Origin of the sequence: Massilia luteola, assembly GCF_034420155.1 — a bacterium.
GTDB lineage: Bacteria > Pseudomonadota > Gammaproteobacteria > Burkholderiales > Burkholderiaceae_D > Telluria > Telluria luteola.
On record NZ_JAXOFN010000037.1, the window covers coordinates 1 to 57,671 of the forward strand.

Here is a 57,671-nt window from a genome sequence, read left to right on the forward strand (position 1 = left end):
GGTTGCTTGGCACCTCGAAAGATGTTTTTGGCCCGGCCACAGGCAATTGTTCAGCAAGTCGGCAGTATTTCTTTTGCCTTCCGGCACTCAGGACGCACGTCGGGTGTCGGTGACCGTAAATCGCCGGCCAGCCAGTACCAAATTGGCGAAGCCGAACAGCGTAAACAGTTGTGTCGTGTTCTTGGCCAAGCCGCGATAGCGCGTCTTCCGATGACGGAACAGGTTCTTGATGACATGGAACGGATGCTCGACTTTCGCCCGCACGCTGGCCTTGAGATGCTCCAGTTTTTCGAGCATGCGGCCGAGCTTGTTCTTGGGCAGGGCCTTGCGCTTGGAGCGCTTCATCGCCACGTGCCAGGTCACCGATTTGCCGAGATTCTCTGCACGTTTCTCGACGCCTTGGTAGCCGGCATCGCCAAGCGCCGCAGATTCATCGCCGTGCAACAACGAGCCCGCTTGTGTGACGTCGGCGACGTTACCGGCAGTGCCGATGACGGTATGCACGAGGCCGGACGCGGCGTCCACTCCCACGTGCGCCTTCATCCCGAAATGCCACTCGTTGCCCTTCTTCGACTGGTGCATTTCCGGATCACGCTTGCCGTCCTTGTTCTTGGTCGAAGGCGGCGCCGCGATCAGCGTGGCATCCACAATGGTCCCCTCACGCATCATCAGACCCTTCTCGGCAAGGTGGCCGTTGATGGTGTCGAAGATCTTTTTCGTCAGCCCGTTAGCTTCGAGCAGATGCCGGAATTTGAGCAGCGTCGTCGCGTCCGGCGCAGACTCCCGATTGAGGTCGATGCCGACAAAGGCGCGGATGGCCTGGCTGTCGTAGATCGCGTCTTCAATGCCCTCATCCGACAGCCCGAAACACTGTTGGGCCACATACATCCTCAGCATGCGTGCCAAGCCGATCGGCGGGCGGCCAGCACCGACGATCTTGGGGTAGAACGGTTCGATTGCCCGCTGCAGCGGCTCCCACGGCGTGATCTTTTCGATCTCCGCAAGAAAGCGGTCGCGCCGCGTCAGCTTCTTCTTGTTTGCGTATTCAAGGTCCGAGAAGCTCTTTTGCATGATCGACACGACAGCGTTGGATGGGTTGAAATTATCGCAGATGGCCAGGCCTGTGGCACCTGCGGCGGATGAATTGATCAGCGGCTCCCTAGGGTTGAGGATACAGTACCAACGTATCTTCAGCCGACCACAGCCCCAGCCTTTGATTGCGCTATTTTTGGATGCGGCCTTAGAATTCGGTGTCGGGTATCTGAAAACCTTCCCCTGGTTTGTGGCTGCGTTCGGGGCGCGAGAGGTCGATCACAACCACCTCGATTCTTCCATCCTGAACTGCTCGGCTCGTCGACGCGAGCATTTCGCGTAACTGTTCTGGCGTCCGTGGAGAATCGATCCCGCGTCCCGGACTGCGAAGGCGTTTGTTCTTGGCGACGTGATTACCGAACCAGAGCACAAGATAGATGCCGTGCCCATCTGCGCGCCAGTCCTTTGCATACAGCCTGGCCAGTTGGCTGTCCGCTGCCCGCCAGAGCTCTGCATGCCATTGGCCTTTAACCTCGATCGGCAGCCTGAGGGTACTAATGGAGCATGCAATGTCCACCTCCTTGTCGGCGGCAACATGTGCCTCCGGCGTGAACGTGATGCCCGTTGCTCCTTGACGGAGCAGTAAAAGAAGGTGGTCGCGGCAGCGTTCTTCTTGGTGCGGGACCTCTGCGTCGTCATAAAAGCCGCGCCACGATTCGACATCATCGCTCTTGATTTTCGCTTGCACGACAGCGAGTTCTTCGACAAGAAAAGCCCGTAGATCAGGAGCGCTGAGGGGCAGGTTGTCCCGGACTATCGAGGCAATCGTCTCGAGCGTGGGAGGCGTGTGCGTCGACTCGACCCGGATACGCCTTTGCTCCGCGGCCACAGACTGAACGGTTTCGGTGTAACCGTCGGACGGTGCGGCTGCCAGACGTGAGAGTGCTGCAGAAGTCTCGTGATCAGGATCATTGCCAAGTCGACGGATCAGGTGACTGATGTGTTCGGTCGCGTCCCACGCATTCCTGTCGCCGGACCACCCGTCACGAGGAGGAGAAACGACCGGCCAGAGGTAACGAAAATGTGAAATCAACCACTCTAGCTGCAGTGGTGGCAGCATCATGTCGGGTCTTCCTTGTGCGTGTTTGGTGCGATCCCAAACATGCCACAGAAGTTCAGCGTCGACAGGGCCTGACTCGATTGTACGCACCGTGCTGTCGAAGTCCGTAATGAAGCTGACGGCCAACCAGTTACGGCGTCGCGCGGCGTCTGTTGACGCGAGCCCGGTAGCGGCGGCTGCCCTCAATACATCGTACCGGTCCGAGATGATGAGCCGGTCAATAAGTTCCTCTTCGACGGCGGTAGGCAAATCGGGAAAGCGAACGAGCCAGTCGGCAGCAAGCTCCGTCGCGAGTACACTATCCTTGTCGCTTCGCATCAGGGTGTACAGATTTCCGTTTGCGTAGCCCATCTTGAGTTGCGGCTCATAGTAACGGTGGAGGGCGACTACCCATAGCCCGCGTGATCGGACAGCAGCTTCGACGGCATCGTCGAGTCCAGCTATTTTTGCGTATTCGTGAATGCTCGTATGACGTAATTCGAAAAGCCCGGCAAGCAGTGACTCGTCGGGCAAGTCGGTGAAGCTCAAACCCTTTCGGTGCCGTTCAGCGAGCGCGGCGACGATGATGTACGCAGCTTCCCAATGTTGTCCGTTGACCGCACTCACTGCGATCTCATCCGCAGTGGGGCGAAGGCTGGTTGAGGTGAGGAATGTTTCAAAGCCCAGGCTCGCCGCAACACCTATATCATGACCTAACCATTTTTCAATCCGTTCGTGAGCCTGCGTGGCGTCCCGATCGACGTCCCTGAATAGGCCAAGATAGGCTTTTGCGAGCGTGATGATGGCGCCGTATTGTCCTTGACGCACCTCGTCGATGCGGCTGATGAGGTGCGTGCGGAACTCCGCTTGCTGGTCGGCTTGTCGTTGCCGATATTCCGAGTCGCGCCGGGTTTGCTCGGCCTTCCAACTGGGCGGCTCAACGAGGCCGTCGAGCCAGCAAAGCATATCAGCGCGATTTCGTGCGAATGGTCGCGCGGCCGCTCGCACCTCGGCGCCAGTTTCGTGGTCGTGGTGTGTCAGCTGAACGAGTTCCTGCCAGAGCTGGTCATCACAATTTGATGGATCGAGCGATTCGAAGAGGACGATAATCTCTTCGGCCGTCGGCCAAACGCCCTGAAGCCGGCTGTGTATCGTCCATGCTCGCGTCCTAACGGAGTCCGCTTCAGAGTGATCGAGCAACACCAGCCGGAGAAGATCCAGTCGCAGCGAATGATCTGCCTGGAAGAGCAGCGCAAGCTCGTCGCCGCTACTAAAGCCTGCCCCGATGTCGGAATCGAGCGGCTGGAGCCAGGACCAAAGCCGTTTCACCTCGACCTCGCAGCATCGAACATGGCGACTGATCAAGTCATAGGCGAACCCTGTCAATTCTGCGTTCTCGACGGTGTCGTCTAAGTTGCCTGAAATTGCCACCGCGCGTGTATAGCGATCCAACACGCCGCCCAGGCGGTGGTCCGGCAGATGGCGCTCCAGTCCCATCAGTACACCAAGCGTACGGTCGCGTTGCCGGCCGTAGGCGAGCACGAGGTCGGCGATCAGCTCGTCATTGAACTGTTCGTAACCGATCTTGTCCATGAGCTCGATTGCCAACCGAACGGACAGTGCATCGCCAAGTGTGTGAAGTGCCCGCATAGTCGTCGGCCAGTCCTGGCTTTCGCTATCCTCGACTCCAATCAGTGCATTTCCAGCAGCACTGCGGTTGATGAAGACCGCATCTGGATCGAGCACCAAGGTCCGTAAATCCCCCGACAATTCTGGCGCGATTCTGGTCCCTTTGACAGCTTCGAGTATGAATTGCCGCAGTCTTACTGGCGTTTGTTGCGCGTTGATCAGACAACGCACGTCTTCGATAAGAGCCGGGTGTCCGATCCCACGAGCGGAATATGGTTCCCATTTGCTGAAGAAAGGATTTTCAATTGCGAGCGCACTCAACGCCTCGAGCATCAAATGGGCCTGGTCGGCGGTCAGATCGTCGGCGTCGCCGTATTCGACCACGCCCATGGGATCTATCGTGATGACCGCCGGCGCCAGTACGTGATCGCGCGCGAGCCACGCATGGACACCGCGTAGACTTGATGGCACGAGGTGGGAGCCATGGAACAAGTACATCAGACGTCTTTGCTTGCGTGGCGTATCGGCCGTAGTTCTTAGCCAACGCGCAGCCAAGTATTCTCCGATGGTCCTGTGCCAGTAGGTGAACCGATCGACACCATTTGACTTGAAAAGTCTGGTTCGGAGAACAGCATCGAGATCGTCCCGGTCTGCGACACTGCCCAGTTCGGCTAACTGGAGGTCTCCGTCTCCAATATAGGCTGAGGCCGTGCGGACGATCGCCTCGTTGCCGGAAATGATTAGGCCAGCGAATGCCGCACCTGCGGCATTCAGTGTCGCTTCGCGTGAAAGCTCCTTGCCGCTCTTTGCCTCGTTATGTTCGAGTCGTAAAACATCGACCGCGCGTTCGAACAGTTCACTCTTGGTCCGAGGTAAACTTTCTTGCCCGGCAATCCGTGAGACAAGGTAGAGCGTCTGTGGATTGCCGAGAAAACCCTGGAGACCACGTGAGGTGAAGTGATTCACGATGACCTCCGCAGCTTCGATTCCCATCTGTTGACCGAGATAGGCGAGCGTATCGCTGTCGTCGAAAGGCTCCAGATGCAATTCCAGCGGCTTTTCGTTGTATAGCTCAAGAATGGCGCCAGTGCCGGTTGCGCTACGCCAGTCCGCTACCCGGCAAGACAAGATGAAGCGTGGATTGTCGAGCTCACCGAGCCGCTGGAGTACGAGATCAACAGCATCGCCTTCTCGGTGGGTGCTGAGTTCGTCAAGCGCGTCAATAACTAGTACGTGCGCATCTCCGAGCAGTTTGTCCGGTCTCGCATGGTTAATGAGCTTCCTAGCTGTACAGAATATAAATCCTGGGGCGTTAGCAAGCCACTTGAGCAGGGTCGTCTTTCCCATGCCCGCCTCGCCAAGGACGACTAAAGGCTCCGTACGCGTATGAAGGTCAGCCTGTGTGAGGCTTACACGACCTGAGACACCGTCGTACCAAAGCATTCTTTCGACAAGAGAACGGATCATGCTTGATTGAAGTCTACTACGGCGTGCAACAGTAAACTTCTTGCTCGTGGCTGTTGATAGGCACTTCCTCTAGTTAATAAAAATTGCTTCCATGATTATACGATGCCGCGTGGTAGTCCGTTCAATTATGTAAATGCAATGACGACTGAGATGTACTGTCGATAGTGGGCACGCCCGTTTTAAGCAGCCAGCGCTCGTTTGCTGAAATTGTTTGCAAACGATGCTGGTGACATATATCAGAGGCGCGAATGGCGGTGCTGGCAGTTGTAGAAGATTTCGATGTATTCCGTCATCGCCGATTCCGCGTTGGCCCGCATCGCATACCTCTGGTGATGGATCAGTTCGTTCTTCAGGCTGCCTCAGAAACTCTCCAAAGGCGCGTTGTTATAGCAGTTCCTCTTTGCGTTTTTGTTTGCAACACTGGCCAAGCTCCCGCCGCAACCGCACGATCCGGCCACGCCTAACTTCAGGCCCTGCGCGATCAGTTCCGGCGGCATGCGCGATAGCCCGTAATCCGGCTGGCAGCACAGCAACAACCCACCCCGCCATCGCTCCCCCGACCCCGTAAAAATGTTGACCACAACGAAAAAGCCGACAGCATCCCGTTAAATGACGACGATGGACATTTTGCTGTGGCGCGCAGCGGCCACGGTGGAGTGCGCGGCATTCGACGGCCCATCGGGCCAAACAGGAGACGAGGTGTCGACCATTCACGATGTCGCCGAAAAAGCCGGCGTATCGATCAAGACCGTGTTGCGCGTGCTGAGCGACGCGAACAGCGTGTCGGAAAAAACGCGCAGGCGGATAGAGCACGCCATGCAGGCGCTCGATGTCGCGCCGTCGGCCGCCGCGCGCATGTTGCGCGGGCGCCAGACCGACCTCGTGGCCGTCATCGCGGACAAGCACACCACGACGCCGGATTCGTCCGCGATCATCAAGGGCATCCCGTCCGTGTGCGAAGACCTGGGCAAGATGCTCCTCATCGGCGAGACGGGTGGGCAGGCGCACGTCGCCAGCCGCCTGGTGGCCGACATGCGCACCAACCGCGTCGAGGCGATCATCTTCGCCACGACGTTCCATCGTCCGGCGACCTTGAACGAGATGGCGGGCCAGACGCCGGCGGTGCTCGCGAACTGCTGCGAGGAGACGTCCCGGTTCGCGGAAGTCATACGGGACGAGGGCGGCGGCTATGCGGCGGCCGAGACCGTGCTGCGGGCCGGGCGTCGCAAGATCGCGTTCCTGCAGCTGATCGAGGGCATGGTGGCGACGCGCCTGCGCCTGCACGGTTTTCGCCGCGCCATGCAGGATCACGGCGTGCGGCCGAACGAGGCCTGGCTGCTGCATGGCGCCACGCCCGACAGCGACGACGAATTCGCGCAGCTGAAAACCACGATCGACGGCCTGTTCGCCGGCGCCGATCGTCCCACCGCCATCCTGCGCGGTAACGACAAGATGGCGATCCGCGTGATCTTCCTGCTGCAGCGGCGCGGCCTGCGGGTGCCGGAAGACGCGTCGGTCGTCGGCTGCGACGACTTCCGCCTGCTCTCGGAAGCGTCCGATCCCGGCCTGACGACCATCACCCTGCCATACCGCGAAATCGGCGCGCTGGCGGCGCGCCGGGCGCTCGGCAAGGATCAGGAACCGGGCATCGTGCGCGTGCCGTGCCGCGCCGTGATGCGCGGCACGGTGACGGCGCCGCGGGCAGGGAAGGCGGGCAACTGAACCACCCCGGGTTTGCAGCAATTCCGTCGTTTGAGCCGATGGAGCCATGAGGAAGTCGCCGAAGTACTCCCTCCCGAAGTCATCGCGTGCGCCATGCGCATGGTTGGCGAGGCCGGCAGCGAGTACGGCGCGCCGAACAACGGGATTGTTCGAAGGTCGGCAGGGAAGGTGCGGTGGCGATATCGCCATTCGTGGAGGATGCGACGACATGGCCGCCGCACCCCGGCATGCCAGGCAACCACGGGCGCCGGCACCGGATGCCGCGCGGCGCCCGATGCCCGTCGGTGCCAGGACGCGTCGGACGCGGGCATGGGCTTGCCCGCGTCCGCGCCGACTACCGCGCCGGCGCCGCCGACAACAGCGCCGCGTCGCCCCAGCTGACCGGCAACTGCTCATTGGCGCCGCCCGCGCTGCGCGCCACCAGTTCGATCACCTTCACGCCCGCGACGTCGGCGCCCAATGCCTGCGCCGGCTGGCCCCAACGGGAGGGCTTGCTCGTGGCGAGCAGCTTGCCGTCGCCGTAGATCATGAAGGTCACGGCATGCGTACGGTCCTGGGCGGAATCGTCGACGCCGACCCGCGCGTCCAGGCGGCGGTAGCCGTGGTTGCGCACCTCCAGCCGGGAATTGGCGAGGATGCCGATGCCGGCGGCGTAAGGCGTGCCGGCGATCTGCAGCGTCTGGCCGTATGGCGTGCTGTCGGCGCGCGCGCCGCCCCAGCCGGCGTACATCGGCCGTTCGCCCTGGCCCTTGGTGCCGGTCCAGCCGAACGACGAGCGGAAGATCGTCGGGTCGGCCTGCGGCGCGCTCACGCCGTCGACGGCCGGATTCACGCTGCCGGGTTGTTCCGACAGATACATGCCCTGCGCCAGCGTGCGCGTGCCCTCGGCGCGGAAGATCCGCGTTTCGCGCGGCGCGACGCGGATCCTGGTCTCGTTCGTGAACGAGGTGCCCGCCTTCGTCCAGAGATCGGTCAGCGTGACCGGTGCGTCCTTGCGGAACTTGAGGTGTTCGGCGGTCAGGTCGACGTCGATCGGTGCGAAGCCGCGGTTGAAGAGGGCGACCGCCTTCTGGCCGGAGGCGAGCGTCTTGACGAGGATTTCCAGGTCGTCGGCGTCGTAGGCGAGGGTCGCCTGGTTGCCGGCCGGGTCCTGGTTGACTGCGATGATGTCGGCATTGCCGAAGATGTCCATCAGCGCCTGCGGCGTCGTCCTCAGGTCGGCGCCCGTCATCAACGGCGCGTTCAGCATGGCCCAGAGGGCGAAGTGCGACCTGGCTTCGACCAGGTGGCCGGCATCGAAATCGCCGGCGCCGATGAACAGCATGTCGGGGTCGTTCCAGCTGCCCGGATGTCCATACAGCGCGCGCCGCGCCGCGCTGTCGAAGTTGCTCAGCATGCGGGTCCAGGACGGGCGGATGTCGTCGCTGGTGCGCGAGATGTTGCCGAAGTTTTTGCCCCATGCGCGCACGTCGGCCGCGCCCCAGACGCACAGCGACAGCAGGAAGTCGCCGTCGGGATTGTTGTGCTGGAGCGCCGCGTTGATCTGCGTGAATTCCGCCTGCACCGCCGGGATATTCGAACGGGCGACCGATTCCAGGTCCAGCACGGGCGTCAGCGCGCGGTACTGGCCCGAGCGGACTTTCGGGCTGGATGGGCCGTACGCGCGCAGGCCGCAGCCGTCGACCTTGATGAAATCGAAGCCCCAGTCGGCGAAGAAGAGCTTGATGTCCTGGTCGATATGGCCGTACAGGCCGATCTCGCGTTCGAGCACGCTGCCCTTGGGGAGGTCGGTGTCGGTGCCGGAATAGGCTTGCGAGCAGGTGTTGCGGCCGAGGTCCGAATAGATGCCGGCCTTCAGTCCCATTGCGTGCAGCTTGTCGGTGAGGGGGCGGAAGGTGCTGGCGCCGCCCGTGACGGACGACGGGAAACGGTCGGGCCGGATCACCAGATGTCCGTCCGGCACCTGGCGGCGCAGCGCCCACCCGTCGTCGATGTTGATGTAGCGATAGCCCTTGGCGGCCAGGCCGCTGTCGACGATGCGCTGGGCCGAGCCGATGATCTTCGCTTCGTCGATATCGGTACCGAACGCGTTCCAGCTGCTCCAGCCCATCGGCGGCACCGCCGCGCGGCCGGCCGTGTAGGCGCTCCAGTGCGCCGTGGGGGCGAGGGGATCGGTCGCGGCGTGCGCCGCGGCCACCGCGAACAACAGGGGTATCAGGGCCAGGCGTGGCAGCCGGCGTAAAGACCTTTGCGCTTGCATCAGAAGTTCCAGTTCGATTGATGAATGTAGCTGGATTATCTGGATCGCGGGGCCGCACGACAATTATTAAAACTGTCAGGTGCTATATTAAAATATGCAGGCTTCAGCGCCGGGCGCCGAACTGGCGGTCGAGCCAGTCGTAGGCGTAGTCCTGTACCGCGCGCGGGAATTCGTGGCCGCCCGGCCGCACGATCGCCTCGAACCGGTCGGCCGCGCCCCAGGCCCGCCACACCTGCGCCATCTTCGCGTACGCGTCGCGCACGGAGGCGACGGGGAACAGCTTGTCGGTCTCGCCGGCGAAGAACAGGGCCGGTTTCGGCGCGGCGAGGCTCGCCACGTCCGGATAATCGAGCCAGCGCAGCAGGCCGGGATGCATCATCTGGAACGACGACCCGCCGCGCAGCGTGCTGCTGCCCGGGACCATCAGGCCGTCGGCCGTGGCCATCCAGTTCGATGCGACCACGGCGGCGATGTCGTCGGACAGCGCCGCGACCTGCCACGCGCGGAAGGCGCCCATCGAAAAGCCCAGCGCGGCGACGCGCTTCGGATCGACTTCCGGCAGCGACGCGAGGAAGCGCGCCGCGCGCACATCCTCGAGCGCCATATTGCCGGCGAGGGAGCTGCCCAGGTTGAAGAAGTTGGACGCCAGCGCCTGCTGGGCCTCGCCCGTCAGCGGGCCGCGGTCGCCCCAGCCGACGGCATCCGCGCACAGCACCACATAACCGCGCGCGGCCAGCGCGTCGCCGGGCCAGCGGCCGGAAAAGTGCTGGTCCGCCCAGGCCCGCGCGGACGCATGCCGGGCCGCGTCGGCCTCGCCGAACGGCTCGATCATCTTTTCCTTGCCGATGTCGAACTTGCCGCCATGGTCGTGCAGCATGAGCGCGGCCGGATGCCTGCCCGCGGATGTCGGCACCAGCAGCAGGGCGCGCACGCGGCTCACGGCCGTGATGTTGAAGACCACCTGGCGCGCGACGTAGCTGCCGCGGTCCTGTTCCGCGATGACTTCAGGCGCGAACGGCGTATCGTCGCGCTCCTGCAGCGTGGCCTGCCACAGCGCGGCGCGCCCGCGCCCGCGCCACGCCGGCAAGTCCGTGACCTGCGGCGACCACGCCAGCGGATAGCGCATCCGCGCCTTAAGCGCCGGGGCGAACACCGGCATGTTGTAGGCGACGCCGGGGCGTTGATAGGTCTGCGCGGGCGGCGCGAGCCGGTCGTTCTCCACCTCCGGCGGCTGCGCCAGCACCCACATGAAGTACAGCGTCTTGGCGGCCTTGGCGCGCGTGACCGTCGCCTGCGGTTCCAGCAGCCGGCCATCGACCATGCGGCCGCGCGCGATGCCCGCCTCGGAGCGGATCAATCCCAGCCGGTACGCGTCCTCGACCCTGGCCGCCAGGGCGGGGGCGACGGCCGCGCGGTCCTCCAGCTGCGCCCAGTCCACCAGCGGGTAGTACATGGCGCCGTGCGCGCCCGTGTCCAGGTTCGGATCGTAGCCCGGCATGCCCGGCACGACGGTCCGGCCGTTGTAGTCGGTCATGTAGCGGGGCTTCGCGGCGAAGCGCAGGTGGTAGGCGTCGTCCACGATGGCGCCCATGACTTCCCGGCGCAGCGGCCCGTCCGGATAGCCCGTCAACGCCCCTTCCGGCAGGTGCAGCAGCCGGCCCAGCGCGGCGGCGAATTCGCGCGTGTCCATCGGCGCCTGCGGATGGACGTTCCCCTGCGCGTCCTCGCGCAGGGCGCCCAGCTGGATCAGCTTTTCGATCTGGTTGCGGTAGTACGCGCCGTCGCCGGACCTGATGTCGGCCGCGATCTCCGGATAGATCGCGGACCAGTCGCCGGTGCCGATCGCGGCCCGCACGTCGGCCCGCAGCGCGCCGGCCACCCGCGCCGCGACCGCATCGCCCTGCTGCGCGAGCTGCGCCAGTCCGGTCGCGACCATGCGCGCGTACTGCTTGGCCATCGCTTCCTTGAAGTGGGTGCCGTCGATCTTGTTGGCGGGATGGCCGTTGGCATAGCTGCCGTCGTTGGTCTTGCCGGGCGTTTCGCCGGCCTCGATCGACATCATCATCGCCGTCACGGCGGCCACGCCCGCTTCGTTGTAGTACGCGACGCTGCGCGCGTTCAGGTCGACCAGCGGCACGCCGGCGTCGCGGGCGACCCTGCGCATCACGTCCGGAAAGCGGCGCTTCCGGAACGAGTTTTCGTACGGGCGGCCGGGCGGCTGCGCGCCGTTCACGCGCGACATCGGCGTCACCAGTACGGCGTGCATGCCGCGCGCGCGGATCGCCGGCAGGTAGACGTCGCGGATCATGGCCTCGTACGTCGCCTCCGTCGCGCCGCGGCCCCAGCGCGTGGTCTCGTCCTCGCTCTCGTCGTTGTGGCCGAACTGGATCAGCACGACGTCGCCCGGGTAGCCGGCCAGCAGCAGGTCGTTGAAGCGGCCTTCGGCATAGGCGTTGCGGAACGAGCGCCCGCCATTGGCGTAGTTCACGACGCGCACCCGGGCCGGGTCGAACAGCTTGCCGAAGACCTGGCCCCAGCCGCTCATCGGCGCTTCCTCGAACGTGTACGACTTGACCGTGGAGTCGCCGAGCGTGAACACGGCCTGCAGCGTGCCCGGCGGCCGGGCGTCGAGCGCCACCGGCACGATCTCCAGCGCCTCGATGCCGACCGGCGTGCCGGTGCGGTTGGGCTCGACCTCGATATCGATGAACGCCTGGCCGTTCACGTAGCGGTAGCGCCATTCGTGGCCGTCCACGCGCATGAGGGTCCGGTTGGGCAGCAGGCCCGCCGCATCCCAGCTGGACGGCTTGAGCAGGCGGCTGGTCTGCATGCCCGATATCGAGACCGTGGCGTCGTCCGCGCCCGCCGTCGCGCGCACCCGGATGTCGTAGGTGCCCGGCGGGGCCTTGACGCGGAACGCCATGCCGAAACGGTTGTCGCCGTCGAACGCCGGCTCGGCGATGACGGCCGCCGTGCCGGTGCAGCGGATGCCGGCGCTGTGCACCGGCCGTGGCGGCTGGGCGCCGGTCTGCGCGACGAAGCCCCAGCCGCGCTTTGCGTCGTAGACCGGAATGTCGTTGCCGTGATCGCAGGCGGCCGCCTGCATGCCCGGCGTCGGCGCGCCGCCAAAGCGGAAGCGCAGCGGCGCCGGCGCCGGCGCCGGCGCCGGAGCCGACCCGGCCCATGCCGGCGCGGCGGCCAGCGCCAGCAGCAGGAACGCGTACAGGGAAGGTTTCATGCGAACTCCGGGGTGGCGCGACCGTTGCGGTCCAGGGTAATGTCCAGCAGCCGCGTGCCGTGGCGCAGGCGCACCGCGGCGCCGGGCCGGCCGCGCAGGGCGACGCGGCGCAGGCGGCCTTGCGCCCAGTCGACGTCGAGCTCCACGCCGCCGCGCGCGCGCACGCCGCGCAGCGCGCCCTCGGGCCACGCCGCGGGCAGGGCGGGGAGCAGCCGGATCTCGCCGCCCCAGGACTGCACGATCATCTCGAGGATGCCGGCGGTGCCGCCGAAATTACCGTCGATCTGGAACGGCGGGTGGGCGTCGAACATGTTCGGATACGTGCGGGTGGGGCCGAGCAGGCCGGTGAGGATCGCGTGGGCCCGGTCGCCATCGCCCATGCGCGCCCACAGCACCAGCCGCCACGCGGTCGCCCAGCCGGTCGACTTGTCGCCGCGGATGTCGAGCGACACCTTGGCCGCGTCGATCAGGGCGGGCGTGTCGCGCACGTTGATCTGCTCGCTCGGGTAGACGCCGTACAGGTGCGATACGTGACGGTGCGTGTCCTTCTTCGCGTCCCAGTCCTCCAGCCATTCCTGCAACTGGCCCAGCGCGCCGATCCGGTCGGCGGGCAGGCGCTTGCGCATCGCCGCCAGCGTCGTGGCGAACTCGGTATCCGGATCCTTCAGCGCGGCATGCGCCTGCAGCGTCCAGCCGAACAGGTCGCGGATGATCTGGCGGTCCATCGCCGGTCCGGCGCACAGCGCCACGCCGGGATGGTGGTTGTGCTCCGGCGACATCGAGGGCGACGTCACCAGGCCGCGGCCCTTCGGATCCTCGACCATGGCGTCCACGAAGAACAGGGCGGCGCCCTTCAGCAGCGGGTAGATGCGGCGCAGCCAGGCTTCGTCCGGATGGTATTCGTAGTGGTCCCACAGCGTCTTGCACATCCACGCGCCGCCGAGCGGCCACATGCCGAAATTCGGGCCGTCGATCGGCGCCGTGGCGCGCCACAGGTCGGTGTTGTGGTGGGTGACCCAGCCGCGCGCGCCGTAGTGCTTGCGCGCCGTGACGGCGCCGGTCACGGCCAGGTCCTCGATCATGCGCAGCACCGGTTCCACGCATTCGGCCAGGTTGGCGGCGTGCGCGGGCCAGTAGTTCATCTCGGTGTTGATGTTGATCGTGTACTTGCCGCCCCACGGCGGATTGTTCCCCTCGTTCCAGCGGCCCTGCAGGTTGGCCGGCTGCGAGCCGGGACGCGACGACGCCAGCAGCAGGTAGCGCGCATACTGCACGTACAGCGCGGCCAGGCCGGGGTCGGGCGCGGCTTCCGACACGGCGATGCGTTCGTGCGTGGGCCGGGCGTCGACGGCGCCGCCGCCGAGCCGGATCGAGAAGCGCTTGAATAGTGCGCCGTGGGCCGCGACGTGGTCGGCCTTCAGGCGCGCGTACGGCTTGCGCGCGGCGGCGTCGGTCCGGGCGCGCACGATCGCGACCGGGTCGCCGCCCACGTCGGCGTAGTTCACGTAGCTGGTGGCGCAGGAGACGAGCAGCGTGATGCTGCGGGCGCCGCGCACCCGCAGCCGGTCGCCGTCGACGGTGGCCGCGCCGTCGCTGACGGCACGCACGCGCACCGCGTAGCGCAGCGCGGCGGGAATGCCCTCGGCCGGCTGGTTGCGGCCCTCGACCAGCAGCGCCCCGGCGCCGTCCGGCCGGATCGTGAGCGTGGCCGGGCGCTTGTCGGCATCCGTCGATTCGCGCAGGTCCCAGGCGGCGCCTTGAAAGGGCGCCGGCGGCGTCTGCGTGTCGCCGTACTTGACGTTCGCCGGCGCGCGGTAGCCCACGTCGAGGTCCAGCGGGCGGCCGCCCGTCGCTGTCAGGTGCAGCACCACGACCTGGTCCGGTTCGCTGGCGAACGCTTCGCGCAGGTGGCGCGTCGCGCCGTCCGTGAAGCTGGCCGTCGCGAGCGCGGTGTCGAGGTCGAGCGACCGCCGGTAACGGGCGGCGCCCTGCACGCCGGGGAAGTCGAGCAGCAGGTCGCCCGCGGCGCCGTACGGCATCTGGCGCAGCGGCTTGCCCATCATCGACGCGCTCGCGAGGTCGGCGGCTTCCTTGAACTTTTCCTCGTCGATCAGCGCGCGCACCCGCGGCAGCGCCGCCAGCGCGTCCGGATTGGCCGGGTCGTACGGACCACCGGCGAACAACGTGTCCTCGTTCAGTTGCAGGCGTTCCTGCGCGGCGCGGCCGAAGACCATGGCGCCGAGCCGGCCATTGCCGACCGGGAGCGCCTCGACCCAGGCGCCGGCCGGCTTGTCGTACCAGAGGCTCAGGCTGTCGCGATCTTGCGTCGTCGCGGCGACGGCGGTGGCGCCGGCGAGGCCCGGCATGGCCAGCGCCAGCCCGGTCGACACGAGAAAACCGCGGCGCGCCGGCCGGGACGGGGGTTGTCGATTCAAGAGTGTCTCCTGTCAGTCACAAGGTACGGAAGTTCAAACCGACCATGATGCGGCGGCCGGCATACGCATAGTCCAGCAGGTTGGGCGTGCCGTCGGCGAACGGCGTCGACATGCCCTGGCTGTTGGTGGTGGTCGCATTCCCGAGATTGCGGCCCTCGACGAAGATCTCCACGTTCGGCCGCAGCTTGTACGCGAGCTTGGCGTCGATGAAGCGGGTGGTGTCCTTGTAGTTCGGCGAACCCGGATTGTAGGGGAATTTGGTCAGCTGGACCCCGACGCCCGGATAATTCTGGATCGCGGCCTGCTGGGTGCAGCCGGCGATGCAGGTGAAGTACGAGGCCACCGCCTGCACCGCGACGCGCGCCGACAGGCGGCCGTCGTCGTACCACAGCGCCCAGTTGTACGAATACTTCGACTCGCGCTGCGGCGGCAGCGGGGCGCCGGTCAGCAGGTCGACCGCGTTTTCGCTGGTCGTGATGGAGCGCAGCTTCGTCACGTTGGCGTCGAACCCGGTGTAGCGCAGCGCCCAGGGCAGGAAGGTGAAGGCGGTCTTGGTGCCCAGTTCGAGGCCCTTGCGGGTCGTCGCGGCGCCGTTCATCCACATCGAATAGTTGAACGGGATGGTCGACAGGTCGGTGCCGGTGGCCGGGTCGACCAGCGGCGAGCCGGCGAACAGCGGCAGCTTGTTGACGCCCTGGCTCAGCGCGGGGCCGATGATGCCTTGCTGCCGGAAGACCGCGGCCGTGAACATCGTGTCCTTGTTCGGATACAGTTCGAGGCTCAGGTTCTGGTTGAGGTTCTTCTGGGCCTGCAGGGCGGGGTTGCCGAGGGTGCCGCTGCAACGCTGGGCCACTTCGCCATTGACGGCCAGCGTCTCGTCGTAGATGCAGGTGCCGGCCGGCAGCAGCTGCGTGATCGGCGGCCGCGCCACGGTGCGCGCGCGGCTGTAGCGCACCACCAGCTTGTCCGGGACCATCCACATTGCCAGGTTGTAGGTGGGCAGGAAGTCCGTGGTGCTGGCGTTGACCGCGGTGTTGCGGATGTACGTGTTGGTGACGGTGCCGCCCGGCGCGGTCGGGTTGAGCGGGTCGTAGGACGCGGTCGGCGTGATCGAGCTCAGTGTCATCATCCCGAGGCCGCTGACCCTGGTGCGCACGAAGCGGTACCCCAGGTTGCCGTCGATCTCCCAGCCGAACGGCAGGGCGCGATCGGTGAACGGGATGTGGTCGATGCCGAAGTCGCCCATGATGTAGAACGCCTGCGTGCGCTCCTTCAGCTTCTGCACCGGCTGGTCGTAGACCTTGCCGTCGTTGGCGGTGCAGTGCTTGACGCAGTCGTAATTGTTGTTCGGCGCGCCGATCAGGCCGAAGGCTTTCTCGACGTCGATCTGGGTCCAGTTGTCGAGCATGCCGGCCGGGCGTCCGCTGGCGCCGCTGAACAACTGCGTCGGCGTGGCCTTGCCGGTCAGGACCTGCGCCACGAGGTCCTGGAACTGCTGCGGCGTCAGTTGCGTCGTGCCGTTCAGCGCCAGGCGCGGGTCGGGGTTCGAGACATAGCCGTACTGGCACGGCTTGCCGCCGGGGCCCAGCGAGCCCGGGGTGTCCTGGCAGGCCTGGACCACGTCGCGGGCGATCGGGGTCGGGAGCACGATCGGCGCCTGGTAGCCGGCCTGGCCATAGGTGCCGTTCGCCGCCTGCAGCACGATGCCGCCGCTGTTGCCGTCGCCCGGATTCCAGTTGTCGACGCGGTTGTCGCGCAGGTTGAAGCCGGCCTTGAAGCGCTTGAAGAACGGGACCGATTCCGGCGTCGCCCAGCTGAGATCGAGCTTGGCGGTGCGTTCCTCGGTGGCGCGGATCTGCGGATTCCAGAACGCCTCGGTGCGCGGCGACGAAGAGCTCAGCAGCGGCTGCTGGGCGATCGTGTAGGCCGGCGCGGCGCGCGTGTTGAGGGGGCCGAGCGGCTGCGCGGCGGTGTTGCCGGTGGCCGGGAACACGCGCACGTACTGGGCCGGGTCGGACTGGTTGAAGCCGCTGCCGGGGAAGCTGTAGGTCCACAGGCCATTCGGCAGCACCGACATCGTGGTCGGGCCGTAGAAATTGGTGAAGCTGATGCGCTTCTGGGCGCGCTGGAAATCCGAGCGCGCGTCGCCGACGAAGAATTCCGCGGTCAGGCCGCCGTTGCGGTAGGTGCCGCCCAGCTGGAAGTATTTCGCCGTGATGTCGGCGACGTCGTGCAGCTGGTCGGTGGTCGCCTGGCCGTCGGTGATCTGGTAGGAGGTGAGGTGGTGGTTGGCGTCGCTGACGATCGAGCCGGGCACGATGTTGACGACGGTGCCCATCAGCGGATAGCCGTTGCTGCGGGTGGTCGGGGTGTCGTACAGGTAGTAGCCGGAGCCCGGCACCGCGTTGCGCACACCGGCCGCGGTGTCGTCGACGTAGGGCCGGCCGGTGAAGGCGGGGCTGATCGTCGTGCCGGTGTTGGCCAGCACGTTGCCGAGCGTGTAGGTGAGCTGCGACATGTCGTCGCGGCGGCGGTTGTAGCTGCCCTTGGCGTAGACGGTCAGGTGGTTGTCGACCTTGAAGTCGGCGCGCAGGTCCAGGTCCTGGCGCCTGTCGATCTCGCGCTTGACGAAGTAGCGCACATTCGACGGCGTGTAGTCGTTCCACTGGTTCAGGCAGGTGGCCAGCTCGTTGCCGCGCTGGGACTGTGCCGCGTTGCGGCTGTTGGACGCGATCGTGTTCAGTTGGGCGGCGGAGATGGCCGGGAAGGCGGCGTAGCAGTCGGCCTTGGTGCGCGCGGCCGCCGACTGGGTCAGCACCGACAGCGGCGTCGCCGAGTCGAAGAAGCCGCCGCCGGTCAGCGGCGACTGCAACAGCGGCTGCGCCACGCTGGCGTCGGCCCGGTTCAGCGTGGCTGGCAGGAAGCTGAAGGTCTTCTGCGGCGAATTGTCGAAGTCGGCCACGCGATAATAGCCCTGCAGCGCGCTGAACGCGTTCTGCTGCGAGTGCGACTCGTTCGCCAGCGTCGTCGACGAGGCGTTGAGCAGCAGGCCGAGGCGCCCGTCGAGGAATTTGTCCGCCAGGATCAGGTTCGCGTCCGGCTTCCATTGCTTGTTCAGCGAGGTTTGCGAGGCGGCCACGCGCACGGACGCGAAGGGCTTCTTGAAATCGAGGCCGGTGCGGGTCTTGATGATGATGCCGCCGCCCAGCGAGCCCTCGGTCATGTCGGCCGTCGAGCCCTTGACCACGTCCACGCTCTTGATCAGGTCGGACGACAGCTGGCGGAACTCGACGGCGCGGCCGCTGGCGCCGCTGGTGCCGCCCATGTCGGCGCCGCCGGCCGATTGCACGCCCTGGCCGTCGATCTCGACGCGGGTCAGGTCGGCCGAATTGCCGCGCACGGCGACGCTGACGCCCTCGCCGTAGTCGCCGCGGTCCAGCGCGATGCCGGACATGCGCGAGATCGCCTCGCCCACGTTCCGGTCCGGCAGAGAGCCGACGTCGTCGGCGACGATCGAATCGATCGCGGTCGCCGCGTTCTTCTTGCGGTCGATGCTCGACTGCTGCGAGGCGCGGGTCGCGCTCACGACGACCTGGGCGATTTTTTCGCCGCTGGCGCCATCCGCGGCCGGCGCCGGATTCTCCTGCGCCGCCGCGGCGCCGCCGACGATCAGCGACGCCAGGGCCAGCGCCACGGCGAGGCTCAGGCGCTTTGGCCGCAGCGGATATGACGGGTTCTCTCTCACGATAGGGTCTCCTTTGTAGGTATGCGTTTTTTCCGCGGCTTGCCATGTGTACGTTATATATTGCATACCGGCGCCGGCGGTCGGACATAGATTAAGCGAGGAGGCGGGCTGGACCGTTGTGAAACTCACCAAACAACATTGTGATTATTGGCAGACCAATTTAATGAATTGGTCGGTCCAGATTTTGCTCTGCTACCCTTTTGATGAGAAACTGGCTGGACCGGCCAGTTGCCCCACACCGACAACACGCAAGGAGACGCAGCAGCATGTCCACACCATTTCCATTCCGCTCGCCGCATGGGCATTTCGCCACCTCCGGCCGCATCGCCACCTCCGGCCGCATCGCCGGCGCCGTCCTGCTGGCCGCGCTCGCGGCCGGATGCCAGTCCGCGCCCGCCGCCCGGCCGCCAGGTTCGGACGAACCCTGGGTGGCCGACCTGGGCGACGGGCGCTACCGGAATCCGGTGCTGCATGCCGACTATTCGGACCCGGACGCGATCCGCGTCGGCGACACCTACTACCTGACCTCGTCGAGCTTCAACAGCGCGCCCGGGCTGCCGTTGCTGCAGTCGAAGGACCTGGTGAACTGGGAACTGGTCGGCCACGCGCTGCCGCACCTGGTGCCGGCCGAACGCTTCGCCGTGCCGCGCCTCGGCGACGGGGTGTGGGCGCCGTGCCTGCGCTGGCACGACGGTAAATTCTGGATCTTCTATCCGGACCCGGACCTCGGCATTTTCGTCACCACGGCCGAACGCTTCACGGGACCGTGGAGCGAGCCGCGCCTGCTCCTGCCCGGCAAGGGCATCATCGATCCGACGCCGCTGTGGGACGACGACGGCAAGGCCTACCTGCTGCACGGCTGGGCCAAGAGCCGCGCCGGCATCAACAACCTGCTGACCCTGCGCAGCATGGCGCCGGACGCCAGCCGGCTGCTCGACGACGCGGGCGCCACCATCATCGACGGCAACAAGCTGCCCGGCTACCGCACGCTGGAGGGCCCCAAGCTGTACAAGGAGAACGGCTGGTACTACGTGTTCGCGCCGGCCGGCGGGGTGGAGGAGGGCTGGCAGGCGGTGTTCCGCGCGCGCAGCATCCGCGGACCCTATGAAGTGAGGACCGTGATGGAGCAGGGCACGACGCCGATCAACGGCCCGCATCAGGGCGCATGGGTGCGGGCGCAGGACGGCAAGGACTGGTTCCTTCACTTCCAGGACAAGGGCGCGTACGGCCGCGTCGTGCACCTGCAGCCGATGCGCTGGGTGGACGGCTGGCCCGTGATCGGCGAGGACGGGCCGAAGCCCGGCACCGGCCAGCCCGTGCTCGTCCATGCCAAGCCGGTGCCCGGCGGCCCGGTCAGGGTGCCGCCGACCTCCGACGAATTCGACGGACCGGCGCTCGGCCTGCAATGGCAGTGGAACGCCAACAGCCAGGCCGGCTGGTATTCGCTGGCCGCGCGCCCGGGCCACCTGCGCCTGCTCACACAACCCGCGCCGGAGGCGGACTATGTGCGCGGCGCGCCGGCGCTCCTGCTGCAGAAGCTGCCGGCACCGGCCTTCGTCGTCAACACGCACGTGCGGCTGAATGGCGCGCGCGACGGCGACCGCGCGGGCCTGATCCTGGACGGCATGCAGTACGCCTGGCTGGGCCTGCGCCGGGCCGGCGCCGCGACGCAGCTGGTCTACACGACCTGCACGCCGGCCAAGGTGCGCTGCACGGAGTCGACCCGCGTCGTGCTGCCGTCCGCCCCCGCGGATCTCGACCTGCGCATGGAGATGCGCGAGGGCGGCGTGGCGCGCTTTTCGTACCGCACCGGCGGCACGGCCTTCGTGCCCGTTGCGGAGCCGTTCACCGCCAGCAAGGGGCGCTGGGTCGGGGCGCAGATGGGGCTCTTCAGTGTCGGGAGCCAGGCGGCGGGGGCGGGTGCGAGCCTGGACGTTGATTATTTTCGCGTCACCGCGCACTGAGGGAACGGTGTCGTTCCCGGACTGGGCGTTGGCCCTGCCGGGGACCCGATTACGTTACGTGGACGCGCCGGACTTGGGCCCCCGCCTGCGCGGGGGCGACGGTTCAGGGGGCGCGGGCCATCGTTTGTGCGGAACCATCCGGTCGCACCGGCCCCAATCACGCCGTCCAGGGGCGCGCGGGCCATCGTTTGTGCGGAACCATCCGGCCGCATCGGCCCCAATCGCGCCGTCCAGGGCGCGCGGGCCATCGTTTGACCGGAACCATCCGGCCGCATCGGCCCCAATCACGCCGTCATTCCCGCGCCGCCTGCGGATTCCAGCCTTTGCCCCCGCCGAATCCCGCGAACACGCGGGCGCGGCTCGAGAAGCGCGCGGCCTGCGCAGCGGTCAGCGCCTGCCCGCCGCTGCGGCCGGCGAGGTCGAGCGGCTGGCCCGCCATGTCCATGCTGTTGTATTCGAACCAGCCCGTGCCGCCACGTGGCTGGCCGCTCCAGCCTCGCGGCGAGATGTGGTCGTCGATACGGCAGTTGATGTAGCTGACGTTGTCCCAGCTGCTGCCCGGGCGCGCCAGGAAGCTCGCGCCGGCCGGGGCGTCGTTGCCGGCCGGGCCGGGGCCGTGCGTGATGCGGCTGTCGAGGAAGACGAAGCCCGGGTCGGCCTGCGCCGGCGTGCGCGCCTGGACGATGTAGCCGCCCTTCGCGGCGGCGGCGCTGTTGCCGACCGTGCGGATCTCGCTGTCCTCGAACAGCGAGGCGGGGCTGTAGCCCCAGATGAAATCGACGTTCCCTTCGATCAGGCTGCGGTAGAACCACGTATAGCCCCGTACGAGAATCGTGTCCTGCTCGCTCGCGAAGCGCGCATCGGTGGCGACGAGGCGCCCGTCGCTCGCGAAATTCAGCGCCTCGGCCTGGCCGCCGGTCGTCCTCGCGAGCCACGTCGTGTTGACGACGCCGAGATGGTCGAGCGTGACCAGGTCGGCGTCCTCGATCAGGAAGACCGAGCGGCCGCCGTTCGTCCCCGGCGCCAGCGCATCCTGGCTGGCGCCCGCGCCCGGATTCTGGCCGTCGCTGTTCTCGGCCGCGATCACGCTGGCGTCGCGGCCGGCGCCGCGCAAGGTGACGTTGTCCTTGCCGCGCAGGTACAGCAGGCCGTCGTAGCGGCCGGCGGCGACGTGGATCGTCACCGGCGCCGCGCGCGGCACGTTGCGCATGACGTGGTCGAGGGCGCCCTGCACGGTGCGGAAATCGGCCGGGCCGTCGTCGTCGACGGTCAGGTCGCGCGCCGTGGGCATGCGTGCGCGCGTGGTGAAACGCCAGAGCGCGGCCTTGCCGATGCCGTCGAACGGCTGCCCCGCGAGACGCGCGCCCGGGAACGCGCCGGTATCCACCAGCACGTAGTATTCGGTGCCGTAGGCGAGCCGCGCGTCGTGCGGCCGGATCGTCACGTCGCGCCCGTCGATGCGGACCGGGTCGTAGCGGACCACGCGCCGGCGGCCGTCGGCGCTCGTGCCGATGGCGTCGACGTCGCCGTCGAGGCGCAGCACGTCGACCAGCGCGTCGTCGGCCGCGCGGAAGATACGCACCGAGGCGCCGGGCCCGGGCTTCGGCGCGGCGTCGAAGCGCAGGCGCAGCGGCGTGTCGACCTGGACATCGGCCGCGCCGGCCGCCGGCATCGCCTTGCCTTGCAGGTCGTACACCCGATCGGACGTGGCGAAGGCCGGCCCGACCCGGACCGCGAGCGTCGCGGCGGCGTTGTTGTCCGCGGCGCTCGCCACGGTGATGGTGGCGGCGCCGGCGCGCTTCGGCGTGATCACGACGGCGTCGCCGTCCATGCTCGCCGTGGCGATGTCCGGCGCGCTCGACGCGACGGCAAACGGCAGCGTGCCGTCGCTCGCGCTCGCGCTCGAGCCCGCGTCCGTGCCCGTGTTGGCGCTCGCGCCCGCGCTCGCACGCACGAGGTAGCGCTGCGGCGCGTCGCCGGCCTGCAGGTCGAGCCGGCCGGACATGCGCACGAGGCCCACGCGCACCGGCGCGACGCGCGCGTCGCCTACGCGCAGGTCGTCCAGTTCGAAGTCCCCGTCCCGCGCCAGCACGCCCACGCGCGCGGGCGGCAGCGACGGTTCGTCGACGCCGTTGATGCGGTTGCCGTCGACGTACATCGCCAGGGCCGTGCCGTCGACGTCCAGGCGCAGCGTGGTGAAGGCGTCCGGCGCGTCGACCCGCGTGCCGCCCTGCTTGAGCCGCGTGATCCGGCCGTCCCGCATGCGCACGATGTCGATCGCGAGCCGCTTGCCGTCCGGCGTGGTGGCGAGCGCCAGACCGAGCCAGTTGCGTTCGTCGGCATAGCGCGCGATCAGGTAGGCGTGCCGCGGCGCGGCGTCCGGGCCGGCCGGACGCAGGCGCGCTTCGACGAAATAGGGCCCGGCGGGTGGGGCCGCGGGCAGCAGCAGCGGGCGGCCGTCGCCGCGCAACAGCAGCACGTGGTTGGCGCTGCCCGGCTGCGGGCGCGGTTGCGGCGCGCTGCCGTCGGCGGCGCGCAGGCGCGTGCCGTGTTCGAAGTCTTCGCAGGCGAGGGCGCCGTTCGGGCAAGCGGCGGCGCACGCGATCCGGGCGCAGAGTGCGATGCCGGCGAGGAGGGCGGTTCGATGTCGTTTCATGGAGTGACTGGGGGTTCGGTGGCGGGATGCCGGCCAGGCCGGCGGCACCGGAGGATGCTAACAAACCGCCGGCGCTGCTGCGGCGGCGGGCATCGTGTTTTCCCAAGAATCGCTATGGCGTCTGGTCCTTTTCATAATGGCCGCCCTGCTAGCATCTGGCCGGCCACGATGACTGGAGACCATGACATGACGTTTCACCCCGCCGGCGCGGCGCGCCGCCTTTTCGCATGCGCACTCGTTACGCTGGCGGGCGCCGCCTGCGCGCAGGCGCCGGCCGTGGCCGAACAGCGGGCGGCGCGGCAGGTGTCGCAGATGACCCTGGAAGAAAAGGCCGCACAGATCCAGCACCGCGCCCCCGCCATCCCGCGCCTGGGCATCCCGGCCTACAACTGGTGGAACGAGGGCCTGCACGGCGTGGCGCGCACCGGCGAGGCGACCGTGTTCCCGCAGGCGATCGGCATGGCGGCAACGTGGGACACGCGGCTCGTGCGCGAGATCGCGGACACGACGGCAACCGAATTCCGCGCCAAGTACGCGGCGCGGCGCCGCCCCGACGGCAGCCTGGCGGCCGGTCCGGGGCTGACCGTATGGTCGCCGAACGTGAACATCTTCCGTGATCCGCGCTGGGGCCGCGGCCAGGAAACCTGGGGCGAGGACCCGTTCCTGACGGCGCGCATGGGCGTCGCGTTCATCCGCGGCCTGCAGGGCGACGACCCCGAGCATCCCAAGACGGTGGCGACGGTCAAGCATTTCGCGGTGCACAGCGGGCCGGAATCGAACCGCCACCGCGAGGACGTGCACCCGTCGCCGCACGACGTCGTCGACACCTACCTGCCGGCCTTCCATGCGGCCGTCGTCGAGGCGAAGTCGCAGGCCGTCATGTGCGCCTACAACGCGATCGACGGCGTGCCCGCCTGTGCCAACGCGCACTACCTGAAGGACGTGCTGCGCGGCGACTGGAAATTCGACGGCCACGTCGTGTCGGACTGCGCCGCCATCGCCGACATCCACCAGGCGAAATCCCACGGCTACGTCGCGACGCCGGAACAGGCGGCCGCCGCGGCGCTGAAGGCCGGCACCGATCTGTTCTGCTCCGCCGGCGCGCGCGACACGGCCGATCCGGCGGTGACGGTCAAGGCGGTCCGCGCCGGCCTGGTCGCGGAGCGCGATCTCGACGCGGCCGTGCGCCGCCTGATGGTGGCCCGCGCGCGCCTCGGCCTGCTGGATGGGCCGGACGCGGGGCCGTACGCAGGCATCACCGCCAGCGACTTCGACACGCCGGCGCACCGGGCGCTGTCGCTCCGGGCGGCGCGCGCGTCGATGGTGCTGCTGAAGAACGACGGCGTGCTGCCGTTCAAACCTGCGCCCCGGCGCATCCTCGTCGTCGGTCCGAACGCGGACAGCGTCGATCCGCTGGTCGGCAACTACAACGGCACGCCATCGCAGCCGGTCACCGTCTATGCGGGCATCAAGGCCCGTTTCGCCCGGTGGCAGGTCACGTTCGTCGAAGGCACGGGCTGGGTCGGGCCGCCGCTGGAAGACGTGCCAGACGCGCTGCTGTGCCAGGACGCGGCCTGCGCGCAGCCCGGGCTGAAGGTCGAGGAATACGGGAACACCAAGCTGGCCGGCGCGCCGTCCGCCGTGCGCAGCGATGCCAATGCGCGGGTCGCATGGGGCACGCCCGCGCGTGCGGAGCGGGCGACGTCGATCCGCTGGACCGGCTACCTCCGTCCGCGCGACAGCGGCGCCTACCGCTTCCGCTATTCGGGCGAAAGCGGTTATCGGATCGATGTGGACGACAAGCAGGTGGCGGACGTGTGGGACATCGCGTGGCCGACCTCCGACACCGACGTCCGGCTGGACGCCGGCCAGGTCTACAAGATCCGCGTCGAGGCGATGCAGACGGGCTCGCGCGGCGACCACCGGCTGCAGTGGAGCCGCCCGAGCGCCAGCGACGATCGCGCGCTCGCGGCCGCACGCGACGCCGACGTGATCGTGTTCGTCGCCGGGCTGACCGCGCGCTTCGAAGGCGAGGCGATGAGCGTCAAGGCGCCCGGCTTCGCGGGCGGCGACCGCACCACGCTGGACCTGCCGGCGCCGCAGCAAAAGCTGCTCGAGCGCCTGCATGCGACCGGCAAGCCGGTGGTGCTGGTGCTGATGAACGGCAGCGCGCTGAGCGTGAACTGGGCGGACGCCCATCTTCCCGCCATCGTCGAGGCCTGGTATCCGGGCGGGGAGGGCGGCCAGGCCGTGGCCGAACTGCTGGCCGGCGACTTCAGTCCGGCCGGGCGGCTGCCGGTGACGTTCTACCGGTCCGTGGACCAGTTGCCGCCGTTCGGCGACTACGGCATGAAGGGGCGGACCTACCGCTATTTCGGCGGCGCGCCGCTGTACCCGTTCGGCTATGGCCTGAGCTATACATCGTTCGCCTACGGGCGGCCGGTGGTCGCGAGGCGGTCGATCCGGGCGGGCGACGCCGTCGACGTGACCGTCGCCGTGCGCAACAGCGGCAGCCGCGACGGCGACGAAGTCGTGCAGCTGTACGTGGCGCGCCAGGCCGACGGCGCCCCGATCCGGGCCCTCAGGCACTTCCGGCGCGTGCATTTGCGAGCGGACGAAACTCGTGACGTCACCTTCCGCGTGGATGCCCGGGACATGAGCATCGTCGACGCCGCGGGCCGGCGCGTGGTGCCGCCGGGGATGGTGGACCTGTGGATCGGCGGCGGCCAGCCCGGCGGCGCGAGGCCGGCGGCGGGGGCCGGGGCGCGGATCGCCGTCAGCGGCCAAAAGGTGGTACCGCCTTTCTGAACACCGCCGCGTCGTATGTCTCCTGTTCTGCCTCCGGGGGAGGCAGATTCGGCCCGCTGCCCAGCGGGCCTTTTTTGTAGGGCGGGCACGGCGTGCCCACCCTACGTAAATACCGTCAAATGCCCGCGTGCCCCGGCCGAAAATAACGCGAAATATTTTAGGGAAAAGCCGTTTTCTCTCGTCCATACTATTGGGACACGAGAAAAGACATGAACCAAGACACTATCAACTGGCTGACGGTGCACCTGCTGCCCTTCGAAGCCGAGTTTCGCCTCAGATTGCGGCGCGTCTGCACGAGTGCGGCCGACGTGGACGACGTGATTCAGGAGGTCTACTGCAAGGTGATGCAGATGGACGCCGTCACGCACGTCAAGGATCCGCGCGGCTACTTCGTGCAGATCGCGAAGAACCTCATCACCGACCGGCTCCGGCGCGACGCCGTCGTGAATATCGACATCATGGCCAACCTGGGCGAGCTGGATGTCCAGGACGACATGCCCGGCCCCGAGCGGATCGTGTTCGGCCGCGCCGAACTGCGCTGGGTGATGGGATTGATCGGCAAACTGCCGGACCGGTGCCGCGAAGTGTTCCGCGCGCGGCGGATCTACGGCCTGTCGCTGAAGGAGACGGCGGATTCGCTGGGCGTCACGGAAAAGGCGGTCGAATACGAATCGGCCAAGGGAATGGAGTTGATCTCCGAGATGATGAAAAGGCAGGGCGCCCACGACATACCGCCCAGCATGAAGGTGCGCAAGATTAACAAGGCGGGAAAGACCAATGTCAGCGATCGATAATCAGGCCCTTGCATGGCTGCGGATCCAGTCGGAACGGGCGCTCGACGCGGACGAGCGGGCGCAATTCGACGCCTGGCTGGCGGAAGACACCCGGCACGAGGGCGCGTATGTGCGCGCGACCGTCATCAACAATGCGATCGCGCAGGCGGTGGCGCAGCACGACCTGTATCCGGGCGAGGACCGCTATGCGTTGCGCTCCGATGCATCCGAACCGGCAGGCGCCAACCGGCGCGCCCTGCTCAAGTACGGGGCGTGGGCGGCCGGCGTGGGCCTGTTCGGCGTGGGCGTCTCGCTGAACGTGGCGGAGCGCCGCACCACCTTGTCGACGTCCCGCGGCGAATTCCGGCGGGTCGCGCTGGCGGATACGTCGGTGGCCAGCATCAACAGCAGTAGCCGGCTGGAAGTCAGGCTGACCAGCGAAAAACGCCAGATCACGCTCGTCAAGGGCGAGGCCTGGTTCGAGGTCGCGAAGGACAAGACGAAGCCGTTCGTCGTGGAAGCGGGCGACGTGCGGGTGCGCGCGGTCGGCACCGCATTCGGCGTGCGCCGTTTCAAGGACGGCGCCGAGGTTCTCGTCACGGAAGGGACGGTCGAGGTGTGGACCGGTAACGCCAAGGCGCTGTTGACCGCCGGCCAACGCAGCTTCGTTCCGTACAGGACGGCCCAGATCACCGTCGCGCGGCAGCCGCAGGAGATCCAGAGAAAACTGGCATGGAGGGAGGGGAAGTTGATATTCACGCGGCAAACCCTCGGCGAGGCGGTCGCCGATTTCAACCGGTACAGCGCCAAGAAGATCATCATTTCCGACCCCGCGCTGGAGGGCAAGCGCATCTTCGGGCAGTACCAGATCGACGCGGCCGAGCAGTTCGCGAAGGATATCGGCGCGTATCTCAACGTGCCGATCGAAGTCAGTATCGAAAGCATCGTCATCGGCGCCAAGGATGGCCCCAAGAAGAACAGCATCTGATCGCCCCGACAATTCTTATAACGCCTGGCCAAAAAATTCAGGGATTTTCACGATCCGTTCGTCCTGATTCATAACGGAGCAAAGATTCCGTTCCATAAGAGGACCAGGTAAAGGAGACACGCGTGATGGTCACACATCATTGCGGTAGCATTGCCGCCATTGTTCTTGTTGCCGGTGCGGCCGCCATGCCACAGGCGGGGCACGCCCAGGAAGTCGACAAGGCGTTCGATATTCCCGTGGGCCCCGCCACGAGCACGATCAACGTGTTTGCCAAACAGGCGGGCATCAACATCCTGGCGTCCGAGGATATCCTCACCGGCGTGTGCACGAACCAGGTGCGCGGCAGTTTTCCGACGGCCGTCGCCTTGCAGCGCCTGCTGTCCGGGACGGGCTTGTACGGCAAGGTCACCGCCAGCGGCGCGGTGTTCATCCTGGCATCCGCGCCGGTGCGCGGCCAGCGGGCGGGCGACAAGGACGTGCCGGGCCAGCGCAAGGCCGCGTGCTGCGCCGTATCGGCCGCCCTCCTGATCATGTGCGGCGCACCCGCTGGCGCCCAGGCGCAAGCCCCGGACAATGCGCAGGAACGGCCCGGCGGCGGTGGCGGCGATCCGGTGCGACAGGTGCTCGTGGTCGCCACCCGGGCATCGCAGCAATCGGGCATCGAACGCAAGAAGAACGCCGCGACGGCACTCGATTCGATCGTGGCCGACGACGTGGGCTCGCTGCCGGACCGGAATATCGGCGAGGCGATCTCGCGCATGTCCGGCGTGTCGCTGGACCGCGGCGACTTCGGCGAAGGCGTCACCGTCGCCGTGCGCGGCAACGGCCCCGACCTGACGCGCGTCGAGATCGACGGCCAGGCCGTCCAGTCGGCCGGCGGCACCGACATGTACGGCGGCGGCGGCGGCCGCGGCACCGAGTTCCGCCAGTTGTCGTCGGACCTGATCAAGAGCGTGGACGTGGTCAAGGGCGCGACCGCCGACATGACCGAGGGCTCGCTCGGCGGCGGCGTGATCATCAAGACCCGCACCGGCCTCGATTTCAAGAAGCCCTTCGTCTCGGTGCGCGTGGCCGGCTCGCGCGGCTCGCTGAACCGGATCTGGGAGCCGGACGCGAACGTCGTGCTGGCGCACAAATACCTCGACGGCCGCCTGGGCGTGCTGTTGAACGCGTCGTCCGCCACGCTCGCCAACGAGGCCCATTCGGCCCAGGTGGCGCAATCGGCGCTGCAGGGCTATTACCGGCTGGCCGACTTCGACGGCTCGCCCGCGAAGACGTTCACGTTTCGGCCGGCGACGATGAACGCGGCGGATGCGAATGCGACCACGCCGATGCTGCGCTCGCCGCTGGCCGCCGGCGGCACCTTCGACTCCGCCACGCCGCTCGAGGTGCTGACCCGGTCGGCCGCCGCGGGCACCAAGGCCGACTGCTATGCCGCCTTTCCCGCACTGACGGCGGGGCAGAGCGCTGCCATCGCGGCGAGCGCGCGCGGCGCCGCGCAGAACCAGCGTATCAACGAACTGGCCAGCTGCCTCAATCAGTGGAGCGACTACACGCCATCCAACGTGCGCTACATGATCAAGCGCGAGTTCGACAAGCGCCAGAACCTCGACCTGCGCGCCGACTTCAAGGTCGACGACCATCTGACCGTGTATGCCAAGGGCAGCTACAACCGGCGCTACGACGACATGCACCAGTTGACCTATACGCTGGGCAGCGTGCAGGTCAACCCGTCCGCCACCGTCAGCCCGGGGTATGCCGGCCCGGCCTATGTCGACGACCTGCAGGCAGGCACGCGCACCCCGGTGCCCGGTGCCGGCTACTACGCCTACGCCACGCCGGCCCAGGCCGCGAACACGCTTCTGCAAAGCGCGGTGGCGAACGTCGTCCCCGGCTCCATCGTCGCCGACGCCAACCACCACCTGACCCGCTACACGATCAGCGACGCGAGCGCCACGACCGACCAGGTGCACGAATACGCGAAGACGACGGCGCAATACCTGCAGCTGGGCGGCGAATACCGCGACGGGCCGCTCAAGGCCGAGTTCTTCGCCGGCGACGCCCGGTCGCGTTTCGAACGCGCCCAGAAGCGCCTGAGCTACAGCGACTACTACGGCCCCGTGACCATGGCCGTGCTGCCGAACGGCCTGTGGGGCTATACCATCCCGGCGAGCAGCAACTTCAACCAGGCCGACCCGGCCCAGTACGCGATCCTCACCCCGGGCGCGACGTCGTCCGCGGTCCAGCCGGGCCCCTACAACACGCGCGCGATTCCCGCCTACGCGGCCGCGCAGCAGCCGCTGCTGACCCAGCAGCCCAGCACCTACTTCAATCCGCGCCTGATGGAAAGCGGGGAGCGCACCGCCAAGGTCGACGTGACCTGGGCGACGCCGGCGACGATCCCGTTCTTCAAGCGCTTCAAGGCCGGCGTCAACCTGCGCGACACCCTGCGCGACAGCTGGGACCCGAACACCGGCAACAGCGGCGGCTACACGGTGCGGGCGGCCGTCGGCGCGTTCGGCCGGCCCGGGTACGTGCCGGCGGTGGTGCTGCCGACGCCGATCATCCGCAGCACCTTCAACGGCTGCCAGGACACGCCAGGCTCGCTGGCCCCCGGCGGCAACGCCTGCCGCTACGGCTTCACGCCGGGCGCGGATCCGCGCCGCGCGCTCGATGGCAATACGGTGCTGACCGCGCAGCAGTACCAGGACCTCGTCACACACACCTTGAAAGGACAGGCCACGCCCACCGGGTTCTTCGCGGGCGCCAGCGGGCGGCCGGCCGGACTGCCGGACAACTGGACCGGCATCGACGTCGACAAGGCCTTCGCGCTGGTCGCCACGCCGAACATGAATTTCGACTGTGTCAAGTCGTGCACCGCCAGCGACGGCAACGTCTACCGGCAACCGCAGCAGCACCTCGTCGAGCGCACCCGCGCGTTCTACATCATGGGCGACTTCGGACTGGCCCTGCCGTTCGGTTGGGAGCTCGACGGGAACATGGGGTATCGCTACGTCCGGACGAACGTGCACGGCGAAGGCATGATGACGTTCACCGCGGTCACCAAGACCGACGCGTACGACCCGGCCCGGCCGGGCGCGGCCGGCGGCACGGTCACGAACTCGGTCTCGCAACCCGTGGCGATCGACGCCACCAGCCACGACTTCCTGCCGATCTACAACCTCGCGCTGTGGCTCGTGCCGGACCGGCTGGTGGCGCGCTACAACCACGCGAGGGCCGTGGCGCGCCCGCCCGTCGCGGACCTGCTGCCGTCCGGGACGTGCCGCTACGACGCCACGCTGCAGGACACCAATCCCGGCGCGGTGCAGGGTTGCAGCGGCACGATCGGCAATCCGGCGCTGCGCGCGCAGACCAACGTCAACCAGAACCTGAGCGTCGAATATTATCCGAACCGGGACACGCTGTTCTCGGTCGCCGTGTTCAGGCAGGAAGGCAAGGTCGGCCCGGCCGTGCCGCGCGGTGCGAGCAACGTTCCGCTGGCGGGCGGCGCGGGCCTCGTCGACCCCACCACGGGCGCCGCGCTCGGCGCGCTCGACTTCAATTACTCGCTCTGGCAGAACGGCGCGGCGACGACGCGCAAGGGCCTCGAACTCGGCACCAAGACGGCGTTCACCTTCCTGCCGTGGTTCCTGCGCTATACCGGCGTGGACGCCAACTACACGCGGCTGCGCTCGGCCACGTCGGCGGAAAACGTGGTCGACCTGCTGACCGGCACCCCGCTGCCGCCGGCGCGCGAGTCGAAATACTCGTACAACTGGGCGGTGTGGTACGACGACGGCAGGCTGTCGGCGCGGGTCGCGGTGCAGGCCGTGGCCTCGTACTTCACGTGCATCGCCGGCTGCGGCCAGCTCGGGGTCAACGACTATCCGGCGGTCGGCGTGAGCGCGACCCGGTTTCCGTACAACCCCGGCTCGCCGAACTTCCGCGACGCGTCGCGCTTCATCGACGGCAAGATCTCGTACAAGTGGAAGCCGAACATCGAGTTCTTCATCGAAGGACGCAACCTGGGCAACGCGACCACGTCGAACAGCCAGGCGGACTTCGCCCCGTTCGCCGCGGGGACGCCGAACCTGCTGGACTATGCGTACGCCGGCCGCCGCATCATGGTCGGGGTGAATTTCCGCACGATGTAAGTTGGAGACAAACATGGCAAGGTCACACGCACACCGCATCGCGCTCCTGTTCAATGCGAACAAGGCGTTCGACCGCGACGTCATCCTCGGCGTCGCGGACTACCTGTCGGGCACGCGGGTCCAATGGGACCTGTTCCTCGAGGAGGATTTCCGCCTGCGCCTGGCGGGCATCGAGAAATGGCAGGGGGACGGCATCATCGCGGACTTCGACGATCCGGTCGTCGCCGCGGCGCTCGCCGGCACCCGCGTGCCGCTGGTCGCGGTCGGCGGCTCGTACGAGCATCCGGCCGACTATCCGGCGGCGGTGCCGTATGTGGCCACCGATAATTTCAAGGTCATCAAGCTCGCCTACGAGCACCTGATCGAGTCCGGGCTGCGCCACTTCGCGCTGTTCAGCCTCCCCGAGGCCAGCGAGAACCGCTGGGCGCAGGAGCGCGAGAAGGCATTCGCGGCGCTGGTGCAGCACGACCACGCCAGGCCGGAGATCTTTCGCGGCCAGTGCACGCGCGCGCCGACGTGGAACCAGGCGGTGCGCGAACAGATCGCCTGGCTGCACCGCCTGCCGAAACCCGTCGGCATCATCGCCGTCACCGACGCGCGCGCGCGCCAGCTGCTGCAGGCCTGCGCGCTGGCCGGCATCGCCGTGCCGGAGCAGGTCGCGGTGGTGGGCATCGACAACGATCCGCTGGCGCGCGTGCTGACCCGCATCCCGCTGACGTCCGTGATCCAGGGGGCGCAGGAGATGGGGCGCACGGCCGCGCACCTGCTCGACCGGATCCTGCATGGCGTCCCGCTGGCGACTGCACGCATCCTGGTGCCGCCCGCCGGCATCAACGTCCAGGCGTCCTCGCAGCACGTGCCCGCCACGCATCCGCATGTGATGCGAGCCCGCCACTACATCCGGCAGTATGCCTGCCAGGGCATCAAGACCGACCAGGTGGCGAACTACGTCGGCATCTCGCGCTCTTCGCTCGAGAGCCATTTCCGGCAGCAGGTCGGCTGCAGCGTGCACGACGAGATCCTGCGCGCGCGGCTCGACGCCGCCACCGCCATGCTGGCGCAGGACGATTGCAACCTGGCCGACGTGGCGCACAAGTGCGGCTTCACGTCGAGCCAGTACATGCACCTGGTGTTCAAGCGTGAACTGGGTTGCTCGCCGCGCGGCTACCAGCAGCGCGTGCGCAACACGGAACGGATGCACGATGGTCGCGATCATTTCGAATCCCGGCGCCATCCGGCCATGATGCCGGCGATTCACGCTGCCTGACGCCGTCACGGGTCCGTGACGTCGCGCGCGGCGCGGCGCCCGGGCATCCGGGCGCCGCGCCCCGGCGGGGTCAATGGTTGGGGAGTTCAAGGCGCTCAAGACGCCGACCGGGGCCGGGGCGGGCGGGCGGGGCGGGGCCCCCGTGACGCGGGGCGCCGCGCCGCGGCGCGTTACATGTTGCGGAAGTTCATGCCGATCATGAGGCGGCGTCCGGCATACGCGTAGTCGAGCAGGTTCGGCGTGCCGTTCGCGAACGGCGCGAACGATCCCTGGCTGTTCGACGTCGTCGCATTGCCCAGGTTGCGGCCTTCGACGAAGAATTCGATGTTCGGCCGCCATTTGTAGGAAAGCTTGGCGTCGATGAAGCGCGTCGAGTCCTTGAAGTTCGGCGAGCCCGGGTTGTACGGGAACTTCACCATGCCGCTGGTGACGCCGGCGGCCGGGTAGTTGCTCTGGTCGGCCGAGCCGCAGCCGGCAATGCAGTTGAAGTACGACGCCACCGCCTGCACCGCGACGCGCGCCGACAACCGGCCGTCGTCATACCACAGCGCCCAGTTGTACGAATATTTCGATTCGCGCTCCGGCGGCAGCGGCGTGCCGGTCAGCAGGTCGACCTCGTTCTGGGTCGAGGTCACCGAGCGCAGCTTCGTGTAGTTCGCATCGAAACCGGTGTAGCGCAGGCGCCAGGGCAGGAAGGTGAAGGCCGTCTTGGTGCCGAACTCGATGCCCTTGCGGGTCGTGGCGGCGCCGTTCAGCCACAGGGCGTAGTTGAAATCGAGGTCGGCCAGCGAGACGCCGGTGGTCGGATCGACGAGGTTGTCGCCGCCGGCGAGCGGCAGGCTGCTCACGCCGCGGCTGAGGGCGGGCCCGATCTTGCCTTCCTGCTTGAACCCGGCGACCGTGAACATCGTATCCTTGTTCGGATACCATTCGAAGCTCAGGTTCTGGTTGACGTTGGTCTGCGCCTGCAGGCCCGGATTGCCGATCGTGCCGCTGCACGTCTGCGACGCGCTCGGGTCGCGGTCGGCCAGGGTCGCATCGTACGTGCAGGTCCCGGCCGGCAGCAGGTAGCCGACGGGCGGGCGCGCCACCGTCTTGCCCCAGCTGTAGCGCGTCACCAGCTTGTCCGGGACCATCCACATGGCCAGGTTATAGCTCGGCAGGAAGTCGTGGGTCGAGGAGTCGACGGCCACGGCCTGCGAGATCGAGGTGCTGAGCGTGCCGCCCGGCGCCGTCGGCCTGAGCGGGTCGTACACGCCGTCGATCGGCGTGATCGACGTCAGGGTCATCATGCCGGTGCCGTGGACCTTGGTGCGCACGTAGCGGTATCCCATGTTGCCGTCGATCTGCCAGCCGAACGGCAGCGCGCGGTGCGTGAACGGAATCTCGTCGACCCGGAAGTCGCCCATCAGGTAGAACGCCTCGGTGCGCTCGGTCAGGTGCTGGTAGGGCTGCGCATAGACGTTGCCGTCGCTGGCCACGCAGTTCTTCAGGCAGTCGAGGTTCGTGTTCGGCGTGGCCACCAGGGTGAAGGCCTTGTCGACGTCGAGCCCCGTCCAGTTGTTCAGCAGGCCGGCGGGGCGGCCGGTCGCGCCGGAGAAGAAGCGGGTCGGCGTCGCCTGGCCCTTCAGCGTCTGGGTGACCAGGTCCTGGAACTGCTGCGCCGTCATCGTCGTGTTGCCGTCCAGCGCATGGCGCGGGTCGGCGCTCGGCAGGAAGCCGTACTGGCAGGCGTTGCCGCCCGCGCCCAGCGAACCGGCCGTGTCCTGGCAGCCGTTGAAGGTGCTGCGGATGATCGGGGTGGGCAGCACGACCGCCGGCACGTAGCCGGGCTTGCCGAAGGTGCCGACGGCCGCCTTGACCGTGTAGCCGCCGCTGTTGCCGCTGTTCGGGTCCCAGTTGTCGTGGATGTTGTCGCGCAGGTTGAAGCCGGCCTTGAAGCGCGTGAAGAACGGGATCGACTCCGGCGCCGCATACGTCAGGTCCAGCTTGGCCGTGCGCTCCTCGGTCGCGAACTGGCGCGGATTGTAGTAGGTGCTGGGCTGCTGGGTGAGCAGCGGCTGCTGCGCGGCCGAATACGCCGGCGCCGGGCGCGTGTTGGTGGGACTGGCCTTGACGGCGCCGGTCGCCGCGCCCGGGTAGAGGGTCGCGTACTGGGACGCGTCGGACTGGTCGAAATTCCCGTTCGGGAAGGAGTAGCCCCACAGGCCGTTCGGCAGCAGGGTCAGCGTGGTCGGCCCGTAGTAGTTGGTGAAACTCAGGCGCTTCTGCACGCGCTCGAACTTCGACCTGGCGTCGCCGACGAAGAATTCCACGTTCAACGGGCCTTTTTTATACGTGCCGCCCAGCTGCGCATATTGCGCGGACGTCTTCGCGTATTCGTGCACCTGGTCGGTGACGGCGCCGCCGTCCGTGATGGTGTACTGGGTCAGGTGGTGGGTCGAATCCGCGACGATGGAGCCGGGAATCACGTCCGACACGGAGCTCTGGAGGAGGGTGTTCGTCGCCTGCGTCGGGGTGCCGTACGCATAGTAGCCCGAGCCCGGAGCCGGAACGCGCGTGCCCGCCGTCAGGTTGTCGATGTAGGCCGGTCCGGAATAGGTGGGACTCAGCACGGCATTCGCGCCGGACGGATTCACCTTGGCGTTGCCGACCGTGTAGGTCAGCTGGTGCATGTCGTCGTAGCGGCGGTTGTAGCTGCCTTTCGCGTACAGCGTCAGGTTCTTGTCGACCTTGAAGTCCAGGCGCAGGTCGAGGTTCTGGCGCTTGTCGAATTCGCGCTTCACGAAGTTGCGGATGTTCGACGGCGTGTAGTCGTTCCACTGGTTCAGGCAGGTGATCAGCTCATTGGCGCGCTGGGACGCGGCCGCGCCGCGCGCGCTGGACACGATCGCGCCGCTCTGGGCCGCGGTCAGCGTCGGGAACGCGGCGTAGCAGTCGGCCTTGGTCTTGGCGGCGGCCGACCGCGTCAACACCTCGAGCGGCGTGGCCGCGTCGAACGTGCCGCCGGCCGTCAGCGGCGAGCGCACCATCGGCGTGGTCGTGTTCGAGTCGGCCGTGTTCATCGTGTCCGGCATGAACGAGAACGTCTTGTCCGGCGAGTTGTCGAAGTCGGTCAGGCGGTAGTAGCCCGCCCGGGCCGCGTTGGCCACCTGCACCGAATGCGACTCGTTGGCGAGCGTCGTGGACGATGCGTTCAGCAGCACGCCCAGGCGGCCGTCGAGATACTTGTTGGCCAGGATCAGGTTGGCGTCCGGCTCCCACTTCTTGTTGAGCGAGCTTTGCGACTCGGCCACGCGCACCGACACGAACGGCTTCTTGAAGTCGAGGCCCGTGCGGGTCTGGATGCGGATGCCGCCGCCGAGCGAGCCTTCGGTCATGTCGGCGGTGGAGCCTTTGACGACGTCCACGCTTTTGATCAGGTCGGCCGACAGCTGGCGGAATTCGGTGCCGCGGCCGCTGCCGCCGCCGTACATGTCGGTGCCGCCGGCGGACTGCACGCCCTGGCCGTCCAGCTCCACGCGCGTCAGGTCGGGACCGTTGCCGCGCACGGCGACGGTCACGCCTTCGCCGAAATCGCCGCGGTCGAGCGACACGCCAGCCATCCGCGAAATCGCCTCGCCGACGTTACGGTCGGGCAGCGAGCCGACGTCGTCCGCGACGATGGAGTCGATCGCGGTGGCCGCGTTCTTCTTGCGGTCGATGCTCGACTGCTGCGACGCCCGGGTGGCGGTCACGGTGACCGTGGCGATCTTGACGGGCTCCGTCGTGCCGTCCTGCGCCAGCGCGGCATGACCCGCGACGAGCGACGCCAGCGCGAGCGATACCGCGACGCTCATGCGGTTCGGCCGGATGCGGTAGGTGGGTGAATTTCTCATGGTCTCCTCCAATCTTTCGATGTCGTTTTATATGCGCCGGCACGGGATTCGAGCGGCCGCTTCGGGGCATTATTGCCGCGATAGCCGGAAGATTTTCGGATTTGCGAAAAATCGTATTACGATTTACATCATTTCGTAATGCGCGCCTGGCGGCGGCGAAAACGGCGATTGCGAAATCCAGCAAGCGCCGTTTCGATTCTCGCCAAACCGCGCCGTTGCGGCCGCGCACCGGGTGCGCCATCTGTTAGGATTTTTCGCCAATCGAGAGGAGCGGGCAGCGACGGCCCGCCGGGGAGAACCATGAATATCCGCTTATTGACGGCACTGGCCATCCTGGCCGCGGTGCCGGGCAGCGCTTGCGCGGACAAGCTCTGCGACGTGAAAGACTATGGCGCAAAAGGGGACGGCGTCAGCAAGGACACCGTCGCCATCCAGAAGGCGATCGACGACTGCGCCGCGGCGGGCGGCGGCAGGGTCGTGCTGGCCGGCGCGCCGCTGTACGTCAGCGGTCCGCTGGCGTTGAAGAGCCGCATCACCTTGTCGATCGCGGCCGGGACGACCCTGGCCGGCAGCGAGGACCACGACGACTACCCGCCCGTGCGGGAACTCGGCGAAGCCGCGCGGCGCGCCTTGCTGTCGTCGGACAACGCGACCGACATCGTCATCGACGGCGGCGGCACCATCGACGGCCGCGGCCAGTCCTGGTGGGCGGACCGCGCACCGGCCAACCGGCGGCCGCGCCTGATCGTGTTCCGCCACTCCAGCCGCATCCTGATGGAAAACGTCACCGTCAAGAATTCGCCCAGCTGGCAGATCGTGCCGTACTACAGCGATCACCTGACCTTCCGGAACATGACGATCCTCGCGCCCGACCGCATCTCGCACAACACCGACGGCATCGATCCGTTTTCGTCCAGCCACGTGCTGATCGACCACGTCACGATCGACACCGGCGACGACAACGTGGCCATCAAGAGCGGCCAGCCGAATTCGCCGGGCGGCGACGCGCCCAGCCACGACATCACGATCCGCGACAGCACCTTCCTGCACGGGCACGGCCTGTCGATCGGCAGCGAAGTGGCGGGCGGCGTGTACAACGTCCTGGCCGAGCGCATCCATTTCAAGGGCACCGGGACCGGCGTGCGCATCAAGTCGAACCGCGACCGCGGCAACGTGCTGAAGAACCTGGTCTACCGCGACCTGACGATGGAAGACGTGGGCACGCCGATCCTGATCAGCGAGTTCTATCCGAAGATCCCGGACGTCATCGACGCGCAGCCGGTCGGGCGCCTCACGCCGCGCTTTTCCGACATCACCATCGAGAACCTCAAGGCGACGGGCGCCAAGCAGGCCGCGCTGATCGTCGGCCTGCCGGAATCGCCGGTCACGGCGCTCACGCTCCGCCGCGTGCACATCGAGGCCGAGAAGGGCGCGGTCGTCAAGTACGCGCACATGACGGCCACCGACTTCACCGTGCGCGCCGCGCAGGGCGACGCATACCGGATCGGCCCGGACGTGCAGGGCTTGACCCCGGACACCGCGCGCTGAGCGCCGCCACCCTCACTCACTTAACGGAACAGAAAGCACGATGTCGATTTCAATGAACCGCCGCAGCATGCTGGGCATGTCGGCAGCCCTGGGCCTGGTCGGTACGGCCCGCGCGATGGGCCTCGATCATGCCGCGCGCGTGGACGCGGCCGGTCGGCACACCATCGCCGACGACGGATGGACCCTCTGGCTCGACCGCGCCGCCCGCTGGCAGCAGGACGTCATCTACCTGCCGGAGCAGGTGCCGCCGATGTCGGCCCTGCCGGTCAATCCGCCGACCGGCGGCTGGGATGCGCTGTACCGCGGGCAGGGCCTCGCCGTGACCCTGCCGACCACGGTCGAAGAACACTTCTGGGGCAAGTTCGGCGAGCGGCCCTATACCGCCGACGAATACCGCTATGCCGAGGACGATCCGGTGCCGCAGAACGGCGCGGTGCCCGGCGTGTCGTGGTGGTGGAAGACCGTCGACATTCCCGCGTCGGCGCAGGGGCGGCAGGTGTGGCTGCACATCCGCGGCGCCCGCATGCGCGCCGAAGTGTTCCTGGACGAGGTGCTGGTCGGCTATTCGATCATGTCGGAACTGCCGATCGACTGCGACCTGACGGCCGCCATGAAGCCCGGCCAGCCGAACCGCCTGGCGATCCGCATCACCAATCCGGGCGGGCGGTTCGACTGGAAGGATTCCAACAACACCGCCTGGGGCGCGGTCCGGCTCTATCATTCGCACGGCTTCGGCGGCATCGACCGCGGCCTGTCTCTGAGCGTGCACCCGGTCGAAGGCCGCATCCGCGACGCCTGGGTGCTCAACACGCCGGATCCGCGCGTGGTCACGGTGCACGCCGAGATCGCGGCCGGCCAGGCCGTCAAGCCCGGCGACCTGGGTGCGACGGTGCTGGACGCGACGGGCGCCAAGGTGCCGGCGCACGTCACGCTCGAGCGGCTCGACACGGCCGCCGGCATCGCGACGGCGCGCCTGCGCGTGCACGTGCCGTCGGCGCGCCTGTGGGACCTCGACACGCCGCACCTGTACCACGTGCGCCTGCAATGGAAGGCGGGGAAGGCGGTCGACACGCGGACCGTGCGCTGCGGCTTCCGCTGGTTCGCCGCCGAGGGCATCGGCAAGAACGCCATGTTCCGCCTGAATGGCCGCCGCATCAAGCTGTACACGGCCATCTCGTGGGGCTACTGGGGCTATAACGGGCTGTTTCCGACGCCGGAACTGGCGCGCCGCGAAGTGGTGGCCGCGAAGGCGCTGGGCCTCAATTCTCTCAGCTTCCACCGCAACGTCGGCAAGCCGGAAGTGCTCGACGTCCAGGACGAGCTGGGCCTGACCCGCACGATGGAACCGGGCGCGGGGCGCATGGCGATCGGCAGGATGCTCAAGCCGGGCGAGCGCCTGTCCGCCGCCGATGCGTTCAGCCGCGCCTTCATGGTTTCGAAATGCAAGGCGATGGTGCGCGCGCTGCGCTCGCATCCGTCGCTGGTGCACTACACGCTGCAGAACGAGGTGTCGGCCGATCTCGCCAATCCCGACGTCGAAGCGGTGCTGCGCGCCATGCACGACCTCGACCCCAGCCGCAGCGTGATCCTCAACGACGGCTTCGTCGGACGCGGCGCCGCCCAGGCGATGTTCCTGCCCTACGACGACCATTACTACCGCTCGGACGTCGAACCCGCGGGCGGCTGGTGGGTCAATCACCAGGGCGCGGGCGACCAGTGGTACGACAAATTCTATGCCGACAAGGAGCACTTCATCCATCGCCAGACGATGCCCGGCGCGATCGTCGAATTCGGCGAGATGGAAGGCTGCGCGGTCGGCGACAACCATGCCCGGATGATCGCCGACATCCGCCGGCACGGCGGCACGAGCTACGACCTCGAGGACCACGTGGCGATCGCGGACGGCGCCGCCGCCTTCCTCGACAAGTGGGGCTTCCGCCAGGCGTTTCCGAGCGCGGAGAGCTACTTCCTCGCGGTCGGCAAGAAGCAGTACGACGCCTGGCAGAACTACCTGGAGAATATCCGGATCTGCGACGAGGTCGACATGGCCGCGATCAGCGGCTGGGAATCGACGGCCATCGAAAACCATTCGGGCATCGTCGACAACCTGCGCTACTTCCACGCCGACCCGGACCTGATCCGCGCGAGCCTCCTGCCGGTGCGCCCGGTCGCCAAGCAGCGCCGCTATGCCTACGCGACGGGCGAGGCGGCGGAGCTGGACATCTGGCTCCTCAACGACACCGGCAAGCCGCTGTCCGGCACATTGACCCTGAGCGTGACCGGCCCGGATGGGCGGTCGGTGCGGGTCGGCGCGTACGCGGTGCCGGCGAACGTGGCCGACCGGTTCAGCTACCTCGTCGCCGAACGCGTGACGACGCCGCCGTTCGCCACGCCCGGCGCGCACACCGTGCGTCTCGAACTGTCCGGCCGGCCGGACGTCACGTTCGCGCGCGCCCTGTGGGTCACGCGCACGGACGTCGCGCCGGCCGCGCGCACGCTGCGCATCGCCGTCGCCGGCATCGCACGCGGCCTGCGCGAGCGCCTGGCGGCGTTGCCCGGCGTGGCCATCGAGGACTTCCGCGCGGGCGCGGCTTACGACGGCCTGGTCGCGTCGGGGCTGAAGGCGGCCGACATCGTCGAGCGCCAGATCGGCGACCAGACCGGCCTCGAAGCCGCGCCGAAGAAGGGCGCGAAGCCGAAGCTGGTCCCAGGCGAACTGGCGCCCGACGTGCTGGCCGCGGTGCGGCAAGGCCTGCCGCTGCTGGCGATGGTGCCGGAAGACGGCCTGGCGGACGGCGTCGCCCGGCAGTTGTCCGGCCTCGGCCTGTTCGACTATGCCGGCCAGGTCGGCGACCTGCGCGCGCCGTGGATGGGCAACTGGAACGTCCTGCGCGCGCATCCCGCGTTCGCCGACATCCCGGCCGACATGGCCGCCGGGGTCTGGCACCAGATCCCGGGACAGCCGTCGAATGGCTTGGTCGTCGACGGCGACGGGATCGCCGTCATCGCCGCCTACAGCCGCGACCACGACCGCCGCCTGGGCGCCGCGAGCTTCACCGTGCAAAAGGCGGGCGCGAAGGTGCTGTTCCACCGCATGCCGGACATGGCGGCGCCGCTGCAGACGCGCTTCCTGCTCAATGCGCTGGGCTGGCTGGCGGCGCGTCCAGCGTGAGTCCCATCAGTCCGATCACGACGTCGTTGGCGAGCGTGCGCAAGGTCAGGCTTTCCAGCCGGCGCGATGGGTCGAGCGGCACCTCGATCACGGTTGCGGCGCCGCCCGCGACCTCGCGCCCGCTGCCCTTGAACGTGGCCGGATCGAGCACGCGCACGCGGGCCGTCTTCAGGTCCACGCGCACCGGCAACCGGCCGCACAGCGGAAACTGGTAGTCGTCGACGAAGTAGTCCTGCTCGATGGGCCACCAGTTGTCCGGGTTGCGCAGCGCGGTGCGCGCGGCGCTGCCGTCGGCATAGGCGACGACGATCTCGCCGTTGTCGATCCGGCTCTGCATGAAGTTGGTGGATCCCGCCATCAGCAGGAAGGCGCGGCGCGCCTGGCCGTGCAGCGGGATCGTCACGGCGCGCGGGTAGTTGTCCCATTGCGACGTGAACACGATGTTGGCCGCCGTGCCGCCCGGCGTGGCGAAGCGCAGGCCGTTCGGCAGCGTCAGCACGCCGCCCAGCGCGCGCAGGCCCGTGTCGTCGATGGCGGGCAGGGCGTTCAGGTGGCCAGCCCAGGCGCCGATGCCTTGCGCCGGCAGGGCCAGCGTGACGTAGGGCGCGCGCGGCGTCCGGTATTTGCCGGCCTTGAAGATCCCGGTCACGCGGTCGTTGAACCACGGCGCCAGGTCGACGCTCATGCCGGCGATGGGCGCGCCGCCGATCCAGTCCGGACCCGCCAGCGTGCAGGCGCCGGGCGGCTGGGGACTGGCTTGCGCCTGCCACCAGGTGAAGTCGCCCTGGCGCACCTGCGTGAAGCCGTCGCGCGTGGCGCCGGTGGCGCGGCCCGATTGCGCGTCAGGCATCGCGCCGCGCCATGCGACCTCGATCCGCGCCGTGCGCCCGAACGGCAGCGCGATGCGCAGCCGGGGCGCGCCGACGGCGTCGGGCACGGCCTGCCACGCGGCCGGGCGGCCGTCGACTGTCACCCGCGCCACGCTGGCACCGCGCACCGGCAGCTCCAGGACGAGGCGCCGGAAGCGCGTGCCGGTCTGGCCGACCGTCCAGCTGTCCCGGTCGCCGCTGCGGCGGTACGACAGGTCGAGGTCCGGATGGGTGAGCGCGGCGTGGTCCCATGCGGCCGGCAGGCCGGGACGCACGGTCAGCACGCCGGCGAGGGCGTCCGGCCGCACGCCGAACAGGCCTTCGACGATCGCGCGCGACATCACGCCGATGCCGTCGGCGAAATCGCGTTGCGCCTCGCGCCGGTAGACGTCGAGGTAGTTCAGCGTGCCGATGTTGCCGGGGCTGATCCCCATGTACAGGCTGGCCAGCACGGCGCCCTTGGCGATGTCGTACGCGGTCTCCGGGCGGCCCGCCTGCCAGTAGGCCAGCGCCGTGTGCAGGTTCTCGTCGAACACGACGTTGTTGATCGACCAGGAGTACGGCATCCAGTCCGTTTCCGGCAGCACGTGGTAGGGCCGGTCGGCGGGCACGCCGGGGCCCGTCACGGGGATGGCGCGCAGGTGGGTGTCGAGGTCCGCCGCCATGCGCGCCGCCTCGAACGCGGTCGGCACCTGCGAATCGATCGTGTGATAGAAGGTCCACAGGCCGTAGCTCGGGTGCAGCAGCCGGCGCCCCAGCACGTCGCGGTATTCGGCGAACGCGCCGCGCTCCGGCATCCACAGTTCGCGGCGCATGGCGCGCCGGATGGCGTCCGCTTCGAGCCGGTACGGCGCGGGATCCTTGCCGATCAGGGCGGCGATGCGGGCCGCCATGTCGTTATGCCACGCGTTGTAGGCCGACGCATGGGTCACGCCGCCGCCGTCGTAGTACAGGTCGTCGCTGGCCCAGATCGCGGCGTAGGCGTCGTACAGCGGCAGGGCGTCCGGCCCGAATTCACGCCGGAACAGCCGCCGTTCCCACGCCAGGTGGCGCTCCAGCACGGGCCACACGGCGCGCGCGTAGGCGACGTCGCCGGTCCACAGCAGGTGGCGCAGCAGGGCGTCGACGAACACGAGGTTCATGTCGTAGTGCGAACTGCTCATGGCGCCGTTCGAATGCAGCCCCGGTTCGTTGCGCGCGAGGTTCGCCCGCGGATCGGCCGGCGGCGGCGCGGCCGGGATCGGGGACACGTCCTGGCGCTCTGTCCACACGCCGAAATTGGCGCGCGCGCGCTCGTGCCAGCCCAGCGCGTCGAGCGCGTACGGGCCGCGCCAGCCGAGCAGCTTCATGCGCCAGGCGATCGCGCCGTGCATGATGGCGTGCTGCTCGCCGTCCCAGACCGCATCGGCCGCCACGTTCAGCGCGCCCATGGCCGCGTTGAGCCACGGGTCGGGCGTGTCGATGCGCACGCGTTCGCGCAGGTCGCTGAAGTGCCGGCGCGCCGCGTCGAAGCTGGGGGCGAGGTCGGCGGGGTTGAAGCGCGCCGGCAATGCGGCGCCCGTGACCTGCAGCGCGAGATCGATGGTCGCGTCGCCCAGCGGCAGGCTTCCGACCGCCACCGCCGGGCCGGCGCCCGGGCTTGACGCCAGCAGCGCCGCGGGATCGTTCCACAGGCGGGCGTCGGCCAGGCGCACGTGTGCGGGGCCGCTCGTCGTCGCGCTGATCGTCGCGCGCCGGCCCGCCGCCACGAAGCCGCGTTCGTCCACGTCGTAGCGCGTGTCGCGCGCGAAGTCCGGCACGAACTGGAAGAACTCGCTGATCGGCACGCGCTCGCTGCCGATGTCGCCGCCCCGTTGCCCCTTCTGGCCATTGCCGGGGCCGAACGCGAACAGCAGTTCCGCGCCTGCCGGCAGGTGCTCGCCGCGGATTTGGACGCCGAGGCCCTGGCTGTCGGCATAGGCGACGGCGGCGATGTGGATGCGGCCTTCGGGCCCGAGCAGCGGGTCGGCGATCTCGTACAGCAGCTCGCCGGGGCGGTAGCGCATGCCGACGTCGGCGGCGTTGTGCAGCCACAGCGTGCCGGCCGCCGTGCGCAGGCCGAGCCGCAGGTTGCCGCCGCGGCCGGGCAGGTACAGCGAGAACTCGGGCCGGTCGCCGCCGTCGACGCGGAACGCATCGTTGCCGCCGTAGAGCGAGCGGTTGAAGAATTCGGTGCCGTTGTCGATCACGAAGTCCGCGCCTTCCGGATGGTAGCGCAGGGGCCGCGCGACCTGGCCGCGCAGGTTCGGATGCAGCGGCGCGTTGCGGGTCTCGGGCGATTCGCCGGCGTGGACGGGCGCGCAGGCGAGTGCCAGGCAGACGGCGATGGGAAGCAGGGAAGCGAGTCGTTTCATGCGCGATCAAGAAAAAAGGCCGTGCGCGCGCACCCATCGCGAACACAGCCAAAAGGAGACGAAAAAAGGTGCGGTTCAGCGGCGCCGGCGTTGCAGCGCGCCGGCGAGCAGCAGGAAGCCGGTCGCCATCTGCGCCAGTGCGGCCGGTTCGGGCAGCGGCGTCACGCCGGCCAGGGCGGCGTCGGTGGTCACGTCGTCCGCCTGGCCGGGTTGCAGGCTGAACGTCACCACGTTGCCGCTCGTGCCGGGCGCGTAGCTGAACCGGTCGGCGCCCAGCAGGGCGACCGACAGGTCCATGCCGGACGCGCCGGGCGCCTCGATGCCGCCAAACGCCACGTCGAACGCGAGGATGCCGCCGAAGCCCAGCCATGCGCCGTACTCGTCGCCGTTGCCCAGCACGAGGCTGGAGGCGAGCGCGCCGTGCGGGCTGCCCCATGCGAAGCTGTCGGCGTCGTCGAACGCGCCCGTCACGCGGGCGACGGTGGCGGTGGGCGCGGCGGGCGAGACGGGCCCCGCGAACAGGAAGTCGACGTAGCCGCCCGTGCCCGGCAGCGTACGGGTATCGATGGTCACGTGGTACAGCGGGTTGGCCGAGGCGCAGCCGGCGGCGGCGAACGTGCCGGCGGCGAGCAGGGTGCGCAGCAGCAGCGATTTCAGGATGTGCATGACGGTCTCCTCAGAGCGTGCCGGTGTAGAGTTTGGGGACGTAGCCGATGGCCGCGCGGGCCGGGTTCAGGAAGCTGGTGGCGACGGTCGCCGATGCGCCCGGCGCCAGCGCGGACACGGGCAGCACGAGGAACGGCGCGGCGCCGTCGCTGCCGGCCTGGTTGGCCAGCGTGACGCCGCCGGTCAGCGCATCGAGGCGGAACAGCAGCGTGCCGGACAACGGCGCGGCCGACGCGTTGGTGAAGGTCACGGTGCCGTTCCACATGCCGTTCGTGCGGTTCAGCGTGAAGCCGGACCGGGTGATCTTGACGCTGGCCGTCACGTCCTGGTAGAAGCCCGCGCCCGCCGCCACCTGCGACAGCGTGGCGGCGGCGCGCACGCCCGCGTCGCCGGACGCGACGCCGACGCCGGCCCGCGCGTTCGCCGCGAGGGTCGCGTGGGCGGTGTCGAACGGCGTCCAGGCGACGCCGTCCGCGCTCGTGGACGCCGTGAAGGTGTCGCCGCCCTGGCGCAGGCGCAGCCAGGTGCCGGCGGCGAAGCCGGTGCCTTGCACGCTGGCCGTCGCGGCGCCGTCGCTGGGGCGCGCCAGCAGCGTGAGCGTGCCGGATGCGTCGAGGACGAGGGCCACGAACGGGGCCTGCGTGCCCGTAGCGCCGCGCACCATCACGCCGGCCTGCCCCGCGCCGAGGGCGTCGATCCGTGCGGTGACCATGCCGTCCGCCGTCCATGGCCGCGATGCGAACTGCGCCTGGTCGAAGCTGCCGGCGCCCGTCAGGACCCACGCCTGCGTGAGCGGATTGTAGGTGGCGGCGCCAGCCAGCGCGGCGCCGCCGACGTCCTGCGCCGTCCACAGGTCGGGCAGGACCAGGCTGTTCGCGTAGGCCTCGATGTTCGTGTACCCGGACGTGCCGAACGGCGCGCCGGCGGCCGCAGGGTCGTTCATGCCGATGCCGTACGCCTGCGCCCAGTAGTCGGGGATGCCGTCGCCGTTCAGGTCGGGCAGCGGCGTGCTGCCGTTCAGGATGCCGTAACCCAGGTTGGGCAGGCCGGTACTGGCCTGGTTCTTGGTCAGGCTGCCCCGGGTGCCCACCGACAGGGTGTCGTTCACCGCAACCTGGTCGACCGGATCGCGCGGCCAGACGCCGGCCGATGCGGTCACGTTGAAGTAGGCGTCGGCCGCCGCCAGCGCGGGAATCGCCGGCGTCGTGGGCGCCCATGGCGTGGCGGACGGGATCGAACTGCCCACCTTGTTCTGCGCGCTGCCGTTCAGCGTGCCGTCGCGATTGGTGTCGGCGAAGTTGCCGACCGCGTAGATGGTCTGCTTGTTGTTCACCTGGTAGTAGTAATTGCTGGTCGTCGACGTGCCCGGACCCGCGACGAAATAATTGTTGACCAGGTCGTGCGAGAAGTACCCGCCCGTATTCCCGACCGTGTAGCCGGCCTGGTAGTCGTAGACGACGTTGTTGATGAACTGCGTGTTGTCCTTGGAGAGCGGCTGGCGGTTATGGCCGTTGACCCACAGGTTGCGGTAGAACGTGGACGGCCCGCCCTCGACGTGGGCGCCGAACTGCTGCCCGATCGGATTCGCGATGATCGTGTTCTGCACGGTGAAGTCGACGGCCTTGACGGCGTCGAACGAATCCCATTGGCCGTACTCGATCGAACAATGGTCGAGGATGAAGTTCGTCGTCTTCGACGCGCCGATGGCGCTCTTGCCGGTCAGCGGATCGAGGTTGCCCTGGCGGACGCGCAGGCCGCGCACGATGATGTTCGACTTGTTGCTGAGCGAGACTTCGCCGCCCATGATGCCGACGCCGTCGCCGGGCGCGGTCTGGCCCGCGATCGTGATGTTGCCCTGGACGGACACCGGCGACTTCAGCACGATGTAGCCGCCCACGTCGAACACGACGATCCGGTTCGGGACGTTCACGGCGTCGCGGAACGAGCCGGCGCCGGCGTCGTTCAGGTTCGTGACGTGCACGATCGCGCCGCCGCGGCCGCCGGTCGCATTGGCGCCGAAGCCGACGGCGCCCGGAAAGGCGGGCACCTGGGCGAAGCCGGGAAGGGCGGCGAGCGCCAGGGCGCAGGCCACGGCCAGCCGCGTTGGATTCTTGAATCGCATATTGCCTGCCTTTCTAGTCAGAGGGTGCGGAAGTTCACGCCGACCATGATGCGGCGGCCGGCGTAGGCGTAATCGAGCAGGTTCGCGGTGCCGTCGGCGAACGGCGTGAACGCGCCCTGGCTGTGCGACGTGGTCGCGTTGCCGAGGTTGCGGCCTTCGACGAAGACCTCGACCGCCGGCGTGATCTTGTACGAGATCTTGCCGTCGATGAAGCGGGTGGCGTCCGTGAAGTTGGGCGAGCCGGGGTTGTACGGCATGCCGATGCGGCCGCCGCCGACGTTCGGGTAGTTCAGCATGCTGGTCGACCCGCCGCAGGCCGCGATGCAGTTGAAGTGCGAGCCGACGGCCTGCACGGCGATCCGCGCCGACAGCCGGCCGTCGTCGTACCACAGGGCCGCGTTGTAGGTGTACTTCGACTCGTTCTGCGGCGGCAGCGGCACGCCGGTCAGCAGGTCGACGATGTTGGCCGTCGTCGTCGCCGAATGCATCTTCGTATAGTTGCCGTCGAAGCCGGTGTAGCGGAAGAACCAGGGCAGGAAGGTGAACGCGGTCTTGGTGCTGAACTCGAGGCCCTTGCGGCCCGTCGTGGAGCCGTTGATCCAGGTCGAGTAGTTGAACAGGAGGTCGCCCAGCGACGCGCCGGACACCGGGTCGATCAGGTTCGTGTTGGCGAACAGCGGCGACTTCGACACGCCCTGCGCGATCGCGGGGCCGACCTTGCCCTGCTGGCGGAACCCGGCGATCGTGAACATCGTATCCTTGTTCGGATAGTATTCGAGCGACAGGTTCTGGTTGATGTTCTTCTGCGCCTGCAGGGCCGGGTTGCCCACGGTGCCCGAGCATTTCTGCGCGTCCTCGCCCTGGTCGGCCAGCACCTGGTTATACGTGCACGAACCGGACGCCAGCAGGCGCGACACCGGCGGCCGTGCGACGGTCTTGGCCGCGCTGTAGCGCAGCACCAGCTTGTCCGGCATGACCCAGGCGGCCAGGTTCAGGCTGGGCAGCACGTCCGACGTCTTGGCATCCGTGACCGTGCTTTGCTGGACCGTGTTGGTCTCCGTGCCGCCCACCGCGTCCGGCACGTTCGGATCGAAGCTGGGCGTCTTGGTGATCGACGTGAAGCTCATCATGCCGGTGCCGTGGACCTTGGTGCGCACGTAGCGCACGCCCACGTTGCCGTCCAGTTCCCAGCCGAACGGCAGCGGGTGGTCGGTGAACGGGATGTGGTCCAGGCCGAAGTCGCCCATCAGGTAGAACGCATCGGTGCGTTCCTTCAGGTGCTGGGCCGGCTGGTCGTGGAGCTGGCCGTCGTTGGCGGTGCACTGCTTGACGCAGTCGAAGTTGGTGTTGGGGATGTTCAGGATGCCGAACAGCTTCTCGACGTCGATCTGGGTCCAGTTGTCGATCAGGCCCGCCGGACGGCCGCTGGCGCCGCTGAAGAACTGCGTCGGCGTGGCCTTCAGGGTCATGACCTGCTTGAGCATGTCCATGAACTGGTCGGTGGTCATGACCGAGGCGCCGTCCAGGACCTGGCGGATGTCGCCTTTCGGGATCCAGCCGTACGCGCACTTGTTGCCGCCGGGCGCCAGCGAGCCGGGCGTATCGGCGCAGCCGTACATCGTGCTGCGCAGGGTCGGCGACGGCATGACGAGCGGTTCGACATAGCCCGGCTGGCCGTAGCTCCCCACCGCATTGCGCAGGATGTAGCCGCCGTTGTTGATGTTCCAGTTGTCGTTGCGCGTGTCGCGCAGGTTGTAGCCGGTCTTGAAGCGCTTGAAGAAGGGGATGGACTCAGGCGTGGCCCACGTCACGTCGATCTTGGCGGTGCGCTCCTCGCTGAAGTACATCGTCGGGACCCAGGTCAGGTTCGGCGAGGACGTGACCGCGTTCTGCTGGGCCGCCGTGTACGCCGGCGTCGCCTTGGTGATGTAGGTGCTGAGCGGGACCGCGCCGCTGGCGCCGCGCGGGTACAGCTTGGCGAAGCGCGACAGGTCCGAGTTGTCGGTCGGGTTGAAGCCGGGGAAGCTGTAGCCCCACAGGCCGTTCGGCAGCACCTGCAGGGTGCCCGAGCCGTAGTAGTCGTTCAGCGTCAGGTCCTTGACGCCCTTCTTGAAATCGGAGCGGGCGTCGCCGACGAAGAATTCCGAAGTCAGCCCGCCGCGCTTGAAGGCGCCGCCCAGCTGCAGGTAGCGCGCGGTGGTGACGCCGATGCCGTGGCTCTGGCCGGTCTTGGCCACGCCGTTGCTGTTCGTGTTGTCGAACGTGTATTTCAGCAGGTGGTGGTTGGCGTCGACCACCGCGGAACCCGGTTCGACGTTGGTCGCGCCGTTCTGCACGCTGAAATTACCCATCGAGAAGGACAGCGAATTGATGTCGTCGTGGCGCTTGTTGTAGCTGCCCTTGGCGTACACCGTCAGCTCGTCGCTCACCTTGAAGTCGGCGCGCAGGTCGAGGTTCTGGCGGCGGTCGATCTCGCGCCTGACGACGTAGCGCGGACCCGACGGGGTGTAGTCGTTCCACTGGTTCAGGCAGGTGTTCAGCTCATTCGTGCGCTGCGTCTGGGCCGCGGTGCGGTTGGCCGACACGATCGTGTTCAGCTGCGCCGCGCTCAAGGCGGGGAACGCGCCCATGCAGTCGGCCTTGCTCTGGGCGGCGGCCGACCGGGTGACCAGGTCGAGCGGCGTGGCCGAGTTGAAGCTGCCGCCGCCGATCAGGGGCGAGGACAGGATCGGGTTCCCGGTCGCCGCGTCGGCCGTGTTGACGGTGCCCGGCTGGAAGCTGAAGGTCTTCTGCGGCGAGTTGTCGAAGTCGTACAGGCGGTAATAGCCCTGGTTGCTGCCCGAGACCTGGGCCAGGTGCCCTTCGTTGTCCAGCGTCGTGGTCGAGGCATTCAGCACCACGCCCAGGCGCCCGTGCATGAACTTGTCCGCGAGGATCAGGTTGGCGTCCGGTTCCCACTTCTTGTTCAGGCTACTCTGGCTGCCGGCCAGGCGCAGCGACGCGAACGGTTTCTTGAAATCGAGGCCGGTGCGGGTCTTGATCTGGATGCCGCCGCCGAGCGCACCTTCGGTCATGTCGGCGGTCGAGCCCTTGACCACGTCCACGCTCTTGATCAGGTCCGCCGACAACTGGCGGAATTCCATGCCGCGGCCGTCGCCGCCGCCGTTCATGTCGCTGCCGCCGGCGGACTGCACGGCCTGGCCGTCGAGTTCGACCCGTGTGAGTTCCGGACCGTTGCCGCGCACGGCCACCGTCACGCCCTCGCCGAAGTCGCCCCGGTCCAGCGCGATGCCGGCCATGCGCGAGATCGCCTCGCCGACGTTCCGGTCGGGCAGGGCGCCCACGTCCTCGGCGACGATCGAATCGATCGCGGTGGCCGCGTTCTTCTTGCGCTCGATGCTGGATTGCTGGGACGCGCGGGTGCCGACCACTTTCACCTGCTTCACCGCGCCGGCGTCGCCGGCCGCCGCCTGGGCCGGCTGGTCCACGCCCTGGGCCTGCGCATGCGCCAGCGGCGCGCCCATCATCATGACTGCCGCCGATACCGCGCAACAGGTTGCCTTTCGTTGGCTGGGAATGCCAGATTTCGTCATTGTCTCCTCCGTCATATTGGAACCGCTCGAGGCGTTTTCGCGTGCGCCCGTGGGGCGCTTCAGAATCACGACGGTGCCGCTAGCGCCGATCCGTCCGATCAGGCTGGTGCCCTTGAGCAGCCGGTCGACTGCGTCGGAGATGACAAACGTGCCCACCACTGCATTGGTCGCCACGCCGTCCAGAATATCGGCCGCGGCCAGGATATTGATGCCGGCCTGTCGGGCGAATTCGGGAATGGAGTGCGTCGCCGCGCCGGCCGGTATGTTGAACGGCTGCGGCACGTCCTCGGCATGCGCGGCACCCGCGTGCGCCGCCATGCTCACGGCGACGACGATGCCGGCTCGTCCGAAATATTCATGCAGTTGGGTCATGTCTCTCTCTCTCCTGGCGTTACCTGGATGCGGAACTATGCTGCCCGTTACTAGTAAAGACGGACGGTGATCCGGTTTCCTCACCGGCTTCGGCCGACAAATTGATTCGCTCAACAACATGAGCGGAGCGCCGATGGACGCAAACGACGCGGACCCGGCGCGCCTTGCGGCACGGCGGGTCCGTGGAGGAGGTGATGCGAACGGCGCGCGAATCCGCCGTCAGATGGCGTGCCGGCCGGGATCGCGCGCGCGGCCGATAAGAATCTTTTCGGTGGTGATTTCGACCGGCACATCCAGGATCAGGCTGACGTCCCGCGCGAACAATTCCGGGGCGTCCAGCTGATACTGGCCGATCAGGCGCTGATCCCGCAGCGCGGGATCGACGATGACGATGGTGCGCGGGCTGTAGCGGTTGAAATCGGCCACCGCTTCGCCCAGCGTCTGGCGCGTCAGCACCAGTTTGCCTTCGCGCCAGGCGAGGCGGCGGTTCACCTCGTCGGGCTGGCGCGTCACGGGGATCGCCTTGGCGTCCCGGGCCAGGAATGCGTGTTCGCCGGCGTTGACCAGGCGCCGCGCCGCCGTGCCGTCGCGGCTCCAGACTTCGACCGTGCCTTCCGTGACCAGCACTTCCGATCCGGCCGCCAGCCGCCGGACGGAAAACGCGGTGCCGACGGCACGGATCAGGGCGTCGCCGGCGGCGACGATGAACGGCTTCGATTTATCCTTGGCCACTTCGAACCACGCTTCGCCTTTGCGCAGGTTGATCCTGCGCTGGTGTCGGGTAAAGGCAACTTCAATCTGGCTGCCGCTGTTGATGCTGGCGATCGACTTATCCTGCAGCGGGACACGGCGGAATTCGCCTTTCGCCGTGCTCAGGACCGTGCCCTGATGCAGCGCCGCATAGCCGAACGTGCCGGCCACCGCCGCCATGCTCGCGGCCAGGCCGCCCAGCACCAGGTTGCGGCGCCGGGACAATACGCGGCCGCGCGTGTTTTCCGCGGCGGGAACGACGTGGTCGCCGGTCGCGATATGCATCGCGTTCTCGATCGCCTGGGCCCGCGCATACGCGCCCCGGTGCCGGATATCCGCCGCGTACCACGCGTCGAATGCCGCCATGTCGGCACGGTCCAAGGCGCGCATCCGTCGGCGCACAACCCATGCGAAGGCTTCGTTATCGATCTCTGACATTGCTCGTCTTTACCGCACGTTTGGGTGCCGCCACCTGGCGGTCGCCATCGGCCCGCGCCATGCCGTGTTTGGAAATCATTTCCGACATCAGCCGCATCCCGCGCATCATTTCGTGTTCGACGACGCTGTCGGTCAGGCCCAGCGTTTCCGCCGTCTCGTTCTGCGACATGCCGTGCACGCGGCGCGCGCGGAATACCGATTTGCACCGGTCCGGCAGATTGCCGATCAGGCCGAACACCCATTTCAATTCCTCGCGCGCGAACACCACGCGCTCCGGCGACGGCGCGGTATCCGCGACGTCCAGGTCTTCCAGGTTGGCCATGGTTTCGATGCTGACGACCGCATCGCGGCGGATGCGGTCGAGCACGATGTTCTTCGCCGTGCGGAAGACGAACGGTTTCGGATTCAGGACATGGCCGAGGTCCGGCATGACGAGGATCCGGTAGCAGGTCTCCTGGATCACGTCGTCGATTTCCGCGGCGTTGACGCAGACACGGCGCAGCATGCCGCGCAGCTCCGCCTCGTGCGGCAGAAAGTTTATTGTCAGCCAGTCAATGACTTCGTTATCCATGCGGTTGCTCATCCGTGGTCCCTATCTGTTAAGACGAACGCCATGAACATTTCCTCAAGATTTTTTCAGGGGCTGTCGACAAGCGTGCCGGCGATCGTCACCCGGGTCAGCACGACGTTGCGGGCGTTGTGGAGGTAGATGGGTTCCTTGCCGTTGCGCGGCGTGCCGAAATCGCAGTCGGTGAGCGTGACGTTCGATACCGGCGGGATGGGCGTGCCGGCCGGCCCGTTGAAGCTGGACGCGACCGGCCCCAGGATCACCACCGCCTGGCGGCACGAGAACGCGCCGTCGGCCAGCCGCACGTTCCCCGCGCGCAGGTTGGCGATGTGGATGTCCGACACCGCGGTCGGACGCGTGCGCACGGCGTCGTCGCCGGCCGCGTAGTCGCAGTCGATGGTGACGATGGCGCCGCCGCCGGTGGCGATGCCCGGGCGCGGGCGCGCGTCCACGCCGTTCGGCACGGTCACGTCGCGTACGTACAGGTGGCGCAGGAAGCCGCCGCGGTTCATGTTGGCCTTCAGGCGGATCGCCGACCCGAGCGGCTCGGTGGCCCAGTGCGCGTTGCGGAACTCGATGCGCTGCGCGTACACGTGCTCGATCCCGCCCGCCATCTCGCTGCCGAGCGTGATGCCGCCATGGCCGCTGTTCATCACGCTGTCCTGGATGACCACGTTGCGCGTGGCGCCGTATTGCGTGTCGCGGTTCTTGCCGGACTTGATCGCGATGCAGTCGTCGCCCGTGTTGAAGGTACAGCGGTCGACCAGCACCGTATCGCACGACTCGGGATCGAAGCCGTCGTTGTTCGGCCCCAGGCTTTCCATGTTCACCCGGCTGATGCGCAGGTTGCGGCACGCCACCGGGTGGTGCTGCCAGAACGGCGCGTCGACGACCTGGTAGTTTTCCAGCAGGACGTCGGTGCAGCCGATCAGTTCGATCATGCAGGGGCGCAGGTAATGGCCGATGCCGAAGATGCGGCGCGCCACCGGGACGCCCGCTTCCGACAGCGCGGGCAGGTAGCGCGGGTCGCCGTTCCAGCGCGGGTGCGTGCCCTGGATCAGCGCGCGCTGCTCCGGCGTCAGCCACGGGGCCACCGTCGCCAGCGGCGCATTCAGCGGATTCACGGTGGCCGCGTTGACCCGGCCCTCCTTGCGGTCGACCCAGTCCCACCACGGACCCGTGCCGGCGCCCGCGTCGACGCCGGCCTGGCCGTTCAACACGCTGGTCCAGTCCTCGCCCGTCAGCGCGATGTTCGTCTGGTTGAAGGCGTACACCAGTGGCGAATAGTTCAGGAGGTCGTTGCCCTGCCAGCGCGACAGCACGAGCCGGCCCGCCGGCCCGCAGTCGATGTCGCCGTATTTCGCGTAGTCGGCCGGGTCGGCGCTGAAATAGATCTGCGCGTTCGCGGCCAGGTGCACGTGCACGTTCGAGCGCAGCACGATCGGCCCCTTGCAGTACCAGTTGCCGGCCGGGACCAGCACGCGGCCGCCGCCCGCCTTGGCGGCAGCGGCGATGGCGGCGGCGATCGCCGGGTAGCAGTCGGCGGCGCCGGGCGCGGGCGTCAGCACGTCTCTGCGCCGGCTGCGCCAAGCGGATGTTGCCGGCACCAGCGCGCAGGGTTTGGCGCCGAACGCGGTGATCGCGACGTCGCGGTCGGGGAAGACGAGGGGACGCATGCAGCGCTCGACGATGCCCTGCGCGCGCTGCCACGGATCGTCCGGCGCCGGCGCCGGCGCCGGTACGGCCACCGCGGCGGCGCGGGCGGTGAGCAGCGCGCCCGCGACCGTCGCGCCGTGCAGGAAGCGGCGGCGTCTCATGGCAGGGGCTTGAAGCCTTCGGCGTGCACGACCCAGCTGCCGTCCGTCGGGAAGCCCGGCGCCGGGTGCGCCGGCGCGCCGTCCCAGCCGCCCGCCATCATCGCCACGGCGGCCAGCAGCGCGCCGTTGCCGGGCAGGTAGACCGGCAGTTTCGTATTCGGATTGTGGCCCGCCTGGGTATAGCCGTTGTTCGGGCCGTCCGACTTGAGCAGCACGCCGACCGCCGCCTCCGGTTCGCCCAGCCGCGCCGCCGTCATCGCGATCATCGGGTAGTCCCAGCCCCAGATCTTGGTCTTCCAGTCCCAGCTCGCGAGCACTGCGTGCAGCGTGCGGCGCATCGTTTCGCGGTCGACGCCGTCGCCCGGCAACTGGCCCAGCGCCATCAGGAACGACGGGTGGTCGTGGCGGCTGTCGATGTTGTCCCAGGTGTCCGGATGCGATTCCAGCGCCACGTACTTGCCGTCCTTCTGCGGCAGCGCCGACAAGTGGGTGCGCTTGTTTTCCCAGTCGGGATCGCGCGCGAGGCCGAGACGCTCGCGCCATTCCTGCGCGATCTCCAGGCCGCGCGCCCAGTAGCTCAGTTCATACGTCGGATTCATGCTGGTGCGCTGGTCGTAGATCTCCTGCGCGATCCACAGCGGCGGCCCGAGCACCCAGCGCTTGTTGGCGGCGTCCCAGTGCAGCATCGACGCCATGCACTGCGCCGTCTCGAACACGAGGTCGCGGTAGCGCTCCAGCGTCGCGCGCGTGGGATTGTCGCGGTACAGCAGCTCGGCCAGGTGGATGGAATGCGGCTGGTTCCACACGATCAGCGGATTCCCGCCCGGGCTTTCGCGGCCTTCGGGCCCGGTCATCTTCATCCAGCGCGCACCTTGCAGGCCGCGCTCCTGCGCGACGGCGCGGGCCTGCGGGAGCGTGCGCCGGAACCAGTCCAGCGTGCGCGCCGTGAACTCGGGCCGGCCCCACAGCGCGAAGTGGGCCGTGTGCCACCACACCATCTCGGTATGGTGCTTGCCGTACCAGGTGGACGTCGTCAGCCCGCTTTCCGACGCGGGCGTCGTGTCGCCCAGCTGGATCGCCGTCAGGTATTGCGACAGCACGACGCGGCGTTCCAGTTCCGCCGCGCGCGGGTCGGTGCTGCCGCTGAAATCGACCGCGGCGCCGCTGCGCCAGAAGCGCTCCCAGTACGCCCCGCTGGCCTGGACGACGGCGGCCGCCTCGTGCGCGGCCGGGCGGCCCTCCCGCGCGAAGGAGATCGTCAGCTCGAGCGTGTCGCCCGACCGGGGCGTGATCTCGAACACGTGGGGCCCGGGATGCGCGATCGTCAACGGCGTGCCGCTCGCCAGCGTCAGCGCGTAGCGCGCCGCGTCGCGCACGTGTTCGAGCACCAGCGTGCGGTCGGTCTGCGCAAGGACCGTGGTGCGGTGCCCGTCCGGGTGCGACCAGTCGAGCGGCGGGTTGTGGTGGTCGGCCATCGTGTAGCCATAGGGCAGGGCGATGCGCACCGCGATGCGGCCGCTGGCCAGCAGCGGCGACCGGATGCGCAGGGCGAGCGTATCGCTGTCCGGATCGACGGCGCTGCTGACGCTCACGGGCTGGCCCAGCAGCCGCACGCGGCTGTCCAGGCGGCCGCGCCACATGTCGAGGCGCTGGTCGACGCCGCTCACGTCCGCGGCGGTCAGCTTGCGCGCGCCGGCGCCCGCGAGCACGAAGCCGATCTGCGGCAGCGGTTGCAGGTGCGGGTTCTCGCGCAGCCACTGGCCCGCGGGGGATTTCGTATTGGTCGGGTAGCCGACCGTGCGTCCCCAGGCGGTGTAGTCGCGGTTCGCGTCGGCCAGCTTGTAGCCGTGCGGGTTCGGGTCCTCATGCCAGGACCAGCGCGCCTGGGTCTCGGTCGGCGTGCCCTTGTCGTGGTACAGGTCCGGCAGCGATTGCAGGCCCGTCACGTCGGCCGTGAACGCGAAGCGGCCGTTGCCCACGCTGAGCGGCGCCATCGGGTCGATTGCCGTGAGGTGCGGATCGTGGCGTTCGACGAGGGCGCGGCGGTCGATCGGGGCCGGCGCCGACGCGGCCGCCGCGTGCGCATCCACCAGGGCAAACAGCAGCGCCATGCCGGCGACTTTCGTGATGGACCGGATCATCCCTGCTTCTCCTGTGCGGCGACGGTGAAGGACCCCGGCGGCAGGCCGTCCACGCGGCTGTCGCGGCCCAGCGCCACTGGGGCATTGGCGGGCAGGCGCAGCGTCGT

26 protein-coding genes and 1 pseudogene (1 of these 27 running past the window's edge) are annotated in these 57,671 nt (G+C 68.2%); 9 read left to right on the top strand and 18 right to left on the bottom strand.

The window, feature by feature from the left end:
• Window positions 1–87 precede the first annotated feature (87 nt).
• From U9J41_RS25300 to U9J41_RS25310, 3 genes and pseudogenes are all read right to left on the bottom strand, one after another.
• A complete protein-coding gene (locus U9J41_RS25300) occupies window positions 88–1,071 on the bottom strand; it encodes an IS5 family transposase (protein WP_322404939.1) in 984 nt (327 codons plus the stop codon).
• 169 nt (window positions 1,072–1,240) lie between these two features.
• The gene (locus U9J41_RS25305) at window positions 1,241–5,107 is read right to left on the bottom strand and encodes an NACHT domain-containing protein (RefSeq protein WP_322404940.1); all 3,867 of its coding nucleotides are present in this window, start codon (window positions 5,105–5,107) and stop codon (window positions 1,241–1,243) included.
• A gap of 356 nt (window positions 5,108–5,463) precedes the next feature.
• A pseudogene (locus U9J41_RS25310) lies at window positions 5,464–5,628 on the bottom strand (IS3 family transposase); the annotation flags it as partial.
• Window positions 5,629–5,926: 298 nt separating this feature from the next.
• Between U9J41_RS25310 and U9J41_RS25315 the strand changes: the two are divergent.
• Complete coding sequence (locus tag U9J41_RS25315) at window positions 5,927–6,949, top strand: LacI family DNA-binding transcriptional regulator (protein ID WP_322404941.1); 1,023 nt, start codon at window positions 5,927–5,929, stop codon at window positions 6,947–6,949.
• Between the two features lie 334 nt (window positions 6,950–7,283).
• On the opposite strand, the gene U9J41_RS25320 is transcribed toward U9J41_RS25315, so the two are convergent.
• From U9J41_RS25320 to U9J41_RS25335, 4 genes are all read right to left on the bottom strand, one after another.
• Window positions 7,284–9,209, bottom strand: a complete 1,926-nt coding sequence (locus tag U9J41_RS25320; RefSeq protein ID WP_322404942.1) for an NPCBM/NEW2 domain-containing protein — start codon at window positions 9,207–9,209, stop codon at window positions 7,284–7,286.
• A 103-nt stretch (window positions 9,210–9,312) separates the two neighbouring features.
• Entirely contained in the window at window positions 9,313–12,447 is a 3,135-nt protein-coding gene (locus U9J41_RS25325) for a GDSL-type esterase/lipase family protein (RefSeq protein ID WP_322404943.1), read from the bottom strand.
• Window positions 12,444–14,882 carry a glycoside hydrolase family 95 protein gene (locus U9J41_RS25330; RefSeq protein WP_322404944.1) on the bottom strand — a complete coding sequence of 813 codons (2,439 nt, stop codon included), beginning with the start codon at window positions 14,880–14,882 and terminating at the stop codon, window positions 12,444–12,446. The genes U9J41_RS25325 and U9J41_RS25330 overlap by 4 nt, the downstream gene beginning before the upstream one ends.
• A 16-nt stretch (window positions 14,883–14,898) precedes the next feature.
• On the bottom strand, window positions 14,899–18,627 hold the full coding sequence (locus tag U9J41_RS25335; RefSeq protein ID WP_322404945.1) for a TonB-dependent receptor: 3,729 nt from the start codon (window positions 18,625–18,627) through the stop codon (window positions 14,899–14,901).
• Between the two features lie 266 nt (window positions 18,628–18,893).
• On the opposite strand from U9J41_RS25335, the gene U9J41_RS25340 reads away from it, so the two are divergent.
• On the top strand, window positions 18,894–20,591 hold the full coding sequence (locus U9J41_RS25340; protein WP_322404946.1) for a glycoside hydrolase family 43 protein: 1,698 nt from the start codon (window positions 18,894–18,896) through the stop codon (window positions 20,589–20,591).
• Between the two features lie 292 nt (window positions 20,592–20,883).
• Here U9J41_RS25340 and U9J41_RS25345 read toward each other — a convergent pair whose 3' ends face one another.
• Window positions 20,884–23,247 carry a pectinesterase family protein gene (locus U9J41_RS25345; RefSeq protein WP_322404947.1) on the bottom strand — a complete coding sequence of 788 codons (2,364 nt, stop codon included), beginning with the start codon at window positions 23,245–23,247 and terminating at the stop codon, window positions 20,884–20,886.
• A 186-nt stretch (window positions 23,248–23,433) separates the two neighbouring features.
• Here U9J41_RS25345 and U9J41_RS25350 point away from each other — a divergent pair, with 186 nt between their 5' ends.
• The 5 genes from U9J41_RS25350 to U9J41_RS25370 all read left to right on the top strand — a co-directional run bounded on the left by U9J41_RS25350 (window position 23,434) and on the right by U9J41_RS25370 (window position 33,237).
• Window positions 23,434–26,055, top strand: coding sequence for a glycoside hydrolase family 3 C-terminal domain-containing protein (locus U9J41_RS25350; protein WP_322404948.1), 2,622 nt, complete (start codon window positions 23,434–23,436; stop codon window positions 26,053–26,055).
• Window positions 26,056–26,264: 209 nt separating this feature from the next.
• The gene (locus U9J41_RS25355; protein WP_322404949.1) at window positions 26,265–26,849 is read left to right on the top strand and encodes an RNA polymerase sigma factor; all 585 of its coding nucleotides are present in this window, start codon (window positions 26,265–26,267) and stop codon (window positions 26,847–26,849) included.
• Window positions 26,833–27,816 carry a FecR family protein gene (locus U9J41_RS25360; protein WP_322404950.1) on the top strand — a complete coding sequence of 328 codons (984 nt, stop codon included), beginning with the start codon at window positions 26,833–26,835 and terminating at the stop codon, window positions 27,814–27,816. The genes U9J41_RS25355 and U9J41_RS25360 overlap by 17 nt, the downstream gene beginning before the upstream one ends.
• Window positions 27,817–27,941: 125 nt before the next feature.
• Window positions 27,942–31,970, top strand: a complete 4,029-nt coding sequence (locus tag U9J41_RS25365; protein ID WP_322404970.1) for a TonB-dependent receptor — start codon at window positions 27,942–27,944, stop codon at window positions 31,968–31,970.
• Window positions 31,971–31,983: 13 nt separating this feature from the next.
• Window positions 31,984–33,237, top strand: a complete 1,254-nt coding sequence (locus U9J41_RS25370; protein WP_322404951.1) for a XylR family transcriptional regulator — start codon at window positions 31,984–31,986, stop codon at window positions 33,235–33,237.
• Between the two features lie 170 nt (window positions 33,238–33,407).
• Here U9J41_RS25370 and U9J41_RS25375 read toward each other — a convergent pair whose 3' ends face one another.
• The gene (locus U9J41_RS25375) at window positions 33,408–37,115 is read right to left on the bottom strand and encodes a TonB-dependent receptor (protein WP_322404952.1); all 3,708 of its coding nucleotides are present in this window, start codon (window positions 37,113–37,115) and stop codon (window positions 33,408–33,410) included.
• A 300-nt stretch (window positions 37,116–37,415) separates the two neighbouring features.
• Here U9J41_RS25375 and U9J41_RS25380 point away from each other — a divergent pair, with 300 nt between their 5' ends.
• Window positions 37,416–38,663, top strand: coding sequence for a glycoside hydrolase family 28 protein (locus U9J41_RS25380; RefSeq protein ID WP_322404953.1), 1,248 nt, complete (start codon window positions 37,416–37,418; stop codon window positions 38,661–38,663).
• Between the two features lie 40 nt (window positions 38,664–38,703).
• A complete protein-coding gene (locus tag U9J41_RS25385) occupies window positions 38,704–41,835 on the top strand; it encodes a glycoside hydrolase family 2 TIM barrel-domain containing protein (protein ID WP_322404954.1) in 3,132 nt (1,043 codons plus the stop codon).
• Here U9J41_RS25385 and U9J41_RS25390 read toward each other — a convergent pair.
• The 9 genes from U9J41_RS25390 to U9J41_RS25430 all read right to left on the bottom strand — a co-directional run.
• Window positions 41,798–45,097: a DUF4450 domain-containing protein gene (locus U9J41_RS25390; RefSeq protein ID WP_322404955.1), complete on the bottom strand. Its 3,300-nt coding sequence runs from the start codon at window positions 45,095–45,097 to the stop codon at window positions 41,798–41,800. The two genes, U9J41_RS25385 and U9J41_RS25390, sit on opposite strands and share 38 nt — an antisense overlap.
• Before the next feature lie 75 nt (window positions 45,098–45,172).
• On the bottom strand, window positions 45,173–45,763 hold the full coding sequence (locus U9J41_RS25395; protein WP_322404956.1) for an NF038129 family PEP-CTERM protein: 591 nt from the start codon (window positions 45,761–45,763) through the stop codon (window positions 45,173–45,175).
• A 10-nt stretch (window positions 45,764–45,773) separates the two neighbouring features.
• Entirely contained in the window at window positions 45,774–47,885 is a 2,112-nt protein-coding gene (locus U9J41_RS25400) for a hypothetical protein (RefSeq protein ID WP_322404957.1), read from the bottom strand.
• Window positions 47,886–47,902: 17 nt separating this feature from the next.
• Window positions 47,903–51,850 carry a TonB-dependent receptor gene (locus U9J41_RS25405; protein ID WP_322404958.1) on the bottom strand — a complete coding sequence of 1,316 codons (3,948 nt, stop codon included), beginning with the start codon at window positions 51,848–51,850 and terminating at the stop codon, window positions 47,903–47,905.
• A 219-nt stretch (window positions 51,851–52,069) separates the two neighbouring features.
• On the bottom strand, window positions 52,070–53,038 hold the full coding sequence (locus U9J41_RS25410) for a FecR family protein (RefSeq protein WP_322404959.1): 969 nt from the start codon (window positions 53,036–53,038) through the stop codon (window positions 52,070–52,072).
• Window positions 53,022–53,609, bottom strand: a complete 588-nt coding sequence (locus tag U9J41_RS25415) for an RNA polymerase sigma factor (RefSeq protein ID WP_322404960.1) — start codon at window positions 53,607–53,609, stop codon at window positions 53,022–53,024. Before U9J41_RS25415 ends, U9J41_RS25410 begins: the two co-directional genes overlap by 17 nt.
• 65 nt (window positions 53,610–53,674) lie before the next feature.
• Complete coding sequence (locus U9J41_RS25420) at window positions 53,675–55,423, bottom strand: glycoside hydrolase family 28 protein (RefSeq protein WP_322404961.1); 1,749 nt, start codon at window positions 55,421–55,423, stop codon at window positions 53,675–53,677.
• The gene (locus U9J41_RS25425; RefSeq protein ID WP_322404962.1) at window positions 55,420–57,564 is read right to left on the bottom strand and encodes a hypothetical protein; all 2,145 of its coding nucleotides are present in this window, start codon (window positions 57,562–57,564) and stop codon (window positions 55,420–55,422) included. Before U9J41_RS25425 ends, U9J41_RS25420 begins: the two co-directional genes overlap by 4 nt.
• Window positions 57,561–57,671, bottom strand: partial view of a glycoside hydrolase family 28 protein gene (locus U9J41_RS25430; protein ID WP_322404963.1) — the 3' portion only. 1,281 nt of this gene lie beyond the right edge of the window; only the last 111 of its 1,392 coding nucleotides appear in the window; the start codon falls outside the window, past its right edge; its stop codon occupies window positions 57,561–57,563. Before U9J41_RS25430 ends, U9J41_RS25425 begins: the two co-directional genes overlap by 4 nt.

Excerpts from the sequence above, each read along its gene's own strand:
- U9J41_RS25385 (WP_322404954.1), top strand. The coding sequence starts at position 38,704 with ATGTCGATTTCAATGAACCGCCGCAGCATGCTGGGCATGTCGGCAGCC.
- U9J41_RS25380 (WP_322404953.1), top strand. The coding sequence starts at position 37,416 with ATGAATATCCGCTTATTGACGGCACTGGCCATCCTGGCCGCGGTGCCG.
- U9J41_RS25410 (WP_322404959.1), bottom strand. The coding sequence starts at position 53,038 with ATGTCAGAGATCGATAACGAAGCCTTCGCATGGGTTGTGCGCCGACGG.
- U9J41_RS25355 (WP_322404949.1), top strand. The coding sequence starts at position 26,265 with ATGAACCAAGACACTATCAACTGGCTGACGGTGCACCTGCTGCCCTTC.
- U9J41_RS25365 (WP_322404970.1), top strand. The coding sequence starts at position 27,942 with ATGGTCACACATCATTGCGGTAGCATTGCCGCCATTGTTCTTGTTGCC.
- U9J41_RS25420 (WP_322404961.1), bottom strand. The coding sequence starts at position 55,423 with ATGAGACGCCGCCGCTTCCTGCACGGCGCGACGGTCGCGGGCGCGCTG.
- U9J41_RS25375 (WP_322404952.1), bottom strand. The coding sequence starts at position 37,115 with ATGAGAAATTCACCCACCTACCGCATCCGGCCGAACCGCATGAGCGTC.
- U9J41_RS25300 (WP_322404939.1), bottom strand. The coding sequence starts at position 1,071 with ATGCAAAAGAGCTTCTCGGACCTTGAATACGCAAACAAGAAGAAGCTG.
- U9J41_RS25345 (WP_322404947.1), bottom strand. The coding sequence starts at position 23,247 with ATGAAACGACATCGAACCGCCCTCCTCGCCGGCATCGCACTCTGCGCC.
- U9J41_RS25400 (WP_322404957.1), bottom strand. The coding sequence starts at position 47,885 with ATGCGATTCAAGAATCCAACGCGGCTGGCCGTGGCCTGCGCCCTGGCG.
- U9J41_RS25425 (WP_322404962.1), bottom strand. The coding sequence starts at position 57,564 with ATGATCCGGTCCATCACGAAAGTCGCCGGCATGGCGCTGCTGTTTGCC.
- U9J41_RS25370 (WP_322404951.1), top strand. The coding sequence starts at position 31,984 with ATGGCAAGGTCACACGCACACCGCATCGCGCTCCTGTTCAATGCGAAC.
- U9J41_RS25350 (WP_322404948.1), top strand. The coding sequence starts at position 23,434 with ATGACGTTTCACCCCGCCGGCGCGGCGCGCCGCCTTTTCGCATGCGCA.
- U9J41_RS25325 (WP_322404943.1), bottom strand. The coding sequence starts at position 12,447 with ATGAAACCTTCCCTGTACGCGTTCCTGCTGCTGGCGCTGGCCGCCGCG.
- U9J41_RS25390 (WP_322404955.1), bottom strand. The coding sequence starts at position 45,097 with ATGAAACGACTCGCTTCCCTGCTTCCCATCGCCGTCTGCCTGGCACTC.
- U9J41_RS25395 (WP_322404956.1), bottom strand. The coding sequence starts at position 45,763 with ATGCACATCCTGAAATCGCTGCTGCTGCGCACCCTGCTCGCCGCCGGC.
- U9J41_RS25415 (WP_322404960.1), bottom strand. The coding sequence starts at position 53,609 with ATGGATAACGAAGTCATTGACTGGCTGACAATAAACTTTCTGCCGCAC.
- U9J41_RS25340 (WP_322404946.1), top strand. The coding sequence starts at position 18,894 with ATGTCCACACCATTTCCATTCCGCTCGCCGCATGGGCATTTCGCCACC.
- U9J41_RS25320 (WP_322404942.1), bottom strand. The coding sequence starts at position 9,209 with ATGCAAGCGCAAAGGTCTTTACGCCGGCTGCCACGCCTGGCCCTGATA.
- U9J41_RS25360 (WP_322404950.1), top strand. The coding sequence starts at position 26,833 with ATGTCAGCGATCGATAATCAGGCCCTTGCATGGCTGCGGATCCAGTCG.
- U9J41_RS25405 (WP_322404958.1), bottom strand. The coding sequence starts at position 51,850 with ATGACCCAACTGCATGAATATTTCGGACGAGCCGGCATCGTCGTCGCC.
- U9J41_RS25305 (WP_322404940.1), bottom strand. The coding sequence starts at position 5,107 with ATGGGAAAGACGACCCTGCTCAAGTGGCTTGCTAACGCCCCAGGATTT.